This window comes from Nocardia spongicola, assembly GCF_047200775.1.
Lineage (GTDB): Bacteria > Actinomycetota > Actinomycetes > Mycobacteriales > Mycobacteriaceae > Nocardia.
Genome location: NZ_JBJZOO010000011.1, coordinates 1 through 57,671 on the forward strand (window position 1 = coordinate 1; position 57,671 = coordinate 57,671).

Annotated in this window: 47 protein-coding genes and 1 tRNA gene; 21 read left to right on the plus strand and 27 right to left on the minus strand. The window is 64.8% G+C overall.

Features of this window, described 5'->3' with window-relative positions; genetic code table 11:
• From ACL02S_RS18170 to ACL02S_RS18190, 5 genes are all read right to left on the minus strand, one after another.
• The coding region (locus tag ACL02S_RS18170; RefSeq protein ID WP_412803640.1) for an IPT/TIG domain-containing protein at nt 1–849 on the minus strand (849 nt) is incomplete at its 3' end.
• A gap of 192 nt (nt 850–1,041) precedes the next feature.
• Nucleotides 1,042–1,743 carry a nucleoside triphosphate pyrophosphohydrolase gene (locus ACL02S_RS18175; RefSeq protein WP_412803736.1) on the minus strand — a complete coding sequence of 234 codons (702 nt, stop codon included), beginning with the start codon at nt 1,741–1,743 and terminating at the stop codon, nt 1,042–1,044.
• A gap of 89 nt (nt 1,744–1,832) precedes the next feature.
• Nucleotides 1,833–5,444, minus strand: coding sequence for a transcription-repair coupling factor (gene mfd / locus ACL02S_RS18180; RefSeq protein ID WP_412803641.1), 3,612 nt, complete (start codon nt 5,442–5,444; stop codon nt 1,833–1,835).
• 654 nt (nt 5,445–6,098) lie between these two features.
• Nucleotides 6,099–6,746, minus strand: coding sequence for a TetR family transcriptional regulator (locus ACL02S_RS18185; protein WP_412803642.1), 648 nt, complete (start codon nt 6,744–6,746; stop codon nt 6,099–6,101).
• A 180-nt stretch (nt 6,747–6,926) separates the two neighbouring features.
• Entirely contained in the window at nt 6,927–7,541 is a 615-nt protein-coding gene (locus tag ACL02S_RS18190; protein ID WP_412803643.1) for a TetR/AcrR family transcriptional regulator, read from the minus strand.
• Nucleotides 7,542–7,951: 410 nt separating this feature from the next.
• Here ACL02S_RS18190 and ACL02S_RS18195 point away from each other — a divergent pair.
• The 5 genes from ACL02S_RS18195 (at nt 7,952) to ACL02S_RS18215 (ending at nt 11,742) form a co-directional block, all read left to right on the plus strand.
• A tRNA-Gln gene (locus ACL02S_RS18195) sits at nt 7,952–8,022 on the plus strand.
• Between the two features lie 87 nt (nt 8,023–8,109).
• The gene (gene glmU, locus ACL02S_RS18200; RefSeq protein ID WP_412803644.1) at nt 8,110–9,600 is read left to right on the plus strand and encodes a bifunctional UDP-N-acetylglucosamine diphosphorylase/glucosamine-1-phosphate N-acetyltransferase GlmU; all 1,491 of its coding nucleotides are present in this window, start codon (nt 8,110–8,112) and stop codon (nt 9,598–9,600) included.
• Complete coding sequence (locus tag ACL02S_RS18205) at nt 9,597–10,577, plus strand: ribose-phosphate diphosphokinase (RefSeq protein ID WP_412803645.1); 981 nt, start codon at nt 9,597–9,599, stop codon at nt 10,575–10,577. Before glmU ends, ACL02S_RS18205 begins: the two co-directional genes overlap by 4 nt.
• Nucleotides 10,578–10,674: 97 nt before the next feature.
• Nucleotides 10,675–10,935: a hypothetical protein gene (locus ACL02S_RS18210; RefSeq protein ID WP_412803646.1), complete on the plus strand. Its 261-nt coding sequence runs from the start codon at nt 10,675–10,677 to the stop codon at nt 10,933–10,935.
• A 162-nt stretch (nt 10,936–11,097) separates the two neighbouring features.
• Nucleotides 11,098–11,742 (plus strand): DUF2461 domain-containing protein, encoded by a 645-nt coding sequence (locus tag ACL02S_RS18215; RefSeq protein ID WP_412803647.1) that lies wholly within the window; start codon nt 11,098–11,100, stop codon nt 11,740–11,742.
• A gap of 24 nt (nt 11,743–11,766) precedes the next feature.
• Here the strand turns inward: ACL02S_RS18215 and egtD are convergent, their stop codons facing one another.
• From egtD to egtA, 4 genes are all read right to left on the minus strand, one after another.
• Nucleotides 11,767–12,738, minus strand: a complete 972-nt coding sequence (gene egtD, locus ACL02S_RS18220) for an L-histidine N(alpha)-methyltransferase (RefSeq protein ID WP_412803648.1) — start codon at nt 12,736–12,738, stop codon at nt 11,767–11,769.
• Nucleotides 12,739–12,755: 17 nt separating this feature from the next.
• Nucleotides 12,756–13,565 carry an ergothioneine biosynthesis protein EgtC gene (egtC, locus tag ACL02S_RS18225; RefSeq protein ID WP_412803649.1) on the minus strand — a complete coding sequence of 270 codons (810 nt, stop codon included), beginning with the start codon at nt 13,563–13,565 and terminating at the stop codon, nt 12,756–12,758.
• A gap of 90 nt (nt 13,566–13,655) precedes the next feature.
• The gene (gene egtB, locus ACL02S_RS18230) at nt 13,656–15,002 is read right to left on the minus strand and encodes an ergothioneine biosynthesis protein EgtB (protein ID WP_412803650.1); all 1,347 of its coding nucleotides are present in this window, start codon (nt 15,000–15,002) and stop codon (nt 13,656–13,658) included.
• A gap of 114 nt (nt 15,003–15,116) precedes the next feature.
• Nucleotides 15,117–16,463, minus strand: coding sequence for an ergothioneine biosynthesis glutamate--cysteine ligase EgtA (gene egtA, locus ACL02S_RS18235; RefSeq protein WP_412803651.1), 1,347 nt, complete (start codon nt 16,461–16,463; stop codon nt 15,117–15,119).
• A 186-nt stretch (nt 16,464–16,649) separates the two neighbouring features.
• Here egtA and ACL02S_RS18240 point away from each other — a divergent pair, with 186 nt between their 5' ends.
• Entirely contained in the window at nt 16,650–17,840 is a 1,191-nt protein-coding gene (locus ACL02S_RS18240) for an aminotransferase class V-fold PLP-dependent enzyme (protein ID WP_412803652.1), read from the plus strand.
• A gap of 15 nt (nt 17,841–17,855) precedes the next feature.
• On the opposite strand, the gene pth is transcribed toward ACL02S_RS18240, so the two are convergent.
• Nucleotides 17,856–18,398, minus strand: coding sequence for an aminoacyl-tRNA hydrolase (gene pth, locus ACL02S_RS18245; protein WP_412803653.1), 543 nt, complete (start codon nt 18,396–18,398; stop codon nt 17,856–17,858).
• Nucleotides 18,399–18,468: 70 nt separating this feature from the next.
• On the minus strand, nt 18,469–19,056 hold the full coding sequence (locus ACL02S_RS18250) for a 50S ribosomal protein L25/general stress protein Ctc (protein WP_412803654.1): 588 nt from the start codon (nt 19,054–19,056) through the stop codon (nt 18,469–18,471).
• Nucleotides 19,057–19,359: 303 nt separating this feature from the next.
• Here ACL02S_RS18250 and ACL02S_RS18255 point away from each other — a divergent pair, with 303 nt between their 5' ends.
• Nucleotides 19,360–21,003, plus strand: coding sequence for a peptide chain release factor 3 (locus ACL02S_RS18255; protein WP_412803655.1), 1,644 nt, complete (start codon nt 19,360–19,362; stop codon nt 21,001–21,003).
• Between the two features lie 2 nt (nt 21,004–21,005).
• Here ACL02S_RS18255 and ACL02S_RS18260 read toward each other — a convergent pair whose 3' ends face one another.
• Together ACL02S_RS18260 and ACL02S_RS18265 are read right to left on the minus strand one after the other, a co-directional pair.
• On the minus strand, nt 21,006–21,533 hold the full coding sequence (locus ACL02S_RS18260; RefSeq protein WP_412803737.1) for a nuclear transport factor 2 family protein: 528 nt from the start codon (nt 21,531–21,533) through the stop codon (nt 21,006–21,008).
• Between the two features lie 476 nt (nt 21,534–22,009).
• A complete protein-coding gene (locus tag ACL02S_RS18265; RefSeq protein ID WP_412803656.1) occupies nt 22,010–22,972 on the minus strand; it encodes an Abi-alpha family protein in 963 nt (320 codons plus the stop codon).
• A gap of 169 nt (nt 22,973–23,141) precedes the next feature.
• On the opposite strand from ACL02S_RS18265, the gene ACL02S_RS18270 reads away from it, so the two are divergent.
• The 5 genes from ACL02S_RS18270 to ACL02S_RS18290 all read left to right on the plus strand — a co-directional run bounded on the left by ACL02S_RS18270 (nt 23,142) and on the right by ACL02S_RS18290 (nt 28,645).
• The gene (locus ACL02S_RS18270) at nt 23,142–24,416 is read left to right on the plus strand and encodes a DUF445 domain-containing protein (protein ID WP_412803657.1); all 1,275 of its coding nucleotides are present in this window, start codon (nt 23,142–23,144) and stop codon (nt 24,414–24,416) included.
• The gene (locus ACL02S_RS18275; protein ID WP_412803658.1) at nt 24,407–25,297 is read left to right on the plus strand and encodes an Abi-alpha family protein; all 891 of its coding nucleotides are present in this window, start codon (nt 24,407–24,409) and stop codon (nt 25,295–25,297) included. The genes ACL02S_RS18270 and ACL02S_RS18275 overlap by 10 nt, the downstream gene beginning before the upstream one ends.
• A 97-nt stretch (nt 25,298–25,394) precedes the next feature.
• Nucleotides 25,395–26,330, plus strand: a complete 936-nt coding sequence (locus ACL02S_RS18280; protein ID WP_412803659.1) for a 4-(cytidine 5'-diphospho)-2-C-methyl-D-erythritol kinase — start codon at nt 25,395–25,397, stop codon at nt 26,328–26,330.
• A 161-nt stretch (nt 26,331–26,491) separates the two neighbouring features.
• A complete protein-coding gene (locus ACL02S_RS18285; protein ID WP_412803660.1) occupies nt 26,492–28,303 on the plus strand; it encodes an ABC-F family ATP-binding cassette domain-containing protein in 1,812 nt (603 codons plus the stop codon).
• 135 nt (nt 28,304–28,438) lie between these two features.
• Nucleotides 28,439–28,645 carry a heavy-metal-associated domain-containing protein gene (locus ACL02S_RS18290; protein WP_412803661.1) on the plus strand — a complete coding sequence of 69 codons (207 nt, stop codon included), beginning with the start codon at nt 28,439–28,441 and terminating at the stop codon, nt 28,643–28,645.
• A 60-nt stretch (nt 28,646–28,705) separates the two neighbouring features.
• Here the strand turns inward: ACL02S_RS18290 and rsmA are convergent, their stop codons facing one another.
• The 3 genes from rsmA to ACL02S_RS18305 form a co-directional block, all read right to left on the minus strand.
• Nucleotides 28,706–29,587 carry a 16S rRNA (adenine(1518)-N(6)/adenine(1519)-N(6))-dimethyltransferase RsmA gene (gene rsmA, locus ACL02S_RS18295; protein WP_412803662.1) on the minus strand — a complete coding sequence of 294 codons (882 nt, stop codon included), beginning with the start codon at nt 29,585–29,587 and terminating at the stop codon, nt 28,706–28,708.
• A 76-nt stretch (nt 29,588–29,663) separates the two neighbouring features.
• The gene (locus tag ACL02S_RS18300; RefSeq protein ID WP_412803663.1) at nt 29,664–29,855 is read right to left on the minus strand and encodes a hypothetical protein; all 192 of its coding nucleotides are present in this window, start codon (nt 29,853–29,855) and stop codon (nt 29,664–29,666) included.
• Between the two features lie 215 nt (nt 29,856–30,070).
• Nucleotides 30,071–30,898, minus strand: a complete 828-nt coding sequence (locus ACL02S_RS18305; protein ID WP_412803664.1) for a TatD family hydrolase — start codon at nt 30,896–30,898, stop codon at nt 30,071–30,073.
• A gap of 187 nt (nt 30,899–31,085) precedes the next feature.
• On the opposite strand from ACL02S_RS18305, the gene metG reads away from it, so the two are divergent.
• Both metG and ACL02S_RS18315 read left to right on the plus strand, forming a co-directional pair.
• Entirely contained in the window at nt 31,086–32,645 is a 1,560-nt protein-coding gene (metG, locus tag ACL02S_RS18310; RefSeq protein WP_412803665.1) for a methionine--tRNA ligase, read from the plus strand.
• A 213-nt stretch (nt 32,646–32,858) separates the two neighbouring features.
• A complete protein-coding gene (locus ACL02S_RS18315) occupies nt 32,859–33,527 on the plus strand; it encodes a TetR/AcrR family transcriptional regulator (RefSeq protein WP_412803666.1) in 669 nt (222 codons plus the stop codon).
• A gap of 36 nt (nt 33,528–33,563) precedes the next feature.
• Here the strand turns inward: ACL02S_RS18315 and rsmI are convergent, their stop codons facing one another.
• Nucleotides 33,564–34,397, minus strand: a complete 834-nt coding sequence (gene rsmI / locus ACL02S_RS18320; RefSeq protein ID WP_412803667.1) for a 16S rRNA (cytidine(1402)-2'-O)-methyltransferase — start codon at nt 34,395–34,397, stop codon at nt 33,564–33,566.
• A gap of 254 nt (nt 34,398–34,651) precedes the next feature.
• Here rsmI and ACL02S_RS18325 point away from each other — a divergent pair, with 254 nt between their 5' ends.
• Entirely contained in the window at nt 34,652–36,274 is a 1,623-nt protein-coding gene (locus tag ACL02S_RS18325) for a dolichyl-phosphate-mannose--protein mannosyltransferase (RefSeq protein WP_412803668.1), read from the plus strand.
• 15 nt (nt 36,275–36,289) lie between these two features.
• Here the strand turns inward: ACL02S_RS18325 and ACL02S_RS18330 are convergent, their stop codons facing one another.
• Both ACL02S_RS18330 and arcA read right to left on the minus strand, forming a co-directional pair.
• Complete coding sequence (locus ACL02S_RS18330; protein ID WP_412803669.1) at nt 36,290–36,649, minus strand: GntR family transcriptional regulator; 360 nt, start codon at nt 36,647–36,649, stop codon at nt 36,290–36,292.
• Between the two features lie 6 nt (nt 36,650–36,655).
• Complete coding sequence (arcA, locus tag ACL02S_RS18335) at nt 36,656–37,951, minus strand: arginine deiminase (RefSeq protein ID WP_412803670.1); 1,296 nt, start codon at nt 37,949–37,951, stop codon at nt 36,656–36,658.
• Nucleotides 37,952–38,084: 133 nt separating this feature from the next.
• Between arcA and soxR the strand changes: the two genes are divergently transcribed.
• Entirely contained in the window at nt 38,085–38,570 is a 486-nt protein-coding gene (soxR, locus tag ACL02S_RS18340; RefSeq protein WP_412803671.1) for a redox-sensitive transcriptional activator SoxR, read from the plus strand.
• A 43-nt stretch (nt 38,571–38,613) separates the two neighbouring features.
• Here soxR and ACL02S_RS18345 read toward each other — a convergent pair whose 3' ends face one another.
• The 7 genes from ACL02S_RS18345 to ACL02S_RS18375 form a co-directional block, all read right to left on the minus strand.
• Nucleotides 38,614–39,741 (minus strand): glycosyltransferase, encoded by a 1,128-nt coding sequence (locus ACL02S_RS18345; protein ID WP_412803672.1) that lies wholly within the window; start codon nt 39,739–39,741, stop codon nt 38,614–38,616.
• A 137-nt stretch (nt 39,742–39,878) separates the two neighbouring features.
• Nucleotides 39,879–41,696, minus strand: a complete 1,818-nt coding sequence (locus ACL02S_RS18350; RefSeq protein ID WP_412803738.1) for a putative bifunctional diguanylate cyclase/phosphodiesterase — start codon at nt 41,694–41,696, stop codon at nt 39,879–39,881.
• Between the two features lie 67 nt (nt 41,697–41,763).
• Nucleotides 41,764–43,929: an Rv1355c family protein gene (locus ACL02S_RS18355; RefSeq protein ID WP_412803739.1), complete on the minus strand. Its 2,166-nt coding sequence runs from the start codon at nt 43,927–43,929 to the stop codon at nt 41,764–41,766.
• Nucleotides 43,919–44,692, minus strand: coding sequence for a hypothetical protein (locus ACL02S_RS18360; RefSeq protein ID WP_412803673.1), 774 nt, complete (start codon nt 44,690–44,692; stop codon nt 43,919–43,921). The genes ACL02S_RS18355 and ACL02S_RS18360 overlap by 11 nt, the downstream gene beginning before the upstream one ends.
• A gap of 282 nt (nt 44,693–44,974) precedes the next feature.
• The gene (locus tag ACL02S_RS18365) at nt 44,975–45,409 is read right to left on the minus strand and encodes an effector binding domain-containing protein (RefSeq protein ID WP_412803674.1); all 435 of its coding nucleotides are present in this window, start codon (nt 45,407–45,409) and stop codon (nt 44,975–44,977) included.
• Nucleotides 45,406–45,849, minus strand: a complete 444-nt coding sequence (locus ACL02S_RS18370) for a GyrI-like domain-containing protein (RefSeq protein ID WP_412803675.1) — start codon at nt 45,847–45,849, stop codon at nt 45,406–45,408. The genes ACL02S_RS18365 and ACL02S_RS18370 overlap by 4 nt, the downstream gene beginning before the upstream one ends.
• A gap of 215 nt (nt 45,850–46,064) precedes the next feature.
• Complete coding sequence (locus tag ACL02S_RS18375) at nt 46,065–46,298, minus strand: metallothionein (RefSeq protein ID WP_412803676.1); 234 nt, start codon at nt 46,296–46,298, stop codon at nt 46,065–46,067.
• 276 nt (nt 46,299–46,574) lie between these two features.
• Between ACL02S_RS18375 and ACL02S_RS18380 the strand changes: the two genes are divergently transcribed.
• Entirely contained in the window at nt 46,575–47,027 is a 453-nt protein-coding gene (locus tag ACL02S_RS18380; protein ID WP_412803677.1) for a hypothetical protein, read from the plus strand.
• A gap of 193 nt (nt 47,028–47,220) precedes the next feature.
• Here ACL02S_RS18380 and ACL02S_RS18385 read toward each other — a convergent pair whose 3' ends face one another.
• On the minus strand, nt 47,221–48,657 hold the full coding sequence (locus tag ACL02S_RS18385; protein ID WP_412803678.1) for an ABC1 kinase family protein: 1,437 nt from the start codon (nt 48,655–48,657) through the stop codon (nt 47,221–47,223).
• Nucleotides 48,658–49,114: 457 nt separating this feature from the next.
• Between ACL02S_RS18385 and ACL02S_RS18390 the strand changes: the two genes are divergently transcribed.
• The 4 genes from ACL02S_RS18390 (at nt 49,115) to ACL02S_RS18405 (ending at nt 57,570) form a co-directional block, all read left to right on the plus strand.
• Nucleotides 49,115–49,732 carry a hypothetical protein gene (locus tag ACL02S_RS18390; protein WP_412803679.1) on the plus strand — a complete coding sequence of 206 codons (618 nt, stop codon included), beginning with the start codon at nt 49,115–49,117 and terminating at the stop codon, nt 49,730–49,732.
• Complete coding sequence (locus ACL02S_RS18395) at nt 49,732–51,603, plus strand: flotillin family protein (protein ID WP_412803680.1); 1,872 nt, start codon at nt 49,732–49,734, stop codon at nt 51,601–51,603. Before ACL02S_RS18390 ends, ACL02S_RS18395 begins: the two co-directional genes overlap by 1 nt.
• Nucleotides 51,600–56,630, plus strand: coding sequence for a DNA repair ATPase (locus tag ACL02S_RS18400; protein ID WP_412803681.1), 5,031 nt, complete (start codon nt 51,600–51,602; stop codon nt 56,628–56,630). The genes ACL02S_RS18395 and ACL02S_RS18400 overlap by 4 nt, the downstream gene beginning before the upstream one ends.
• Nucleotides 56,631–56,964: 334 nt before the next feature.
• Nucleotides 56,965–57,570, plus strand: a complete 606-nt coding sequence (locus ACL02S_RS18405; RefSeq protein WP_412803682.1) for a hypothetical protein — start codon at nt 56,965–56,967, stop codon at nt 57,568–57,570.
• The last annotated feature ends 101 nt before the right edge of the window (nt 57,571–57,671 follow it).

The window sequence follows — 57,671 nt, forward strand, 5'->3', positions numbered from 1 at the left end:
GGCACCCGTGAACCCGGTACCGGTCAGGGTCACCGTATTACCACCGGTTGCCGGACCCGAATCGGGAACAACAGAGGTCAGAGTGGGAGCCGTCACCGGCCCATAGGTATAGGGCAGTGCATTGCTCGTACCATCCAGCGATGCCGCGACTGTGACCGGCACTATACCCGTACCAGGCGGAACGATCGCAGTGATCTGTGTATCGGAATCGATGGTGAATGTCGTTGCCGTGGTTCCGAAACGCACGGTCAAAGGACCGACACCACTGAACCCGCTACCGGTGATCACCACACTGTTGAACCCCGACTCCGGTCCCGACGCCGGTGACAACGACAAAAGTATAGGGGCGGGCACACCATAGGTGTAGGCCACCGAGTTACTTGTACCCGCCGGAGAAGTGACGGTCACCGCGACCGTACCTGTACCAGACGGCACCACCGCGGTGATCTGGGTCGCCGATACCACTGTGAACGAGGCTGCCGGGGTACCACCGAAATTCACCGCTGTCACGGTCGACAGATTCGAACCGGTGAGGGTGACCGTAGTCCCCGCTGGCCCCTGAGTGGGATTGATCGCGGTCAGGGCGGGGACCGTCAACGAACCATAGGTATAGGGCAGCGCATTGCTGGTACCTCCGAGCGATGCCGTGACAGTGACCGGCACCGTACCTGTACCAGGCGGAACGATCGCAGTGATCTGCGTATCGGAATCGATGGTGAATGTCGTTGCCGTGGTTCCGAAACGCACGGTCAAAGGACCGACACCACTGAACCCGCTACCCGTGATCACCACACTGTTGAACCCCGACTCCGGTCCCGACACCGGCGATAACGAGAAGAGCGTAGGCATGGTACTGTCCTCCAACAGCTACACGGGGCGAAAGAGACTCTGCGGCATCAGTTCTCACGTCGCGATGGCCAGTTCACACGTCACGATGACACTGCCCTACCCAGTAGGCCTTGGATTCAACGACACAGCAATAGCTCTGCCGATTCGTTATAGCCCGTTGTCGAAAGAGAGTCCTTCAGCGCCGGTATCGCGTCAGATCCAGAACTCACGCCACTGCGCGGCGGTGAGCGCATGGCGCCCGCCTCTGGCCTTTTCCGCGGCGTCCTCGGCCGCGCGGACGGCGGCGGCGAAGGTGAGAGTCGCTTTACGGAGGCGTTCCTCAGCACTTTCCGGCTCACCGAGCCGAACAACGCGCAATGCTTCGGGAACCAGATCGGCAGGCAGCCCGGCTTTGGCGCTGCGGGAGACGATCTTCTCGGCGAGCGCGAGCGCGGGTTGCGCCATCGCTATCCCGTCCAAGCACGAGCGCCGGGACTTCTCCGCGGATTTACGCTCCTCCCAGGCACGTTCCTGCGCGGCGATCCGCTCCTCCTGCGAGGCGGCGGTATCGATACCGGTATCGGCGAGATGCGGGCTGCGGTTGACGAGCTTGGCAACCAGAGCCGCGGCTACATCATCGACGGTGAATTCGCCCGCGGCTTCCGCGATCCGGGAATGGAACAGCACCTGCAGCAGCAGATCGCCGAGTTCTTCCTTGATGGTTTCCTGGTCGTCGTGCTGGATGGCGTCGAGTAGCTCATAGGTCTCCTCGAGCAGATAGGGGCGCAGTGAATCATGGGTCTGGGTGACCTCCCAGCCGCCGAAATGCCAGAGCCGGTCCATCACATCGACGGCACCGGCCAGCCCGGCCGCGACCAGCGCCGTATCCGCCGACATGGCTGGTCCACTGTCCATCATCGGTGTGACCGCCCTGGTGGACGCAGTCCGCTGGGCCGCGCGATGCCGCGCGGCCCGCAGCACCGACTCCTCGCGGCCGGTCGCGCTCACTGGTGCACCAGTTCGGCGGCGACAGCGAGATCGACCGCGCCCTGTGCCTTTCCGTCCAGAGCCAGCAGCAGATCGGCGACGAACTGCAGCAACACGACATCGCGGACGCGGTCGGCGCCGACGCTGTCGTGCACCCGCGGCAGTGGCAACTGCACCACTCCGGAGGTGGCGCGATATCCGGCGCTCGGATAGATACGTTTGAGCCGCATCTGCTTGGAATCGGGCAGATGCAGCGGCGAGATCTTCACTGTCGTTCCGGTAACCGCGATTTCGGTGACCCCGTATTCACGAGCGAGCAACCGCAGCTTGGCCACCGATACCAGACGGCCGACTTCGACCGGTAGCGGTCCATAACGATCGAGCAGTTCCTCGACAACCGAATTCAGGGCGGAATCGTCCTGAGCGGAGGCGAGTTTCCGGTAAGCCTCCAGCCGGAGCCGATCGCTGGCGATGTAGTCGGCCGGGATATGCGCGTCGACCGGCAGGTCGATGCGCACCTCCTTGACCTCCTCTGTGGTGATCGGTTTACCGTCGGCGGCCGCACGGTACGCCTCCACCGCCTCGCCGACCAGACGCACATAGAGGTCGAAACCGACGCCTGCGACATGACCGGACTGTTCGGCGCCGAGCACATTGCCCGCACCGCGGATCTCCAGATCTTTCATCGCGACCGCCATACCCGCGCCCAGATCGGAGTTCTGCGAGATGGTGGCCAGGCGGTCGTAAGCCGTCTCGGTGAGCGGTTTCTCCGGCGGATACAGGAAGTAGGCGTACCCACGTTCCCGGCTGCGCCCGACCCGACCGCGCAGCTGATGCAGCTGAGAAAGCCCGAGCGCGTCGGCACGTTCCACAATCAAGGTATTGGCGTTGGAGATATCGAGACCGGTCTCGATAATTGTGGTGCATACCAGCACGTCGTACTCGCGCTGCCAGAAGCCCTGCACGGTGGACTCCAGCGTGTCCTCGTTCATCTGACCGTGCGCGACGACCACACGCGCCTCCGGCACCAGATCCCGCAGCCGCTTGGCCGCCTTGTCGATCGACGACACCCGGTTGTGCACATAGAACACCTGGCCGTCGCGCAACAGTTCGCGCCGGATGGCGGCGGTGACCTGCTTGTCGTTATAGCCGCCGACGTAGGTGAGTACCGGATGACGCTCTTCGGGCGGGGTGAGGATGGTCGACATCTCGCGGATGCCTGCCAGGCTCATCTCCAGGGTGCGCGGAATCGGGGTCGCCGACATGGTGAGCACGTCGACATGGGTACGTAGCGCTTTGATGTGTTCCTTGTGTTCGACACCGAAGCGCTGCTCCTCATCGACCACCACGAGGCCGAGGTCCTTCCAACGCACACCGGTCTGCAGCAGCCGGTGCGTGCCGACCACGATATCGACCGTGCCGTCGGCCATCCCCTCCAGCACGGCGCGGGCATCGGCCGGATCGGTGAAGCGGGACAGCCCCTTCACGGTGACCGGGAAGCCCGCGACACGCTCGGTGAAGGTCTGCAGATGCTGTTGCGCGAGCAATGTGGTCGGCACCAGCACCACCACCTGTTTACCGTCCTGCACCGCCTTGAATGCCGCGCGCACCGCGATCTCGGTTTTGCCGTAGCCGACATCACCACAGACGACCCGGTCCATCGGGACCGCCTTCTGCATATCCGATTTCACCTCGGCGATGGCGGTCATCTGATCGACAGTCTCGGTGAACGCGAACGCGTCCTCCATCTCCTGCTGCCACGGTGTGTCCGGCCCGAACGCATGGCCGGGCGCAGCTTGGCGGGCAGCGTACAGTTGCACCAGCTCACCGGCGATCTCACGAACAGCCTTGCGCGCCTTGCGTTTGGTATTGGCCCAGTCCGAGCCGCCGAGCTTGGACAGGCTCGGCATCTCGCCGCCGACATAGCGGGAGAGCTGATCGAGCGATTCCATCGGCACGAACAACCGGTCGCCGGGCTGACCGCGTTTACTCGGCGCGTATTCGATCACCAAGTACTCGCGGCGGGCGCTGCCCACCGTGCGCTCGATCATCTCGACGAACTTGCCGATCCCGTGCTGATCGTGCACCACCATGTCACCGGCGTTCAGTGCGAGCGGATCGACCTGATTGCGGCGTTTGGCGGGCATCCGCTTGCCCTCGGCAGGTGCGGTGACCCGGTTCCCGGTGAGGTCGGACTCGGCGACGACCACCAATCCGGCATTCTCGAACACCACACCGTCGTGCAACGAACCGCACAGCACGCCGACCACGTCCTCGGCGGGCTCGGCCGCGGACTCCAGCGGCGCGGCCGGAACATCGGCATCGGCCAGCCGCTCCAGAACACGTTGCGCCGTACCATGTCCCGCGACGACCACGACCGCACGGCCCCCGGTGGACAGATGCGCGCGCAGCGAGGCGAAAATCGTCGCCACCAGCTCCTCGGAGCCTCGGGCGGCCGGCCCCGACTGCACCGGCAACACCACCTCCGCCGGATCACCGGAAGCGAGCGGGCTCAGCGTCCACCAAGGTAAGCCGAGTCGCTCGGCGCCCGCACGGATCTCCGACAACGGGCGGTAGGCCGAGGCGGCCAGATCGAGTCCGTGCCCACCGAGCGGTGCGGCGCCACCGAAGGAGGCCGCCGTCCAGGACGCCTCCAGGAACTCCTCACCAGTGCGGACCAAGTCGGCCGCACGAGTGCGGATCTTCTCCGGATCGCACAGCAACATGTGGGTGCCCTCGGCAAGCACATCGGTGAGCAGCCGCAGTTCGCCGGGTTGCAGCACCGGCAACAGCGCCTCCATACCGTCGACCGGAATGCCCTGCGCCAGTTTCTCCAGCATTTCCACCAGCGCCGCATCAGCCGCATTGGCCACCGCTACCGCCGCGGCGCGCTCACGTACCTCGGCGGTGAGCAGCAGTTCCCGGCACGGCGAAGCGATAACCACATCCACCGTGACATCGGAGAGCGAACGCTGGTCGGCGACGGCGAACGGCCGTAGTTCGGTGATCTCGTCACCCCAGAACTCCACCCGCACCGGATGATCCGCGGTCGGCGGGAAAATGTCCAAGATGCCACCGCGCACCGCGAACTCGCCGCGCTTACCCACCATATCGACCCGCGCATAGGCGAATTCGACCAACCGAGTAAGCAATTCGTCGAAAACGAACTCGGCGCCGACCCGCAGCGCGATCGGCTCGATATCACCGAGCCCGGCCGCCATCGGCTGCATCAACGACCGCACCGTGGTCACCACAACCCGCAGCCGCTCCTGGAAGTGCGGATCGCCGGGATGCGCGATCCGGCGCAACACCTCCAGCCTGCGCCCGACCGTATCCGCGCCAGGAGAAAGCCGCTCATGCGGCAACGTCTCCCACGACGGGAACTGCGCGACCGCGGGGCCGAGCATCTCCGTCAGCTCAACGGTCAGATCATCGGCTTCCCTGCCGGTCGCGGTGACCACAACCAGCGGTCGCTCGGCCGCGACCGTCGCCGCGACAAACGACCGCGCCGCCGAGGGCGCGACCAACTCGACCGACGCAGTGCCGATCAACTCCGCGACGGTCCGTAAAGCGGCATCCGCGCCGGCCGCGGCGGCCAATCCCGCCAGCGGCGGACGGTGGGTGGACATCGACAACTCCTGAGCGCAGGCGGGCGTTTCGAGCGGCCAACCGAGTCTAGTGGTGCTGCTCCGCGCCCCATCCCCCGCACCTGCTGTACCCGTGCCACCACCGCGATCCCCAGCACACACCAGACCGCCCCACCCCGCCGAGCACCTCCGACCACCCCCAACCCCAGGACATCCACGCAGCTCACCGCAGCCCCACCAGCACTGACCCAAGACAATGCCGATCACTCACCGCCCCCGCACCCGGCACCACACCCAACGTCTACCACCGCACCAGCCCACCCCCCCTGCCTGAGCGAAGCCGGACCGATCCCCCTCGAACCCGCCCCCTCCACACCCCCACCGGCTAAGCCCCCCCCAACTACCCCGCCGAACGCCAGTCTCAACACCGTTCGCGGCCCGTCTCGCGTCCGAGCGACCGAAGCGCATGCGCCGCAGGCGCGAGTCTCGGTTGCTCGGATGCGAGACCCCGAAGGGCCGCGAACACGCCGCCCCGGAGGGGGCGGCCAAACAAACACAGCGTCTTACGAGCACCGTTCGCGGCCCGTCTCGCGTCCGAGCGACCGAAGCGCATGCGCCGCAGGCGCGAGTCTCGGTTGCTCGGATGCGAGACCCCGAAGGGCCCCGAACACGCCGGGCCGCAGGCACGGCCAAATATTACGGCACGTACCTGCGTAACCGCCGGGCCGCGAACTCACGGAAATAGGACAGCTTCTCCGGAGGAACCATCGACGGGAGCAGGAAGTACCAGGCGCGTTCCATCCGGATCGCCATCTGGTCGATCGTCTCGGTACCGACGGCGATGATGTGCACGCCCGCGGCCATCTCCTGGAGCAGCAGCCCGATGATCTCCGCGTCCAGATCGGGGACCAGGTCTCCTTGGGCGATGGCTCGCTCCGCGAGCAGCCGGTAGGTCTCGCCCCAGGTCTTGGCGATGTTGTCGCCTTGAGCACCGCAGTAATCACCGATCTGGTGGGTCAGCTTGAGCATGGCGCCGACCATCGGGTCGTTCATCGATAGGTCGGCGACGACATAGGTGATGCCGATGCACGCTTCCAGGGCCGGTACCCGGGGATCGAAGAATCCCTGGCATGAGCTGACCAATCGCTCGTTACCCTGGTCGACCACGGCGCGGGCCAGCTCTTCTTTCGAGCCGAAGTGAAAGTACAAGGCGCCCTTGGTCACATTGGACTGCGCGATGATCTCGCTCAGGCTCGCGTTCGCGTACCCCAAACGTAGAAAGACATCGGCAGCGCCTGCCAGAACGGAATCACGGGTAATCTCCGCGCGCGCTTGCCTAGCCATCAGATCCGCCTGTCATCCCAAAACCAGCCATCCTGAAGTAGACCGACATCCCGAAGTTGACCGACTCACCATCCGAACAGCATCCAAAGGATGGGTGAACCGTACCACCAGGCGCGCGTGCAGCAGCCGATTCGAGCATTTGGCCGTAGCTCTCGCGCAATTCGCTGGTTAACAATAGGGTCACTCGCCAGTGCCCGCACGCCATTCCGAGCTCAATTGTGGATCGGCTTCCAGATGACTCAGCCCGTTCCAGCACAGGTTCACCAGATGCGCCGCCACAACCTCTTTCGAGGGTCTGCGCTCGTCGAGCCACCAGGTCGCGGCAGTGGCGACCTGACCGACGAGCGCCTGCGCGTACAGAGTGGACAAGCTGGTGTCGAATCCGCGGCGCTCGAAATCGCCCGCCAGGATATGCGCTACCTGATTGGTCGCCTCATTGAGCAAACTGGAGTACCTGCCCTCGGCCGCGGCGGCGGGCTGATCACGCACCAGAATTCGAAACCCATCGGTTCGTTCTTCGATGTAGGTCAGCAGCGCCAGCGCGACCTGTTCCAGCCGAATCCGGGATCGGTTGCGGGTGAGTGAGGACGTAATCATGTCGAGCAACATCGACATCTCGCGATCGACGACGACAGCATACAACCCCTCCTTGCCCCCGAAGTGTTCGTAGACCACAGGTTTGGAGACCTGGGCACGTTGCGCGATCTCCTCGATCGAGGTCGCGTCGTATCCGCGTTCGGCGAACAGCGCTCGACCGATCTCGATCAACTGCTTACGTCGCTGAGTGCCTGTCATTCGCGGACGGGATACCCGATGCGACTCGCTCAAAGACACCGTTCCACCTCCTCTCCCGGACGCGACTATCACTATGGTCAACTTTTCCAGACCGATCGACGACACTCCCGATCGACCCTCGTTCTGTTTTTGCGACGCAGGCCACGGTGGCCGAGCAGTGCGCGATACGCGAGGACATCCCCACTCGGTAACCGCTGGACCGGACACGCGCTACTGGAGCCAGGAGGCACACCTCACGGCGCGTATTCGAGATAGCCTGGAGGAAGCCGGACGTTATCCGGAGGCCTGCGGTGAGGTGAATCTCCGAACCGATCCGCGGATCGGTTCGACTAATGGCGCTTCGGCATGCGAGGATCTTCCTCGTGCCGTGACACAGTGGCGGGCGCTCCCCCGAACCGCCGGTGTGGCAATCCGCCGTGGTGTAATGGCAGCACCTCTGATTTTGGTTCAGATAGTTCAGGTTCGAGTCCTGGCGGCGGAGCTCGAGAGCACAGTGACTATCGTCGGCCCGCGTAGCGTCGACCAGCACAAGAAGATCCGCAGGATGACAGGCAGCCGAGGGAGATCCATGCCACAGCAGACCGCCGTCGTCGTTCTCGCAGCCGGTGCCGGGACGCGAATGCGGTCGAAGACCCCCAAGGTGCTGCATTCACTGGCCGGCCGCAGCATGCTGGCGCACGCGCTGCATGCGGCGAAAGAGATCGACCCCGTACACCTCATCACCGTGGTGGGACACCATCGTGAACAAGTCGGTGCCGCGGCGGCCGAGGTGGCCGTGGATCTGGACCGTGAGATCATCCCGGCCGTACAGGACCAGCAGCTCGGCACCGGGCACGCTGTGCAATGCGCGCTGACCGCCCTGCCAACTGACTTCACCGGGGATGTACTGGTCACCTCAGCCGATGTGCCGTTGTTGGACGGGCACACGCTCGCGGCGCTGCTCGAGGAACACCGCAGCTACGCCGAACGTCCCGCGGTCACCGTCCTGACCTTCGTGCCAGAGGACCCCAACGGATACGGCCGCATCGTCCGCGACGAAGACGGACAGCTGACCGAGATCGTCGAGCATGCCGACGCCACCCCGGAACAGACCGCGATCACCGAGGTCAACTCCGGCGTGTACGTGTTCGACGCCACCGTCCTGCGGACCATGATCGGCAGGCTGTCCACCGCCAACGCACAGCATGAGCTGTACCTGACCGATGTGCTCCGGTTGGCACGTGAAGCGGGTCACCCCGTGCACGGCGCACGCTTGGTCGACGCGGCCAAGGTCACCGGCGTCAACGACCGGGTTCAGCTGGCCGCGGCGACACACACACTCAACCGCTACATCCTGGAGCGGCATATGCGGGCCGGCGTCACGATCATCGACCCTGCCTCCACCTGGGTGGATGTCAGTGTGCGGATCGGCAGGGATGTGGTGCTTCGACCGGGTGTGCAGCTACTCGGCAACACTGTTGTCGGCGAGGACGCCGAGATCGGACCGGACAGCACACTCACCGATGTCATCGTCGGCGACGGCGCCAGGGTGCTACGCACCCATGGTGACGGCGCCGCCATCGGGCCGAACGCGACGGTCGGCCCGTACAGTTATCTGCGCCCAGGCACGGTGGTCGGCGAGTCCGGCAAGCTGGGCGCCTTCGTGGAGACCAAGAACGCCTCGATCGGTGCGCACTCCAAGGTGCCGCATCTGACCTATGTCGGCGACGCCACGATCGGCGAGCACAGCAACATCGGCGCGTCCAGTGTTTTCGTCAATTACGACGGGGTGGCCAAGCATCGTACGGTGGTCGGCTCGCACGTACGCACCGGCAGCGACACCATGTTCGTCGCCCCGGTGACGGTGGGTGACGGCGCGTATACGGCAGCAGGTACTGTACTGCGCAGAAACGTTCCGCCTGGGGCGCTCGCGGTATCCGGTGGGCCACAGAAGAACATAGCGGGCTGGGTGCAGCGACACCGTCCAGGGACGGACGCGGCGCGCGCGGCGGCGGAAGCCCTCGCGACCACGGAGATGTCGGGTCAGGCAACAGAGCAAAAGGATGGCAAACAGCAGTGACCGCGTCATGGATCGATAACCAGAAGAACCTGATGCTCTTCTCGGGACGCGCTCATCCTGAGCTGGCCGAGCAGGTCGCCAAGGAACTCGACGTCCAGGTCACGCCGCAGGTCGCACGCGACTTCGCCAACGGCGAGATCTTCGTCCGGTTCGAGGAGTCGGTGCGCGGTTCCGATGCCTTCGTCCTGCAGAGTTTTCCCGCGCCACTGAACCAGTGGTTGATGGAGCAGCTCATCATGATCGATGCGCTCAAGCGCGGATCGGCCAAGCGGATCACCGCCGTGCTGCCGTTCTACCCATACGCCAGGCAGGACAAGAAGCACCGCGGCCGGGAGCCGATCTCGGCCCGCCTGGTCGCCGACCTGCTGAAGACCGCGGGCGCGGATCGGATCATCACCGTCGACCTGCACACCGACCAGATCCAGGGCTTCTTCGACGGTCCGGTGGATCATATGCACGCCCAGCTGCAGCTGGCGGAGTACATCCGTAGCAACTACAGCCTCGAGCACATCACCGTGGTCTCCCCCGATTCCGGCCGGGTGCGTGTCGCCGAGAAGTGGGCCGACTCGCTGGGCGGCTCGCCGCTGGCATTCATCCACAAGACTCGTGATCCGCTGGTCCCCAACCAGGTGAAATCCAACCGCGTTGTCGGCGAGGTCGAAGGTCGTACCTGCATCTTGATCGACGATATGATCGACACCGGCGGCACCATCGCAGGTGCGGTCAAGGTGCTCGAGCAGGCAGGGGCGGGCGATGTGGTGATCGCCGCGACTCACGGTGTGCTGAGTGCGCCCGCCGCCGAGCGCTTGGCCACCTGCGGCGCCAAGGAAGTGGTGGTGACCAACACCCTGCCGATCAGTGAAGAGAAGAAGTTCCCGCAGCTGACCGTGCTGTCCATCGCGCCGCTGCTGGCTCGCACCATCCGCGAGGTCTTCGAGAACGGCTCGGTCACCGGCCTCTTCAACGGCAACGCCTAGCAGGTTCATCGGCTGACATCGGCTCGGACTCCGGTCCGAGCCGATTCTTTTGTGTCCGGTGCCCATACAGAGCGGCTCTCGGCGGGATACTGGAGTTATGAACCGTGATCCTGTGGAAGCCGAAATGGGGGATGACGACCAAGCCGACGAGATCCGCGAGTACCAGCGCAACATCACGGATCCGCCAGATGACCTGCACATCCGCTACCGGGAGAACGAGGACGACGGCAGACTCGGTATCGGCGACGAACTCGACCAGGAGTGGACACCACGCAACGGTCGCGCCGAAGCGGAAGAAGCCGACGACAGGTCCGCCGAGGTGGCCGCGATCGAGATCATCGACGATAAAGACCTCTGATATCCACCTGGCCCGGCACGCAGCACATCGGCACAATCGATGGGCTTACCGGCGGGGGCCGGTATGATGATCGGCTTCGCGCTCGGCGTGGTCCGGGCTTCATGACCAGCACAGCGGTCACTGGCCGGCTCAGCGCGAAAGCCGGGACGTAGATTTCTCGGTATGCACCGATTCACAGGCTTCCCATCTGCCGGAATGGACTTCTACGAAGATCTGGAGGCCGACAACTCGAAAGTGTTCTGGACCGCACACAAGAAGGTCTACGACGAGTCGGTCCTTGCCCCGATGAAGGCGCTCACCGACGAACTGACGGAAGAATTCGGTGCGGCCAAGATCTTCCGCCCGTACCGGGATGTCCGATTCTCCAAGGACAAATCACCGTACAAGACCGCGCAGGGGGCTGTGGTGCGCGCCGCGCCTGGCGTCGGATGGTATGTCCAGATCAGCGCCGCCGGGTTGTTCGTCGGCGGCGGCTTCTATCAGGGGTCGCCCGGTCAGCTCACGCTGCTGCGCGCCACCATCGACGATGATGTGCGTGGTCCCGAGCTCGCGGCAATCCTCGGCAGGCTCACCGACGAAGGCTTCGTCATCGGCGGCGAGAAGCTGAAGACCAAGCCCAAGGGCTACTCCGCCGATCATCCACGCATTGATCTGCTGCGGCACAAATCTCTCACCTGCGGCAAAGAATTCGGCGCGCCTGACTGGCTGGACACACCGCATACGGAACGCGAGGTACGCACCGCCTGGCAGTCGATCCGACCGCTGATCGAGTGGCTGGCCGCCGTGGTCGGCGGCGGACCGTCGTAAGGACCACCGCCGCCACGCAGACGTTCAGCGGCGTTCGGCGAGAACCAGGGCGAAACGATCATCAGGATCGGTCCACACCTGCCTGGTCGCGAAGCCCGCGGCGGTGAGTTCGGCGTCGAGGCCGTCGATGCGGAACTTCGCCGAGATTTCGGTGCGCATCTGCTCACCGGCGGCGAAGCGCACGGTGAGGCCGAGCTCGGCGACAGTGACGGTCATCTCCGCGCTCGCCTCCAATCGCATCTCGATCCATTCGCGTGCCGGGTCCCAGACCGCGATATGCCGGAACTTCTCCGGCACGAAATCGGCGCCGAGCCGGGAATTCAGTACGTGCAATACGTTGCGGTTGAACTCAGCGGTGACCCCTGCCGCATCGGCATAGGCGGGGACGAGCACCTCGGGATCGGTGACCAGCCCGGCACCGAGCAGCACCAGCTCGCCGGGCTCGAGCACTCGGTGGATCGCGGCCAGGAACTCCGCCCGTTCCGCGGGGACCAGATTGCCGATGGTACCGCCGAGGAAAGCGATCATCCTGCGGCCACCACGCGGCAAAGTATCGAGAGTGCCGGTGAAATCGCTGACCACGCCGTGCACGCCGAGCCAGGGGAACTCTGCCGCGACCTCGTCTACTGTGGCACGCAGCGCTGACGACGAAACATCTTGCGGCACATAACTCTGTAAGGGCGAGTGCGCACTCAACGCGGTGAGCAACAGCCGGGTCTTGACCGCCGAACCCGCGCCGAGCTCCACCAGCACCTCGGCCTGCGCGGTACGAGCGATCTCATCGACCACTCGTGCCAAGAGCGCTCGCTCGGTACGCGTCGGATAGTACTCCGGCAGCGCGGTGATCTGTTCGAACAGCTCGCTGCCTCTGGCGTCATAGAACCATTTGGGCGGCAACCACTTCGGGCTCGCGGTCAGGCCCAGTCCGGCGTCCGAGCGTAAGGCGGTGGTCAGGTCCTCGTCGGTGAGATGGATATCCAACGTCGATGCGGGCATGGCATAGACCTTTCAGATCAGCGGAGAGTGTCGATCGATAGCGCGCCAGGTCCGGCGGTCACCAGGCTGTGGTCCTGGATCGGCTGCCAGCGCGGGTCGTCGTCGAGCGGTTCGGAGGACACGATGGCGAAAGTGTCGGTGACCAGCACCGACAATGAGTGATGGCAGGTAGTCGCCCACAGCTGCGCACCATCGGAGAGCAGGAAATTCAGCCGGGCGTCCGGTGCTCTGTCGAGGATCGCGGCAACGAGCATCCGCAATGCCGTGGCGACAGCCTGGCGTTCGCGGTCCGGTGCCAGGGTCACCAGCAGCGCGCGCAGCACCTCCCACAGTGTGGCAGCGTCGGTGGCCGACTCGGCCTCGAGCAGCCTGGCCGGGGCGAACATCTCCTCGGCACCGCATTCGTCGACGGCACGGGCGAACTCCGCGACCACAGCGGGCAGAGTACGGCGCCAATCGGGAACTACGCCGTTATGGCTGAAGGCCCAGCGGTCACAGGTGAACGGAGCGCATGCGGACCGTTCCACCGGCATACCGACCGTGGCGGAACGTACCGCACCGAGTACCGCGGTGGATTCCAGTTGCGGGAGTACTTCGTCCACCGCCGGATCGGTCCAGATCGGCGCGGCATTGCGGTAACGGCTGACGGTAATCGGATCATCCGCCGCGGCGGACCACCAGGCGACGCCGAAACCGTCGGCATTGATGGTGCCGCCGCGGCGCATATCTCGCGGAGCCCACGCTTGGGTGCGCAATGAATGTGATCCGCGGGTCAGTATCTCCCCTACCCGCACCGGCGGTCCGAGATAACCGAGATGTCTACACACCGGCGCCTGCCCGCGCCCTCGCGGTGCGGTACGAGCGGGTGGGTGTGCCGCTAGAGCCGCCACACCGCCACCGGTTATCCGGCGATCCGCTCACTGAGCTTCCCCCGGCCGCAGATCCCGCGCCAGGCGGAACCCGGCGAAGATCTGACGGCGAATGGGATGGTCCCAGTTACGGAAAGTGCCCCGGCAGGCAACCGGATCGGTGCCGAAAGAACCACCGCGCAATACGCGATAGTCGCCGCCGAAGAACACCTCCGAGTACTCCCGGTACGGGAAAGCGCGGAACCCGGGGTAGGCCTCGAAACCCGAGGCGGTCCACTCCCAGACGTCACCGATCAACTGATGTACGCCCGCCGGTGAGGCCCCGGCCGGATAGGCGCCGACCTCAGCGGGTTCGAGATGGCGCTGCCCCAGATTCGCGGTACTCGTATCCGGATCCGCGTCCCCCCATGGATATCGGCGAGTCGCTCCGGTCACCGGATCGAATCTGGCCGCCTTCTCCCATTCGGCTTCGGTAGGCAGCCGCTTGCCCGCCCACCGCGCATAGGCCTCGGCCTCGAACCAGCACACGTGCACAACCGGCTGATGCGGCCGCAGCGGAGTCATCACGCCGAATACTCGCCGCCACCATCGGCCGGCCGGGTCGCACTCCCAGAACTGCGGCGCGACCAGTCCCGCCTCGACGCGATGCGCCCAACCGCGCTCGGACCACAGCTCAGGACGCTCATAACCACCGTCGTCGATAAAAGCCGAATATTGCTCATTACGCACCGGCGCGGCATCGATGGCGAAACCGGGCAGCCACACCTGATGCGCGGGACGCTCATTGTCCAGTGCCCAGCTGTCCGTCGAGGTGCCCATGGTGAATTCCCCCGCGGGAACGACGATGTCTCCGGTAACGGCCGTCGAGGCGGCCGGTGCGGGTGCCGCGGTGAGTACCGCGGCACCCGCGCGTAGCTGGTGGGTCGCCAACATGGTCTCGTCGTGTTGCTGCTCGTGCTGGGCGATCATTCCGAATGCGAAGCCGCCCTCGACCAGCGAACTTCCCCGTAATTCGCTGTGCTCCAGCACATCGAATACCTTGTCGCGCACCGTACCGACGTAGCCACGGGCCTGGGTCGGGTCGAGCAGCGGCAGCGCGGGGCGGTTCGCCCTGGCGTGTTTGAAGGCGTCGTAGAGTTCGTCGATGTCGGCGCGCACCGGTTCCCGGCCGCCGACATCGCGAACCAGCCAGAGTTCCTCCTGATTACCGATGTGGGCGAGGTCCCAGACCAGCGGACTCATCAAGCGGGAATGCTGAGCCACCAAATCGGCTTCGTCGACGCAGTCGGTGAGAGCGAGGGTGCGCTGCCTGGCGCGAGTGAGTACCTCGGCGATCCGGTCCCGTAGCTGTTCGGTGCCGGAATGGTCGGTAAGTGCTTGGGGTGAAGTGGGCACGGGATACCTCTGCGGGGTTCGTGATGATCGGCTTCGATGTGTCCATGGAAAACGTTATGGCCACAAGGGATTCGGCTCTTCCAGCCGCTCGGACCGTGATACGCTCCAGCGGGGTCATGTCTCGGCACCCGGCGGCTGCGCCCGGCCACTGCTATCGGTGTAGGCCTCGACCGGAGTGCGACCACGGAGACATCGTTCGGCGGCGGACTCGATCGCACGGGCCGCGTGCTCGGTTGTCGCGTGTGCGGCCGCCAACCGCAACAAGGCGACGGCACAGGCCCTGATACCGGGATCGGCCAAACCGTAGCGCGCGGCATCGACCCAGCGGCCGACGAGCGGCGCGGCGAGCACACTCGCCTCGGCGACCACCGACGGAGCCGACATCAGCGCGTCGATCACATGCACCGGAACTGTCCACCCGTCGCCTGGCTGGGCATCGATATATCGAACCTCCAGATGACCCGAGGCCCGCACCGGCGGGAACAACGTGGTCAGGTGATAATCCAGATCGCTGGTATCGGGACGCCGCCCCACCTCGTCGTCCAGCGCCCCCGACAGCCAATCCGCGAAAGTCGCGCCAGGCGGCGCGGACCATCCCCTGCCGGGGTCACCGCCCGGCACGGCGGCGCCATCGACACCACGGACACACAGCAGCGGTACATCCAGCGCCCACCTGCCGTATCCGGCCACCGGATCGGCCCAGTCCAGCACCGGCGGGCGAGTGCGCGTGGTATCCAACCGCAGCCAGGCCCGCATCCGTTGCGATGCCCATGCCCCTGGCGGTGCGCCGCGCAATACCGGGGAACAGGCGAAGGCTGCCAGCAGCGCGGGTCCCATCGCATACAGCGCGGTCCAGCGCGCGGCGACCTCCGCCTCGTCACTACCCGCGTCGACACTGACCTGGGTGGCCGCGGTATTACACATCATCAACTTGCCGAACGGTCCGATACCGCCGAAAGACTGCTCCATCGCACGGTAACGCGGCAGCTGGAGCAACCGTTTAGGCCTCCGATCGGCATCAGCCGCGACGGAAACGGTGCGGATGGAACGGGATTCGAGAAGTTCTCGCAGAAGACCGGCGTCCTCCCGCAGCCGATCACATAAGTGCGCGGCAGTACCGCAAGGAACGCTGGAGAGTTCGATCTGGCCACCGGGTTCGAGAGTGACCCGGCTGCCGCCCGGCATAGGAAGCGCGGGCGAATCGGGAGCGATGGACCGTGGTGCGTAAGGTCCGAGAGCGTCCGCCAGCACCGAGAGCTGCGGACGCGGGGCCGCCGCTGGGCCGGACGCCGAGCGCTCCCCTTGTACCGTGAGCCATTCGAGTTCGGCGCCGATCAGGGTGGGTGGTCCGAGCTTGAAACACACACCCCCGATGTACGCCTCCGCCACTGCGCGGGAGGACAATTCCCCCCGCGCAGTGGCACAACCGACAGACTCGGGACTCTCGAGCGTGACCGCCATGCCAACCTCCACCGGCGTCCGGAATGTGTCCACTGTTCTTCGGTTATCACCATGCGGACCGGCCGTATTCCCCGCCGACCCACCGCCATCGGCCTAGTGCACCCATAACGATCTTCTCAGCCTAGCCATGTGGACCGACAGGAAATCGGTAGGAGATCGAAGCGACCACCCGATAGGGTCGGCGATATGCTGGACGAACATCGCGTACGAGCCGAAACACCCGGATGCGCGAACGGGACCGGACCCGGCCCCGTTTTCCTCGATAGCGCCGGGTCATCGCTTCCGCCTCGGATCGTTACCGATACTGTCATCGAGCATCTGCGCCGCGAAGCCGAGATCGGCGGTTACCGGGCCGCGAACGAGCGTCTCGATGAGCTCGCCGAGGTCAAGTCCGCTATCGGCACGTTGATCAATGCCGCGCCGACCAGCATCGCGCTCAGCGATGGCGCCTCCCGCTCCTGGACGGATTTCTTCTACTCTGTCCCCTTGACCGCTGGCGACCGTGTCCTGATCTCCGAAGCCGACTACGCCAGCAATGCCATCGCCGCCATACAACGCGCCCGCGCCACCGGGGCGATAGTGGAGAAGATCCCCAGCGACAGCAGCGGACAGATCGATCTCGACGCGCTGGCCGCGCAGGTGGACGAGCGAGTCAAGCTGGTCTCGGTACTACACGCGCCGACCAATAGCGGCCTGGTGAATCCGGCTGCCGAGGCGACAAGGATCGCGCACTCGGTCGGTGCGCTGGTATTGCTCGACGCCTGTCAGTCCGCCGGACAGCTCCCCCTCGATGTGGCCGAACTCGGCGTCGACGCGCTGTCGGCCACCGGTCGCAAATGGCTGCGCGGCCCGCGCGGCACCGGATTCTTGTATCTACGACCCGAGCTGGCACAGTCCATGGAACCGGGCAGGCTCGACCTGCACAGCGCGGAGTGGACCGGTCCGGACGAGTACCGGCTCGCGCCCGATGCCACTCGCTTCGAGTTCTGGGAGTGCAGTGTGGCGGGGCGACTCGGGCTCGGTGCCGCGGTGCGGTATCTGCTCGACCTCGGCCAGGAGAACGTCTACGCCGCCATCGCGGCCCGCGCCGAGCACCTACGTAAGGCACTGCCGGAGATTCCCGGTGTGACGGTGCGCGATATCGGCGTCCGGCACAGTGGCATCGTGTCGTTCACCGTCGACGGTATGGATGCCGTCGAGGTACGCGACCGGCTGCTGACGCAGGACATCACCGTCACGGCCAGTCACGCGGGTTCGACCCTGCTGGACATGACCGCCCGTGGCCTCACATCGATTGTGCGCGCCTCACCGCACTATTTCGTCGGCTTCGACGAACTCGACCGATTCGTCGAAGCCGTCGCGAAGCTGGAGAGCTGATACTCCGACCGGCCCTCAGTGCACCTGGTTCTGTGCGGTTTCCAGGCCGACACGCAGCAACAGCTCCACTGCGTCAGCAGCCTGTTCGACGAGTACGGGGACCTCTTTGCGCTCCGGCGCGGCGAACGGCTTCAACACATAATCAGCCGGGTCCTGCCGACCTGGCGGACGACCGATACCGATCCGAATACGGAGATAGTCCGGGCTGTTCAGGGCACTGGATATAGAGCGCAAGCCATTGTGCCCGCCCGCACCACCACCACGTTTGAGCCGGATCGTGCCGAACGGCAGGTCGAGTTCATCGTGCACCACGAGCACTTCGGCGGGCGGTACGGAGAAGAATTTCGCCAGCGCGGCCACCGGACGCCCGGACAAGTTCATGAACGAGCGTGGCTTGGCGATGAGCACCTGACGGCCGTCCAGCCGCGCCTGCAACAGGTCGGAACCGGATTTCTTGTGCACACCGAAACGGCCGCCGACGCGCTGTGCGAGCACGTCGGCGACCAGAAAACCGATGTTGTGCCGGGTGCGCTCGTACTCGGGGCCGGGATTACCCAAACCGACCACGAGCGCGGGGCCGGTGGAGTTTTCGGTAGTACCGGTAGTAGTCAGTGCTTCGGCTTTCCGGTTACTCGGCGGCCTCGGTGACCTCGGCGGCCTCCGGTGCGGCGGACGGAGCCGCGATCACGTTGACGATCAGGGTCTCCGGATCGGCGGCCAGGCCGACACCGGCGGGCAACTGCAGCGCACCCGCCGTGATCTGGGTGCCCGGCTCGACGTTCTCGACGGAGACCTCGATGGTCTCGGGCAGCTGCAATGCGTCGGCCTCGATGGAGACGGTGGTGGCCTCCTGGGTGACCAGGGTGCCCGCGGCGGCGTCGCCGACGATCGTGACGGACACATCGGCGGTGACCTTCTCGCCACGCTGGACGATCAGCAGGTCGGCGTGCTCGATGTAACGGCGGATCGGATGCACCACAACAGACTTGGTCAGCGCGAGCTGCTTCTTACCATCGATGACGAGGTTCAGCACCGCGTTGGTGCCGTGCTCACGCAGGATGGCGGCGAAGGCCTGGGCGTTGACCGACAGGTGCTGCGGGTCGGCCTGGTGGCCGTACAGTACGGCCGGGACATTGCCCGCGCGGCGGGTACGGCGAGCTGCGCCCTTGCCGAATTCGGTGCGGACGGAGGCTTCGAGAAGGTTGACGTCGGACATGACTGGATCTACTCCTACGGCTCTTCCTGGCTGGCGGCTATTACCCGTCAGGGGCTGCTCACACCTGACCGGGGTGGTCTACTCGTCGGGCGAGGACCGACCGAGGACGGCCAGAAGCCGCGCCGCGTCGATCACGGTGTCGCAAAAAGTCTGCGGTCACCCTCGCCGAGACAACCCGGACACCATACCCCAGCGCATACGGACGCGATGAATCGGGTGATCACCAGCGCCTCAGCTCCCGTTAGGGTTCGTCACGTACGCTGGCGTGGTTGCCGGTCGATCGTCTGCGAAAGGTTGTTTGCGTTGAGCGCCTCCCCTGAGGGTGTCGTCACCCCCGCGCTCCGCGGGTTACCCGCCGAGGTCGCCCGGCGGCGCACATTCGCGGTGATCTCCCACCCCGACGCGGGCAAGTCCACACTGACCGAAGCGCTCGCCCTGCACGCCAAGATGATCGCCGAGGCAGGCGCGATCCACGGTAAGGCCGGTCGCAAATCCACCGTCTCGGACTGGATGGAGATGGAGAAGGCGCGTGGCATCTCGGTCAGCTCCACCGCGCTGCAGTTCAACTATCGTGCCGCGGGCTCGGATGTCGACAACGTGATCAACCTGGTCGACACTCCCGGCCACTCCGATTTCTCCGAGGACACCTATCGGGTGCTCACCGCCGTCGACGCGGCGGTCATGCTCATCGACGCGGCCAAGGGCTTGGAACCGCAGACGCTGAAACTGTTCCAGGTATGTAGACATCGCGGCATACCGGTGATCACCGTGATCAACAAATGGGACCGGCCGGGACGGGCCCCCCTCGAGTTGCTCGACGAGATCGACGAGCGCATCGGCCTCACCCCGACCCCGCTGTTCCTTCCGGTGGGTATCGCGGGCGATTTCCGCGGTCTGCTGCGCCGTGGACCCGATGGCGCAGCACTGGAATACATCCACTTCACCCGCACCGCGGGCGGCGCGACCATCGCACCGGAGGAATCGCTCACCCCGGAGGCCGCCGAGACACGCGAGGGCGAGCCGTGGACTACCGCCGCCGAGGAGAGCGAACTGCTCTCGGCCACCGGTCAGGACCACGACCAGGAACTCTTCCTCGCCGGGCAGACCTCACCGGTCATCTACGCCTCCGCGATGCTGAACTTCGGCGTGCGGCAGCTCTTGGAGACCCTGGTCGCACTCGCCCCGGCACCCGGCGCCCGCCCCGACCTCAACGGCAACACCCGCGCGACCGGCGACCCGTTCAGCGCGGTGGTATTCAAAGTGCAGGCAGGCATGGATACCGCGCACCGCGACCGGCTCGCGTTCATGCGGATCGTGTCCGGTGAGTTCGAACGCGGCATGGTGGTCACCCATGCGCAGACCGGTCGACCCTTCGCCACGAAATACGCGCTGACCGTCTTCGGCCGCGAGCGTGCCACCGTCGACACCGCGTATCCCGGCGATGTGGTCGGTCTGGTGAACGCGACCGCACTGGCTCCCGGCCACACGCTGTATGTGGACAAGAAGGTGGAGTTCCCACCGATCCCGTCCTTCGCGCCGGAGCATTTCGCCGTGCTGCGCGCGCAGAGCGCGGGCAAGTACAAACAGTTCCGCAAGGCGATCGACCAGCTCGACTCCGAGGGTGTGGTGCAGGTGCTGCGCAATGACCTCCGCGGCGATGCCTCCCCGGTGCTCGCCGCCGTAGGCCCGATGCAGTTCGAGGTGGTCACCGCGCGCATGCGTGCGGAGTTCACGGTGGAAACTACCCTGGAGCACCTCGGATACACCCTGGCCCGACGCACCGATGCCGCATCGGCGGACGAACTCGGACGGCAGCGCGGGGTGGAGGTGTTCACCCGCTCCGACGGTGCGTTACTCGCGCTGTTCAGCGACAAATGGCGGCTGCAGTACATCGAGAAGGAACACCCGGCGCTCACTCTGGAGCCCTTGGTCGCCACCGCTGATTGAACTCAGCCCACCTCGGATTCCGGCCGCAACGACGACGCGCCGGGATTGCGTTCCACCGAAGCGATGCCGTCCTCCTTGGCGATCAAACCCCAGCGACTGGAGGTCAAACGAAGGCTCGGCAGGTCACTGAGAGAGAGTACGACCTCGTACGTGCGCTCGTAACCGGTGTGGGAGATCCGCCAGCGCCTGTCCTCACAGCGAACGTAGCGGTCGCTGTAGAAGGCCGCACCACGCAGCAGCATATTGTGCCCAGGAATGAGGACAGTATCGGCGAGGTACCAGGTACCGGTAGCGGTATCGCCTTCGATATTGATCTCGGGATGGTCACACCGATGTTCGGTGATCACATGCGGACCGAGCGTGTTGCGCATGAATGCGATAAAAGCCTCGCGCGACTCGAACTGGAGATATTCGCTGTAGGTAGCGGTCGCCTCGGGGATCATGGTATCCGAAAATTCATCCCATGATTTAGTATCGAGCGCCCGTAGATACCGATACTTGAGCCGGCTGATCGCCGTGATGTCGTCGATGCCTCGCTCCGCACGCTCATATCCGCGTGCCGTTCTCGGATCACCACGCACCTGCCCGAAGTCGATCGGCCCCGCATCGAAACGCAACCGCTGATCCGTACGCTGATCGCTACCATCCCGCTCACCGGTATCGATCCCACGATCATCGCGGTCCCGCTCGTCCGAGTCCGTCTCCTGGACGCCGCGCTCCGGTCCACTGGGATCGAACCCAACGCTGCCGTGCTCTTGCCAGTCCGGAGGGAATTCCGGATCGTCGCGGCTCTGTCCGCTCGGACCCTCACCTCGGTCGTTACGCACTTGCCCGGCGATACCCAAGCCTGGATCGCCGCGCCCTTGCCCGCCGTTTCTCTGATCCATACCCTCAACAATTCCACCCCACACGCTGAATTGGGAGTGCTGTATCAGATTGCTACCCCGGTTTTACCCTCCTGGTTATCGGATATCCCGGATATCCCGGCACAGACCGGCCACCGAGATCAGTTTCCGATCGTGAAACAGGTATGACAGAAGTCCGCACCGAACTCGGTGAGCTGGAGACTTTTGCGGACGATTTTCGGCGCTCGGCCCGCCTTCCGTAACGCCGTCTCCACCACCGGCTGCACTTCGAGCACCATGTACCGGCTCAGCACCACGGGATCGGTGGAAGTCGATGTCAAGCCGAGGCGATTGAGGTTGATCAGATAGGACCGGGCACGATCCGGATAACGTACGCCCGCCTGCTCCGGAACCGAGGTGAGATCGCCTTGCACCAACTCCGAGCCGATGCCGAGTGGACGATTGGTACGCACATCCACCGACGGCTGCGGGCCGTTGAGCGCCATGAAACGCAAGATACGAGCCTCGTCGGGAGCGAGCTCATCGAGGATGCGGTCATAGGCCGGGTGTACGTCCTCGGTGAAATAGACATCGGCCGATCTGGCCAGCAGCGCGTCGCCGCGACGGCGCAACTCCTCGGTGGTGGCCGAGCGCAGATACGGGCCGATCGCGGGCGCCTGCTGCGCGGCGGAACCGTTCGGCGTCGGGACGTAGCTGACGATCTCGCGGACCGAACCCTCGGTGACGCCGAGTGCGCTACGAGCGATGGACCGCAGCGCGTTTCCGGTCCGCTCGGCGAGCTCGGCCGACGAGTCACCTTCCAGCGCTGCCTGTGTGATTTCCTTGGTGACTTCGAATGTGGTGCCCACGGCCCACTGACTGCCACGCACGACGGTGCCCGCGGCCATTCCGGCCGCCCGGAACACTCCGCGGATCAGCCGTGCCTCGTTGCTGATCTGCCGCTGTTCGACATCCGAACTGCGTTCGACGGTGCGGGAACCGGCTCGGGCCACGTCCTGCCCGGTCCTGTCGTCTGCCACGTTTTCTCCGATATCGCCGGGTGAAGATATCGCCGGGTGAACGAATCCGCCCCACAGATTACTGCCCTTTGTGTCGCCGGTCATGTGCGGCGCCTACCCAGTACTGTGCGACCATCACGCCGCGCAATGGGTTTCCACGCCGAATGGATGCTAGTTTTGGGTGCCGGTGCGGCGGCGGTCACCGGGGTACCGGCAGGAGGGTGTCGTGTTAGAGAGCGTCTTCGGAATCCATCCGACGATCCTTCTCGAGCTTGTGACCATACCTCTTTTCACGGGGGTCATCGGTTACATCACCAACTGGACCGGTGTGCTGATGCTGTTCCGGCCGGTCGCCTTCCACGGCTTTCGACTCCCCGGCCTACAAGCACTGTATCCATTGCTCCCCAAGCGAATTCAGGTACTACCACTGCTCAGCTACGACGGCAGGATCGGCTGGCAGGGCATCGTCCCCTCCCGTGCGGACAAGATGGCCAGTATCGCGGTGGACAAGGGCTTGGCCAAACTCGGCAGCGTCGCCGACTTCTACCGCGAACTCGAACCGGACAAGCTGGCCGAACACCTGGCCAGCATCGCCGATACCCAGATCAGGGACATCGTCGAAGACATTCTGCGACGTGAACATCCCCAGCTCTGGTACAACCTGCCCACCCAGGTTCGCGATATGGTGCACGCCAGGGTGCGTCAGCAATTGCCGGAGATTCTGCGCGGACTCACCGAGGAATTGGGTGAGAATATCGATCAACTGCTCGATGTGAAGCAGATGGTCATCCGCTACTTTCAGGCCAGGCCACAACTGCTCAACACACTGTTTCAGGTACTCGGCGCCAAGGAACTGCGATTCATGCAGAACTTCGGTTTCTACTTCGGCGCTCCCATGGGTGCGGTCCTGGTCCTCGTCCTGCACCTGACCGGATGGTCCACCTTGGTGGTACTGCCGATCGGCGGTGTCATCATCGGCTGGGTGGTCAACTGGATCGGCATCACCATGATCTTCGCGCCCGCCTATCCGAAGTGGTGGTGCCCATGGCGACAGGGGCTGTTGATCAAGCGTAAGCCCGAGATCACCGATGGCTACGCGGAATTGGTCTCCAGCCAGGTGATCACCGTGGCCAATATCGGCGATGAGCTGCTCACCGGCCCCCGTTCGGACCGCACCATGCAGATGCTGGAGGACACCCTGCGGCCCGCCGCCGACCGCGCGCTCGGTCCGGCACGGCCCGCGGTCAAGTTCGTGCTCGGCAGTCGCGAATACGACTCGTTGCAGACGACGCTGACCACCGAGGCCATGTCTATCGCACCGATCGCGTTCGCCGACCCCGAATTCAATGTCCGGCAGGGTAAACAGATCAACGAGTACATCGCCAAACAGATGTCGACACTGTCACCTCCGGACTTCGTCGATATGCTCCGCGCGGCCATCAAGCAGGACGAGTGGCTTCTTTTCGTCCATGGCGGCGTGTTGGGGCTTTTCGCCGGATACGCTCATATTCTGATATTCGGAACGGGAGTGGCGACATCATGGCTGTAGCGGATCCGGGCGACGACGATATCGAGGCCGTCGAGCGCACGACGACGGCGACGAATACCGCGCCGTCGCGAGAGATCACTCGGCGGCCTGTGTCAGATATCGCCCGTGCCGGCGAACTACCGAGACGGGTAACGACTCCGGTGGCCGCGGCGCGAGCCGCGACCGGCCTGGCCCGGTTCGCCGTGACTACCGTCACCGAAGTAGCCGTCTGGAGTGTCGGTACCGCGGTCGGCGTCACCGCCACTGTCGCCCGACGCAGTATCGAGGGCGTGCCGCGCCGGGAGGTATTCGCCGAGGCCGAAGCCGAGCTCCGCGACGCGCTACGCAGAGCCCTCGGGCTCCCGGACGCCGCGATATCGCCTGCACCGGAGCATCCGCCGACCCTGCGCGAACAAGGCGCCGCACTATTGCGCTGGTCAGCGGGCACCGAGGACGAGGACGACAACCACCCCGCCTTCGCGGGTATGCTGGCCGAATTGACCCCGGATGAGGCACGTATCCTGCGCTTCCTGTATACGGACGGGTCACAGCCCTCGATCGATATCCGCACCGGACGCCCTCGCGCGTTCGGCGCCGAACGCCTCGGCGCAATGCTCACGCTGATCGGCGAACAGGCCGGGCTGCGCTTCCCGAACCGCATTCAGCAGTACCTGACCAATCTGCGTCGGCTGGGTTTGATCGAGCACGCGCGCGAACCGGTCGGCAACCCGAACCGCTACCAGCTACTGGAGGCGCAGTCACCGGTGCGGGAGATACTGAAGCGGTCCGGCTTCGGCACCAAGGTGATCTACCGCAGTGTGGTACTCACCGATTTCGGTACGGATTTCGTAGCCACCTGCCTGCCCGTGGTATTCCAGGACGGACACGCCTCCGGGCACTGAGCCTCGCCACACCGGCTCGTCCCCCGCTCCGGTGTACGCGGGCCGGGTCGGCGGCGAGCCGCGCGGGCATAGGGAGCAACGGATAGGCTTGGGCACCGTGCTGTCCGTAGTGCCGAGTCCTATCACCGTACGCGCGCCGTCGAAGGTGAACCTCTATCTCGGAGTCGGCGACCTGCGCGCCGATGGCTACCACGACCTGACCACCGTGTTCCAGGCATTGTCGCTGAGCGACGATCTGGAGATCACGCCTTCGGCGTCGCTGTCGGTTCGAGTCACCGGCGAGGGGGCCGCGGAGGTGCCGACCGACCAGGCGAACCTGGTGTGGCAGGCCGCCGTCCGGCTCGCGCGCCTCGGCGACCACGCCCCCCTGGTGGAAATCGCTATCGCCAAGGGGATTCCGGTGGCAGGCGGGATGGCCGGCGGCAGCGCGGATGCCGCCGCCGCACTGGTCGGGCTGAACGAACTGTGGCAGCTGGGCTTGTCCAGAGATCAGCTCGGTTCGATAGCAGCCGAACTCGGCAGCGATGTGCCGTTCGCGCTGCACGGCGGCACGGCACTCGGTACCGGTCGCGGGGAGCGTCTGCTGCCGGTCCTGTCCCGCAACACGTTTCACTGGGTGCTCGCCTTCGCCAAGGGCGGCCTTTCGACCCCGGCCGTTTTCGCCGAACTCGACCGGCTGCGGGCGAACGGTGAGCCACCTCGGCTCGGTGAACCGCAGCAACTGATGCAGGCACTCACCGCAGGCGAGGCACAGCAGCTCGCCCCGCTACTCGGCAACGATTTGCAGGCGGCGGCGCTATCACTGAAACCGGAGTTGCGCCGCACCTTGCGCGCTGGCGTGGCCGCCGGCGCACTGGCCGGGCTGGTCTCCGGTTCCGGACCCACCTGCGCGTTCCTCTGCGAAAACGCGGAAGCCGCGATATCGGTGGCTGCCGAACTCGCAGGCGCGGGCGTATGCCGCAGCGTACGGACAGCCAGCGGCCCCATGCCCGGCGCCAGGGTGCTGACCGATAACCCCGCCGACAAACACTGACCGTCACCACCGGGCTATCGGCTGCACGAATCGGCGCGGCGCCGAATGAACTGGGCCCGTCGCATAAGCACCTTCCTTCGCCAGGACGACAGCCCGTCTTTCCCGGTCGGTACGCTGGCCCCGAGCACTATCGGCAGCCGCCGCAAGACCCGGAAGGATCCATGTCCAACCTGATCAACCTCGAACAGGTCCACAAAAGTTTCGGTATCAAGCCGCTACTGGACAACGTATCGCTCGGCGTGCACGCGGGCGAACGGATCGGGGTCGTCGGCCTCAACGGCGGCGGTAAAACCACCCTGCTCGAGGTGCTCACCGGTATAGCCGAACCCGACAGCGGCCGGGTCAGCAGGCTCGGCGGCTTGCGCATGGCAGTGGTCACCCAGCGCGGTGTACTGCCAGAAGGGGCGACAGTCGGCTCGGTAGTGCTGGCCGGACTTGCCGATGACGCGATGACCGACGAGATCGCCGAGCACGAATGGGCCGCCGACCCTCGCATCCGCTCAGTGCTGGACGGCATCGGCATCGCGGATCTCGGTATGGACACCCCTGTCGACAACCTCTCCGGTGGTGAGCGGCGCCGAGTCGCGCTCGCCGCCGCGCTGGCGCGCGAACTCGATCTGCTCGTCTTGGACGAGCCGACCAACCATCTCGATGTGGAGGGGGTGCAGTGGCTGGCCGAGCATCTACTGAACCGCCGCAGCGCACTGGTCGTGGTAACCCACGACCGCTGGTTCCTCGACACTGTCGCGACCAGCACCTGGGAGGTGGTCGGCGGCAAGGTCGAAAGCTACGAAGGCGGTTACGGCGACTGGATCTACGCCCGCGCCGAGCGCGCCCGCCAAGCGGATGCGACCGAAGCACGGCGACGCAATCTGGCCCGTAAGGAGCTGGCCTGGCTGCGGCGTGGCCCACAGGCACGTACCTCCAAACCGCGCTACCGGGTCGAAGCCGCTGAAGCGTTGATCGCCGATGTGCCACCGCCACGCGACAGTGTCTCGCTGGCCGCCTTCGCGCGCAAGCGGCTCGGTCGCGTGGTCGTCGAACTGGAAAACGCCACGCTCACTACCCCGGACGGCAGGGAATTGGTACACGATCTCACCTGGCGGCTGGCCCCAGGAGAGCGTGTGGGCCTGGTCGGCGTCAACGGCTCGGGTAAGACCACGCTGCTGCGCGCGCTGGCCGGAGCTACCGACCCGGACGGCTCGACACTGACCACCGGCAAACGTATTCAGGGCCAGACCGTGCAGATCGGCTGGCTGCGCCAGGAACTGGACGATCTGCCGACCGAACTGCGCGTATTGGAAGCGGTACAGCAGGTCGCACAGCGCATCGTGCTCGGTGACAAAGAGATCTCGGCGGGCCAGCTGGCCGAGCGGCTCGGCTTCAGTCCAGCCAGGCAACGCACCCCGGTCGGCGATCTGTCCGGCGGCGAGCGCCGCCGCCTGCAACTGACTCGCATTCTCATGTCCGAGCCGAATGTGCTGCTGCTCGACGAGCCGACCAATGACCTGGATATCGATACCCTGCAGCAGTTGGAGGATCTGCTCGACAACTGGGCAGGCACGCTTGTGGTAATCAGCCACGACCGCTACCTCATCGAACGCGTCTGTGATTCGGCGTGGGCACTGTTCGGCGATGGCAAACTCACTCACCTCCCCGGTGGCATCGAGGAATACCTGACCAAGCGCGCTGCCCTCGCCGCGAACTGGTCCCGTACCACCGCACCGGAAACCAAGCAGGCCCAGACACCCGCCACCGATGCCGCGGCCTACCGTACGGCCCGTAAGGAACTGGCCCGCCTGGAACGCGCCATCGACAAACTGTCCGATCGCCAGCAACGTTTGCACACCGCGTTGGCCGATGCCGCCACCGACCGGGACAAGCTGCTCACCCTGAGCGCGGAACTCGAGCAGGTACGGACGGAGAAAGAGACCGCAGAAGCACGCTGGCTGGAACTGGCCGAGAGCGTATAGACCGCCTGACATCCCGGATACGGCCATCGTGCCCTACCGGCGACCACATTGTGCAATATACCCAGCGGGGGTATATTGCACATAGAGTTACATACCCCCCTGCCGTATAGTCGCAAAGGAATGAAGGAGACGGATATGCCCACTACCACCTACACCGTCACGGGGATGACCTGCGGACATTGCGTCAGCTCCGTCAAGACCGAGATCAGCAAGATCAACGGTGTCACCGAGGTGGACGTCGACCTCAGTAGTGGCATGGTCCGAGTCGACAGCACCACACCGATCACCGATGCCGATATCGCCGCCGCCGTCGACGAAGCGGGCTACGAGATCGCGAGCTGATCACACCGAGGGGCGAACGTCCGGCGCACGAGCCGCTGGATGTCCCCGAGCCGGGTGTATCTACGCCTGACCGGCCAGACGGACGAAATCCGCCGTCTCCAAGGTCTCGCCGCGGGCAGTGGGTGCGATTCCCGCGGCGAGCAGGCGACGTTCGGCTTCAGCGGGTGAGCCCGCCCACGTCGCGAGCGCCGCGCGGAGAGTTTTGCGGCGCTGCGCGAAGGCGGCATCGACCACTGCGAAGACCCGGCGGCGATGCTCGGCATCCATCGACCACGGCGGCTCGGCGAAGCGTTCGATCCGGACCAATCCCGACTCCACCCGCGGTACCGGCCAGAACACTTGGGTACCCACCGCACCGGCCCGCCGCACGGTGCCGAAGAATCCCGCCTTCACGCTCGGCACACCATAGATGCGACCGCCGGGCTCGGCTGCGAGCCGGTCGGCCACCTCGGCCTGCACCATCACCAAAGCGACCGTGATGCTCGGCAACGTGGCGAGCAGATGCAACAGCACCGGCACCGCCACGTTGTACGGGAGGTTGGCCACCAGCGCCGTCGGCGCAGTAGGCAGATCCGCGGCGGCGACGCGCAGCGCGTCTGCCTCGACCACCGACAACCGTCCGGACAATTCCGGCGCCCGATCGGCGACGGTCACCGGGAGATGCCGCGCGAGTACCGGATCTATTTCGACCGCGACCACCGAGTCGACCACATCCAGCAGTGCGAGGGTCAGCGAACCGAGGCCCGGCCCCACCTCGAGCACCACATCCGCCGGACCTACTCCTGCCGCGGCGACAATCCGCCGGACCGTGTTCGCATCGTGGACGAAGTTCTGCCCGAGCTGCTTGGTCGGCCGCACCCCGAACCGCTCCGCCAACACCCGCACCTCGGCGGGCCCTAGCAACGCAGCACTCCCACGAACAGGAATCTCAGGTTCGGACACCTCGAGAATCTATCAATCGAGGCACCTGCTCGAATTCCTCCCCCGGGGTCGTACCGGCAGACCGACTCCCGTCGCGTTATCCGCCGACCGGGACAACGGCCTCATGGGCCGATCGGATCGACAGCGCGGCACCGCTGCCCGCGGCCGCCGTCTTGTCGCCATTCGCGATCACCAAACCCGCTCCGACGATCAGCATCAGCAACAACGCCCCGACCGCGAGATACAGCAGTGGGGACCGCGACTGGTTGATCCGCGTGAATGATGACATGGTCACAGCACGATAACGACAAAGGCGGGGGTCGGCAACCACACACTCCGAACTATCGTCTTTTCCGCGAGATCCGCGGATATCGAACCGCAGGTGTATCGCAGAATGAAACCTCATTGTGATATATGACATACGACTGTGTCGCATAGCCGAGGCGCCGACCAGCCGAGGCGGCGGTCGGCGGCGCAGGTTCGGCTCCCGCCGAATTCCGCCCCTCAGAAGCGATAGACCCGACGAGCGTTGGCTGTGGTGAGCTCCGCCAATTCCACAGGATCCTGGTCACGTAACTCGGCAAGGGCCCGCACCGTATAGGGCAAGCAATACGGCTCGTTCGGGGCACCACGGAACGGATGTGGCGTCAGATACGGCGCGTCCGTCTCGACCAGGATCTGCTCATCGGGCACAACCTTGGCCGCTTCCCGAAGCTCATGCGCGTTCTTGAAGCTCACCGTCCCGGAGAAACTCAGGATGTAGCCCTCTGCCACACAGGACAGCGCCATATTCGTATCCGAGGAGAAGCAATGGAAGATCACGGTGTCCGGCGGACCTTCGTCCAGCAGTACGGTCAGGAGGTCGTGGTCGGCCTCACGGTTGTGGATCATCAACGGTTTGCGGATCCGCTTGGCCAGATCGATATGCCAGCGAAACCCCTCGATCTGCGTCTCGATATCGGCGCACTCGGCAAGTTTGCCCGGCCAGTAGTAATCCAGGCCGGTCTCACCCACTGCGACCACACGCGGATCGGCGGCCAAGCGTTCCAGCTCGGCTTTCGCCTCGTCATCGAGTGCGTTCGCCCTGGTCGGGTGCAGTGCCACGGCGGCGGAAACCCGATCGTCCCAGTGCGCGGCGCGCACTGCCCACCGCGCGGCGGCCAGATCATCGGCCACAGTGACCACTCGGCCGACACCGACCGAGGCGGCCCGGTCGAGAATCACCGCGGTAGTGGCCGCGTCGGTGGCGCCACACGCGTCCAGATGAGTGTGCGCGTCCACGATCGGCGCGAGCGGCTCGGGCAGCTGTGGCGCGGGACGTGCGGCGCTCATCGCGGATCACCACCCCGAAGCGCGGACACGGGCGCGGCGAGCCGCGAATCGACGCGGAGGATATTCACGCGAGCGAAGAAATGCACGCGCATTACAGTAGACACACCATGAGTGAGCGAAGCGAGCGAACCATCGACACAGGCGCCGGTACGGCCGAGCCGGAGCCACACACCGGCGAGGCTCCGGCATGACCACAGCCGATCGCCCCGCCTTCTACATCACCACGGCCATCGCCTATCCGAACGGTGCGCCGCATATCGGGCATGCGTATGAATACATCTCCTCCGACGCTATCGCCCGGTTCAAACGGCTCGACGGATATGACGTGTTCTTCCTGACCGGCACCGACGAGCACGGCCAGAAAATGCAACAGGCCGCGACCGCCGAGGGCATCCCGGTAGAAGAGCTCGCCACCCGCAACTCCGATATGTTCGAGGCGCTGGACAAGACGCTCGACATCTCCTTCGACCGGTTCATCCGTACCACCGACGAAGACCACCAGGCGGCCAGCGTCGCGATCTGGGAGCGGATGCTGGCGAACGGCGATATCTACCTGGGTAACTACTCCGGCTGGTACTCGGTACGGGACGAGGCGTTCTATACCGACGAGGAAACAACGGTACTGGAAGACGGCACCCGCGTCTCCACAGAATCCAAGACGCCGGTCACCTGGACCGAGGAGTCGAACTACTTCTTCCGACTCTCGGCCTATCAAGACAAATTGCTCGCCCTCTACGACGAACATCCGGAATTCATCGCACCCGCGACCCGGCGCAATGAGATCGTCAGCTACGTCAAGGCCGGGCTGAAGGATCTGTCCATCTCACGTACCACCTTCGATTGGGGTGTGCCGGTGCCCGGCCACCCGGACCACGTCATGTACGTGTGGGTCGACGCGCTGACCAACTACCTCACCGGTGCGGGCTTCCCGGACACCGAAGCCGCCGCGTTCCAGAAGTTCTGGCCCGCCGATGTGCACATCATCGGCAAGGACATCACCCGGTTCCACACCGTGTACTGGCCCGCGTTCCTGCTGTCGGCGGGCGTGGAACTGCCGAAACGGGTATTCGTGCACGGGTTCCTGTACAACAAGGGCGAGAAGATGTCCAAATCGGTCGGCAATGTGGTCGACCCGATGGAACTGGTGGAGAAGTACGGCCTCGACGCGGTGCGCTTCTTCTTACTGCGCGAGATCTCCTATGGGCAAGACGGTAGCTACAGCCATGAGGCCATCGTCAGCAGGATCAACAGCGATCTGGCCAACGAATTCGGCAATCTGGTGCAACGCAGCACGAAGCTGGTCGCGCGTGACTGCGGTGGCATGGTGCCGACACCAGGTGAGTTCACCGAGGACGACCGTGCTCTGCTCGAGCTCGCGGGTGGTCTGCTCGAGCGCTGCCGCGCCGAATTCGACGCGCAGCAGATGCATCTGGCGCTGGAAGCGATCTGGCTGGCTCTCGGCGAGACGAACAGATACTTCTCCGCGCAGGCGCCATGGGCACTGGCGAAATCGGGCACACAGGAAGATCGCGCCCGTGAGGCGACAGTACTGTACGTAACGCTGGAGGTGCTGCGGATCGTCGCGATCCTGGTACAACCGGTGCTGCCCGGCTCGGCGGGACGTATTCTCGACCAACTGGGTCAGCAGAACAGGACTTTCGCCGATATCGCGAATACGATCGAACCCGGTGTACCGCTGCCCGCTCCGGAACCGGTGTTTCCCAAGTACATCGAACCGAAGGACTGACGCGAGAGCCGTGCACCCCGCCGAGCCCTGCTGCGTGATGGTTCCCTCGGTCTGCGAACCGTTCACCGATGCGCGCTTCGCAGGCCGCGCCGCCATGGGATGCTGTGTCGGGATAATGAAGCACCGGTATACCGCCAGTGCGCTACCCGGGCCGGTGCGATCGGCACGACGATGCCTCGTTCCCTGACAGGTTCCGGCACAGAAAGGGCACCTATGCGCCAGCAGCATGCGACGGCACCTGTTCAGCGATCCGGTTTCGCCGAGCGACATCGCGCCGCGCGCGAAGCCGTGCTCACGTCGCAGCGCGGCAGATTGGTCGAGGCGATGGTGGAGTCGGTGGACAGTAAGGGCTACCCCGCCACCACACTCACCGATATCGTTGCCAGGGCCAGAGTTTCCCGCAGCACCTTCTACGACCACTTCGCCAACAAAGAGGAATGCTTCGTCGAGGCGGCGCATACCGGGGTCGACATCATGGCGACCCGGATCGCCGAGGAACTGGCACAACTGCCCCCGGATGCCGATGCGGCAGCGAAGATCGAATCCATCGTCGTGACCTTCTGCCGCACCGTCGCCGCCGAGCCGGATTTCGCGCGGTTGGTGCTTGTCGAATCCTTCAGCGTGAACCAGGCCGCGGTCGGCTACCGTGATCTGGCCGTCGACCGCTTCGCACAGTTGTATCGGCTGTGCTACGACCAAGCGCGTGCGGCGGACCCGACACTACCGGAAATCTCCGATGAGCGGATCGCGCTGATCCCGGACGCGATCGGAGAGCGGACGCGGCGCGTCATCCGCACCGATGGCCCCGCACAGGTGCCGGAATTGGCGCCACTCTTCCTCCAGTTCGCCATGACCACCTTGGGTCTGCCCACGCCATCCTGAAAGTGCCCGCACACCGGACAGGCCGCGGTGGCACATTCACCCCCGGCGGGCGGTGAGCACCGCGTCGTAGAGCTCGCGCCGGGAGACACCGTACGCGGCGGCGACTTCAGCGCAGGCGTCCTTGAGGCGAACACCGGCGTCGATCCGGGTCTCGACCATATCGACCAGGTCGGCGGGATCGGCAGTTGGCGGTTGAGCACCCGCCACGACCACGGTGATCTCCCCCCGCACGCCCTCGATCGCCCAGGCAGCCAATTCTGCGAGGGTACCGCGGACCACCTCCTCATAGGTCTTGGTCAACTCCCGGCAGACCGCGGCGTGCCGGTCCGGACCGAGGACCTCGACCGCATCGGCCAAACAATCGGCCAGCCGGTGCGGCGCTTCGAAGAAAACACAAGCACGCGCCTCAGTGGCCAAAGTCCGTAACCATTCCCGGCGTTGACCGGGTTTACGCGGCGCGAAACCGTCGAAACAGAACCGTTCCACCGGCAGAGCCGACAGCGCCAGAGCAGTGGTCACCGCCGAGGGGCCGGGCAGACAGGTCACCGGCATATCGCGCTGCACGCACGCCGCGACCATGCGGTAGCCGGGATCGCTGACCGAGGGCATACCGGCGTCGGTCACCAGCAGTACGGTGTTCCCACCCGCGATCTCCTCTAGCAGCATCGGTATTCGCGCTGCCTCCACATGGTCATAGAAGCTGACCACTCGGCCGGTGATCGTCACACCGAGCGCCTTGGCCAGTGCTCTGGTACGCCGGGTGTCCTCAGCAGCGACGATATCGGCTGTAGCCAGTGCCGCGCGCAACCGTTGCGAGGCATCACCGATATCGCCCATCGGTGTCGCCGCGAGCACCAGCCCGCCCGTCATCGCCCCGTTTTTCACCGCACTCCCATCCGTATACCGTGCTCACCGCACCGCCACGCAGCCTATCCGCTGCCGTCGCGGCCCTACCCATCCCGCACCGCGGTATCCCTGCCGTACTCGGGCATCGGTACCGGACCAGCGGCCCAGGCCCTGGTTCGCTCGGGACGCCTCTGGTGCGCACCGAGCGCCGCGTCGGTCATACGGTGTGGGTGTTACCGATGTGCGGCCCGACGACGGGCACAGCATACGATCGGGACGTGACCCAGGTGACCGACCAGCGCACGACCGCACCATTCGGGGCCGTGCCCTCGTGGTCGAGTCCTGGCCCCCTGCGACCGGCCCCCGATTTCGGACCGACCGATCGGCTGCGCGGCTGGCTGGTAACGGCATTCCTCACCACGATCGCGGCGATCACCCGGTTCACAATGCTCAACTATCCGACCGATGCGGGCACCCCGGTATTCGACGAAAAGCACTACGCTCCGCAGGCCTGGCAAGTACTCACCGGCGGCGGGGTGGAGGACAATCCTGGCTACGGGCTGGTGGTACACCCTCCGGTCGGCAAACAGCTCATCGCGATCGGCGAAGCGCTGTTCGGCTATAACGGCTGGGGTTGGCGCTTCAGCACCGCGGTCGCCGGGACCCTGCTGGTCCTGCTGGTGATTCGAATCGTGCGCCGGATGACGCGCTCCACCCTGATCGGTGCGATCGCAGGCATTCTGCTGATCGCCGACGGCCTCACCTTCGTCTCCTCCCGTATCGGCATGCTCGACATCTTTCTCGCGCTGTTCGTGACTGCCGCGTTCGGTTGCCTTATCGTCGACCGTGACGAAGTCCGTGCCAGGATCGCGTCGGCGTATGCCGAGGGCAGGATCGGCGTGACGAGCTTGGGGCCACGCCTCGGCGTGCGCTGGTGGCGCTTCGGTGCGGGCATACTGCTCGGCTCGGCCTGCGCCACCAAGTGGTCAGGTATCTATTTCATCGCGGCCTTCGGCCTGATGAGTGTCTATTTCGACCTCTCGGCCCGGCGGACCTACGGCGTACGCCGCCCTTGGTTCGGCACCGCCATCCGCGATATCGGTCCCGCTCTCTACGCGCTGGTGCTCGTACCGCTCGGGGTCTATCTGGCCAGCTACTGGGCCTGGTTCGCCAGTGAGACCGGCGTGTACCGGTACATGCCCGGCAATCCGGCGGCGACCGATCCCATCGGTACCGACGGCTTCTGGTCGCATATCGTTCCCGGCGCACTGCGTTCGCTGTGGTATTTCAATGCCCGATCACTGGAATTCCATACCCAGTTGACGAATTCGGCGGGTAACCATCACCCATGGGAATCCAAGCCATGGACGTGGCCGATGGGCCTGCGCCCGATGTTGTACTACTACGCTGATACCGGCGTCACCGGTTGTGATCAGTCCAAATGTGTAAAAGCCGTCATGCTGATCGGTACGCCTGCTATCTGGTGGGTCGCCCTCCCGGTACTGGCCTGGATGCTGTGGCGAAGTGTGGTTCGGCGTGACTGGCGCTACGGTGCGGTACTGGTCGGCTACGGTGCCGCACTGCTGCCCTGGTTCACCACCCTCGATCGGCAGATGTACTACTTCTACGCCGTGCCGATGGCCCCGTTCCTGGTTATGGGTGTGGCGCTGACGCTGGGCGAAGTCCTCGGCCCGGCACGCCGGAACCCGGCAGTGCACCGCCAGGCGGCGAGCGACCGCTATCCGCCACCGAGTGAACGCCGCAGCCTCGGCCTGCTCACGGTCTGTCTCTACCTCGGCCTGGTGATCGCCAACTTCATCTGGTTATGGCCGATTCTCACCGCCTTACCCATCACCCCGGACACTTGGCACAACCAACTGTGGCTGCCCAGCTGGCGTTGACCTACCGCCACGGCCTCAGCCGCCGAGAGCGGCCCGCACATAACGTAGTGCGGCGTCATCATCCAAGCCCAACCTGCGCACTGTCGCGACATAGGCGGTCGCTGCCCGCCCTGCCACGTCCCGCGTCGGATCGCCGGAGGAGGCGATGAACGACCCCTGCCTACCCCGGGTTTCGACTACCCCATCGGTCTCCAGCTCACGGTAGGCCCGAGCCACGGTATTTGGCGCGAGACCCAATTGCGCGGCCAGCGCGCGAACGGTCGGAATCTTGGTACCCGCCGTCAGTTCGCCGGATCGGACCTTGGCGATGATGCCGAGGCGGAGCTGCTCATAAGGCGGTACGGCCGAGGCGTGCGACACCGTAACAATGAACATGGCGACTTACACCTCACCGCGCGATAGCGGGCAGGACAGACAGCGCGGTCCACCCCGGCCGGAGCCCAGCTCGGAACCGGGAATGCGGAGCACCTCGATACCCTCGTCCTCCAGCCTGGCATTGGTCATCTCGTTGCGTTCGTAGGCGACCACCACTCCTGGAGCGAGAGCAAGCGTGTTGTTGCCGTCATCCCATTGTTCGCGTTCGGCAGTCACTCCGTCCAGTCCGGTATCGATCACGCGCAGCTTACCGATACCCATCGCCTCGGCCGCCGCGGGCAGAAACGGTTCGGGACCGCGGATACCCACCCGGCCACCACCTGACCGGCTGCCATAGTCGTCCCCTTTGTGAATAGTGAATGCGCACAGGGAGTCCCGTACCGCGGGATACATCACGACAGCATCGGCGGCGACCATGGTGCACACCGTGTCCAAGTGCATAGTGGCGCGGCTCTGCGCGATCGGCACCACGAGCACGGTGTGCGCCAGAGAATCGTCGAACAGACTGCGTGCCAACGCTTCAGCACCAGCGGGCGAAGTACGTTCCCCGACTCCCACCGCGACAACGCCATCGGATAACAGCAATACGTCACCACCTTCGATCGGCGCGGTATGTGATTCGTAAGCACGGCGTACCCCGAGGAAACGAGGATGGAAAGCATAGACGAGATCGGTCAGCGAAGTCTCCCTGCTCCGAGCGGGCAAGGCTAACGAGGTGATCGCGACACGCGGGCCGACCCAGAACGACGAGTCTCTGGTGAACAGCAGATTGGGGAGTGGATCGATAACGAAATCCGCACCGTGATGCATCCGGCGGACCAGCGAGGTGGCATCGGGCCCGAACGGCAATTCATCGAAGGTCATTCCCGCCATCAGGATGCCTGCCAGCTCATCGGCCTGCCTGCCGCGGAGGAAGGCGGCCAGCTCATCGGCAAGTCCGTGTCCAAGCCTGCGCGCGTTGACCGCGGCCGCGATGCCCTGGACCCTGGCCGCACCGCTGACTGCGAGCGTCTCGGCCAGCAGATCCGATAGCAGCAGCACTTCGATACCGCGATCACGGAGAAGACCGGCGAAAGTATCGTGCTCTTGTTGTGCGCGCTCCACCCATGGAATGCCGTCGAACAGCAACTGATCGTTATTGCGTGGCGTGAGCCTGCGCAGTTCGTCACCGGGCCGGTGCAGCAATACGGTGCGCAGCTTGCCGACTTCGGAGGTCACCACGAAGCGCGCATCGTCCCGTCCGGAATCGGGCCCCTGCGCATCCGGATTCTCGCGCTGCGCGGATACCGTATCTGCTCCCATGCTCAGACCGTAGTTCCCCATGGACTCAGGAGCACGGAATTCTCGGCTTCCCATGCCGGGCACACCACGATATCCGAATTCGGCCCCACCGCACGGAACCTGAAGTATTGTTGAGATAACAGGAGGAACGTGCATGTCGACAGCCGATTGGCGGGCGAAAGAGCTGACCCCAGGGCAGCTCTCCGAGCGTAGTGGAGTCGCAGTCTCCGCGTTGCACTTCTACGAACGCGAGGGACTCATCTCGAGCAGGCGTACCAGCGGAAACCAGCGCAGATACACCCGTGCGACGCTGCGGCGCGTGGCATTCATCCGCATCTCCCAGCGCGTCGGCATCCCGCTGAGCGATATCAGGGCCGCGCTCGATCAACTTCCCGAAGGACGCACTCCCACCAGGCGCGACTGGGAGATACTGTCGACTACCTGGCGTACCGATCTCGACGACCGGATCACCCAGCTGATTCGGCTGCGCGACAATCTCACCGGTTGCATCGGCTGCGGCTGCCTGTCTCTCGGCAGCTGTCGCCTGGTCAATGAGCACGATCGGCTCGGCGCCGACAGCCCAGGCGCCCATGTACTCGACGTGCAGCTCAACTGCCCGCCGAAACCGGCAAGTTTCTGATACCAGCCGGCGCGGGTTCGGTGCCCGCGCGAACCAGCCCCGGCTAACGACCGAGGACTGCCAACATGCCTGCCACGGACCGCGGCCAGGTGAACTGTTCGGCACGACTGCGCGCGGCTGCGCGCAGCCCGGCCTGCGGCATGGCCAATACGTCGGTGACCGCTCGAGCGAACGCGGAGGGATGATCGGCGGCAACCGCACCGCAGTCCGCGGTCACGATATCGGCCAATGCCGAGGATCGGCTCGCCACGACCGGTGTGCCCGCCGCGAGCGCCTCCAGTGCGGCGAGCCCGAAGGTCTCGTGCGGACCCGGCGCCAAGGAGACATCGGCGGTGGCGAGCAGGGAAGCGACCATCGCACGATCGGAGATGAACCCGGTGAAATGGACAGCAGGCAACCCGTCGGGCAATACCGGCAATGTCCGCGCCCGCCGTTGCAGCGAGTCCCGGCGCGGACCGTCTCCTACCACGACCAACCGCGCCTCGATACCCACCCCGCGCAGTGCGCCGACCGCCGCTATGCTGCGATCCACCCGTTTCTCCACCGATAACCGGCCACAGTGCACCAATAGCGGATGCCCCGGCGCACCGAGATCCACCCGAAGCCCGCGGTCGTGCCGATGCGGGCTGAACAATTCCAGATCCACCCCGAGCGGGACCAGCTCCACATTTGCCGCGCCGATCCGTAAAAACTCCGCACGGGCGAATTCGGTGGTGCAGACGACCATATCGTAATCGGCAGCGGTATGCCGATTGGCTACGTCAGCGCAGTGCCGCGCCATCGGACCCGGCAGAACCTGTCCGAGCAACCGGTCGAGGCGTTCATGCGAAATCATCACACCGGTCACACCGCGCTGCCGCGCCCAGCGACCGAAACCCCGCAGGGTCAGCCGATCGGAGACCTCCAGCACATCAGGACGCAGTCCGGCAAGTACATCGGCCACCCGGCGTGGATCAGCGGCCCGGTAACCGCCGGTCCACGGAATCGCCAAGGCAGGCAAGGTGATCCGCACCACCCCGGTAGGCAGGATCTCCTCCGACCGTTTCGGACCAGGCACGATCAATACCACCTCGTGTCCGGCGGCGACGTATCCCTCACCCAAGTGGTGCAGCGCGACGCGCAGTCCGCCCGAACGCGGACCATAGAAGTTCGCCAGCTGCACTATGCGCACCTCGCCGATCGTGCATCGGATCGGATTACCACCGCCCAACAGCATATTAATGACCGGGAAAGAACCCGAGAATCAGAGGATTCGGCTCCGGTCTCGCCGAGAACTCACGGCTTGACGGCGCTCGGCACGGCCGTCATTCACTGCGTGGCCAGCCCGCGATCGGCCAGCGGCAGATCGAGCTCGAGCGGAATCCGGCCCGCCGCGAGATGCGATTCGACTTGATCGGCAGGCATCGGCTTGGCGATGAGGAAACCCTGTGCGCGATAGCAACCGAGGCCGACCAGGGTGCGCGCGGCGACCGCGGTCTCGACACCCTCACCCACAACGCCGAGCCCGAATGAACCGGCCAAGCCGATGATCGATTTCACGATGGCCAAATCGTCCATACTGGCGCCGAGCCGCTGTACGAAACCCCGATCGATCTTCACCGCGTCTACCGGCAGCGCTTTGAGATGCGATAACGAACTGTATCCGGTACCGAAGTCATCGATGGCGATCTGCACGCCCATCCGCTTCAGTCCGCGCAGCGTAACCTGGGTCCTGGCCAGATCCTGGACTACGACGTGTTCGGTGATCTCGAGGCACAGCGAACTCCCGTCGATGCCGAACAGGCGAAGGATGTCTTCGATGCGCTCGATGAAATCGAGGCTGACCAGCTGTACCGGTGAGACATTGATGCGCATCACCACATCAGCCGCCAGGCCACGGCGCCGCCATTCGGCGAACTGCGCACACGCCGACCGGATAACCCAGCGCCCCAGTTCACCGGCCAGATTGGTGGCCTCGGCGACGGTAACGAACGCAGCGGGGGGCAACAGCCCCCGAGTCGGATGCATCCAACGGACGAGCGCTTCCAGCGCGACGATACGGCCGGTGCGCAGATCTACCTCGGGCTGATAGTGCAACAGCAGCGACCCATCCGATACCGCGCTGCGCAGATTGAGCTCCACATCGTCTTGCAACTCGAACTGCGCGCGCATGGCATCGGTGAACACCGCGACCCCGTTGCCCCCGCCCGATTTCGCCGATAACAACGCGTGATCGGCACGGCGCAGTAGATCGGCGACGGTGGTCTCACCAGGAAAACCGAGTGCCACTCCGATACTGGCGCCCCGGCTGACCGATTCGCCGCCGACGATGACACGACGGGCGATCACCTGCTGGATACGATTCGCCTCCCCTTCCGCGGCGACCGAGTCCATAGGCTTGGCAGGAATGATGACGAATTCGTCGCCGCCCAAGCGGGCGATCATATCGTTCGGGTCCAGATGTTCCCGCAACCGAGTAGACAATGTACGGATGAAATTGTCCCCCGCGGTATGACCGAGGAAATCGTTCAGCGCCTTCAACCGATCCAGATCGAGGAAGAAAGCCGCCACCGGACCCGGTCTACCCGTACGTAATCGCTCTTCCATATGTTCCAGCAGCGCACGCCGATTGGCCAATCCGGTCAAATCGTCGTGCAAGGCGATATACCGGAGCTGTTCCTCCGCGACCATCCGTGCCTGCAACTGCGCGAAGAGCGCTGCGATGGCCTTCAGCACATTGAGCTCGCGGTTGCTCCATTCCCGGTCGCCTTCCTTGACGAACCCGAGCAAACCGGTCGGTTCCCCCCGAGACAGCAGCGGCACGGCAGCCGAGGTCACCCCGGCGATACCGGAGCCGAGGTGGACAGTTTTCTGATAGCCGGCGAATTCAGGGGTAGGACGCGCGATCATCGGCTCGGTCGCGTTCTCCAGAGCGCGGAACACCGGGTCGGCGCTGTCGAAATAGATCACCCCGAGCGGATCCGGATCCGGCACGTTCAGTCTGCGCGGCCACTCCGCGATGAGCACGGTTGCCCGGCGTTCGCGGTCGGTATGCCGAACATAGCTGAAGTCCACGTCGAAGTACTCGACCAAACGGGCGAGCACACGTTCGGTGGCGGCGACCACGGTCGTGGCGTCCACACCCATGAGTTCAGAGGCGACCTGGGTCACCAATGAGTCGAGTGTCCGCCGTGGCACGTTGTCTCCGATCACGCTAACTAGTGGTGTCCACACCGAGCACCGGGCGACGCCTGCTGCGTACAGTGGCAGCGGAGGCGTAGCTCAGGCGAAGCACCAACGCCATGGTCTCATGCTCGGGCACCTCCAGCAGGTTCAGAAAACGACCCTGAAGCGACGCTAGTGTATCCGCGAAGTCATGAGAAATCGCGGTAAGTTCGCCAGGGCGTCGGGCGTACAGGTATACGGGCGAGATCGGCTGCACAGCCAATCCGAGTCGCTCCGCCTGTACCCACACCCGCGCTACCGCGGCTCCCGCCTCCGCGTAGTCGGTCAATCGCGGATCGGCACCGTCGAAAGTCACCGCCACCACAGCGGAGCTGGACCGCACCCGGTCACCGGTGTATTTCCCCAGCGCAGCGCCGCCAGGCCAGGATCGTAACTGCGCGATGACATCGGGGCGCATAGTGAGCTCGATCGCGGCCTGCTCATCCGGGGTGAGCTCGAGACTGCGGGCATCGATCCCGGTGTCGAGGTCCCCGTCAGCCGGGTTATCGCGCGGCCAACGGACCTCGGCGAGCATTTCCTCGTACAACCGAGGCGTGAGATAGCGGATTCGATCGGAATCCCCCAGCAACCGGGCAGCCTCTTCGATATCCGGCCGATCGACCACCGCACGCAAGCATGCTCCCGCTGATTCCGCGACCCCGGCGAGTATCTCGAGTACACCGTCGGCAAGCCTGGCGTCGCTGCCGATTCTGCGATTGGTCGCGCGGCGAAGCACGCCGGGGTAATCGGCGGCGAGCCGCGGATCCCGGTCGCCACCCAGCCGCAGACGAGCGGTGAGTTCACCCGATCCAGGAACCCCCTCGATGAACTCGTACGGTCCGAGGATGCCGTGCGCGGCCGCGGCGACCCGCGCGTTGTACACCGCGGCGCCGAGCGCGACAGCGCTACCGCGATAACCGATATCCAGCGCCGAGCTGCACTCCGGTGCCAACGCGAGGTGAATGACATCGGAGTCCGTGCGCAGCGACCACGGCTGCGTATTTCCACCCGACGGCGCCCGCTGCGCACAGACCAGCACGTCGGCGACAGGGTCCGTGCCGGACTCGGCGGCGGTCTCGGCACATACCGGTTCCTCGGCAGGCGGCGGATCGACCAATTCGTCGAGGTGCCGCTCCAGGTCGACCCGGACGCGGCCGGAATCGAGCTTCATACCGAGACCGATGCGCCGGACCGCGGCCACCACACTCGCGGCACCAAGGGTGACATCGCCCGCCAGCTGCGGCCAACTGGTCACCGTCTCCCCGACTTCGATCATGCTCGCGGCCAAGCGCGGCGACAGGTCGGCCGCGCCGAGCAACTTCACCACGAACGGCGCCTTCTGCCCTGGGGTCAACCCACGCAGATCCGCCGGTCGGATGTCACCGAGCAAACCGTGGAACGCCGGGCGCCGCGGCTGGAGATCGAAACGCTCGACATCCAACAAACCACGGTCACTGGTTTCCATCAGTACCGGAACACCGTGCCGAGCCGCCGCCATCCTGACCAGCAGCTTGATATCGAGCGAATCACATTCCTCGACAACGATCGTGAGCCCATCGAGGAACTGATCCACTGAATTATCAGCGATTCCCTCATGGAATATATCCACTGGAAGATAGGGATCCAGTTCGGCAATACGGCGTGCGGTCACGACCGCTTTGTTGACGCCGATATCGAATACTGTTCCGGGAACTCGATTGAGATTGGATAGTTCGATTTCATCCATATCGGCCAGTCGCAACCTGCCACATACGCCTTCGAGTGCGAGTAGTAGCGCGACCGAATGCCCGGCGCTCTGTCCGATGATTCCGATCGTCTGTTCCGCCAGAAGTTCTTGTTCCGCTCCGGTCACCTTGTTCCGATTGCGATCCAGCCGGATCATCCGGAATGTTCGAGGCCCAGGCAATCCGACCACCGCGGCGCGCCACGGATAATAGATCCACCGATCCGCCTCCGGTCCCTCCGAGATATCCTCGGCAGCATTATCTCCGGTATCGAGCAGCTTTCCCCGCTCGATGCGCAGCGACTCGCGCAGATCCGTGAATCGGATGCGCGGATCGTCACCCAGCGCGGCGAGTTCTCTAGCGTCTTCCGGATCCGCCTGGTCGAGAATCGAGGGCCGGTAGTCCGCCACCGAGGTCAGGTCATCGTCCATATCCGCCTCGGCCCTCCACTCCTTCCCCTCGCCCATGCGGCGCATCGGTCGAACCGGCAGCAGGTATACCGAGCATGTGCTGCTCGGCCCGGACCAGTGATCGTTGCGATCGTTCCGCCCGCTCCGGATAAGTCAGGGTGTCCCACCATAGCGGAACGGTCCGGTAACGCTCGTCCGGATACGGTACGGGCGGGATATGTTCGGCAAGCACCGCACCACAGGCCTGATGCCTGCCAACGGCGAACGAAGCCACCGTCGCGAAACCGTAACGCGCGCCGAGCAACCTGGCTCCGTGCAGAACAGTACGAGAGAGCGCGGCGCTCAACTCGGCACGTTTTCCCGCGGCGCGCGCCACCCAGGCGCCTTTGGCCTCGACAACCCCTTCCGGTATCCGATCGGCAAGCATCAGGCGCAGCTCTTCGGCGCCAGGGTGGCCTTCCCATTCGATCAGCGCATGCGCCTGTCGCGCGGCTGTGTACGGCCCTTGTACCCGCACGCCTGCCACCGGCTCGCCCATGGCATCGAGCGCGACGAAGAACAGCGCGGTCGATCGGCCATCGGCCACCACATCGTATTCGAGTGCGTGTTCGACACCGAAGTGCCGATAGACCGCACGCGCACCATCCAGGTACCGATGCCAGAGTTCCGGCTGCGCCCCCGGATCGGCGACAAAGAAAGCGCATTCGGATTGCGTGTCGTGATATCGCGGCACTCGCCACCCATGCGAGTGCCGCGGCACGACTGCCATCAGATCCACAGCCATGGTGTTCCTACTCCATCGCCGCGCAGCCCCTGCGCGATAGTCCGGCCCCATGAAGCACCCCCGTACGGCCATGAGCCGAGATGAAGCTGCCCAGGGCAGTATCCGTCATTCGACAGAGATTGACTAGAAATCTGGCTAATCTCCCGAAAACTCTGCGGTACACACAATAACTCCGCATTTCAAACCCTGTGTTGCCAGCGCCGCAAATAACGTGGAGACCAGTCGGTTCGAAGGTGGCTACTTATTGGCTAACCATATGTGGACGGACTATATACGAATGAACTATATGCGAATGGAGATGAACAGCTCAACAGACTCCGGGCCATACCACATCTCGACCTCTTCGGCATAGGCCCGAGCCACCTCGGCCGACGCAGTCGCGTCATCGACCTGCGCCCACACGTCCTCCACCGGATCGTGATAGTCCCCGTTCGGGGTGAAACGAGCATAGATACCTTTAGGCACCCGCACCAGAATGTCACCCACCGGCACATCGTCCACACGGGAATACTCGAAACAAACCACCGCGTTGCAGTCTCCGGCCGGATCCGGAACGTACACCGTATACAGCGGCTCGCTCATACCCTCCCGGTCGCGCAGCCGATCCTTGAGAAACTCGATCAGATCACTGTTGCTGACCTTGAAGCTCGGACGCACCCGTGGCACGACCAGCCCGCCATAGATCACCTCGGGGCGCACGACGATCGCATAGCTCATCGAGCGTCGACCGCCAGATAGAGATCGATCTTGTAGGCGTGCGGATAGCACTCGAAGTCACCGGTATAGGTGCGTTTGATCTGGTTGTGCTCCTCGGCGTAGGAGATCTGCGTCCACAAATCGGTCATCACCTGCGGGAAGTTGCCGACCGAAGAGAACCGCGCATAGGTCCCGCGCGGCAAGCGGGCGACCAGGTGCCCACGGGTCACCTCATCGAAAGAGGTGCACCGATATCCGACGATCTGCGTGTTGTAGGTGCCGAGCTCACCGGTGTAATCGGTATACGCACTGGCCAACGGCCCACCGAGCTCCTGATGCAACACCGCGGCCCACGCGGCCTCCAGATCGTAGTCACGCAGCTTCCCGAGCGCACGCTTCGGGCTGCGTACCGGCAGCCCGGCAACCCACGTCTCGTCCCGCTCGACGATGTCAAACTGCATGAAGGACTCTTTCGAATGAAGCCGGGGTGAGCTACCTGCGTCCGGTCTGCCGGAAACGCCATGCTATCAACCCCCGGTCCGGCGGCACCGATAGCATGCCCAGCGCAGCATTCACCCCCACATCATTGAACTGGACAAACGTCCGATTCAGGCTATCGGATACCGCCGGGGCCGACCGAGGTCCTGCATATAGCAGCTACGCCGAGCCTCGACCTTCACACGTGATCGACCAAAGCCGAATGACCTTCCTTGTGGGCGCAGTGGGCACAGCAGTAGAACTTCCCGCTCGCCTCGACACCGTGCCCGAGAATCCGGCACGAGCAGTGCGTGCACACCGGGGCCATCGCGTTGATCGCGCACTCGAAGCTATCGAACGTGGCGGAGCGGCCGTCACTGATCACGGTGAACGTCTTGTCGTACTCGTTTCCGCACGTTTCGCAGGTAGCCATGAGATATCACCGGTCCTTTCGGATAGCTGGACAGCTCGTCGGGATCCGCGGTACCCACCTCCGCTCCGGCGAAACGAACTACCGTTGCGGAGCGGTCGCGACGAATCCATCGCCGTGGCGACCGGCGGGCCTGCCGCTGCCGCGATACCGCTCGGCGTGCCATGACATGGGTCGCGGTATGCGATGCGCGCGGAAAACCGGTCCGGGACCATGCCCCGACGGTGCAGAATGGCCGATCGGGAGTGCTCGATTCGAACAGAAGGAGCGTGATCGCTAGTGACAGGCAAGCAGCTGGCCGGACGAAGCGCCCTCGTCGCGGCACTGTGCGCGGGCGCGTTCGCGTCCTCCGCGACTCCGGCGAGGGCAGATCAACCCGCGTTCGTGAGTATCGGTGCCACCTACACCCTCGGCGATATCTGCTATGGCCAAGGGGACGCGGGGGTCTCGTCACCGACCGGCACACCGGGGGCAGCCCTTTTCGGCATCAGTTTCGTCAACTATCTCCCCCTTGGCATGCCGTGCACCTTCACGGCCTTCGCCAACTGGCGCAATCTCGATACCGGCGCTACGGGAACCGTCGCCGTACCCGTCACCGACAACGGCGCCTTGAACCGGCTACCGAAAACCGTCTTCGCCAACTTGCCCACTGGCAGTGGCCGGGTACATGTCGACGTCACCACCGATTACCCACACCTTTCCGCGCCGACGGCCGAGATCCGAATCCGCTGAGTATCCGCGGCCCCCACCTGTCGCCATCGAGGCCGATCAGGTATCCAGAGCTCATACCACCCTTCGGTACGCGCTTCGCCGGACCACGCCGAGGCCGGGCCGTCGGCACTACCCCTGCCGACGGCCCGGCCGCCGACAGGCCGCTACCGGAAACCTCGAACCGCTCTCGCCGACCGCATATCCCGGCGCGAGTTCAGTCGGGCAGCTCGATACCGCGCTCCTCGGCCTTCGCCGCGACCTCGGCGGGAAAGATATTGCGCAGCAAGTAGATATCACGTCCCAGCTCCCAGCCGGGAGCCAACGCGATCGCATACCGTTCGAAGTAGCCGAGCTGCTTGCCCATCAGGATGAGCGGTTCCGGTCCGGCGACGCCACGCCGCTTACCGAAATCCAGTAATGCCGCGGTGAACGTCTGCAGGTTCAGTCGTGCCAATTCCCCGGACAGGATCGGGCCGAGCACGATGGCGAGCTGCCTGCCGATCGCGGTGTCGTCCGCGCTCCGCTCGCCGAAGAGGTCCAGTTCGCGCAACGCTATGGCTACCCGAGTGAAGTCCCCGTCGAAAGCGCTGGTGTAGAACATCGCCCTGACCATGGCCCGCCATGGCGGTGCCATCGTTCCCACGATGCCGAAATCCAGCATCGCCACTCTGCCGTCCTCTAGCAGCCACAGATTTCCCGCGTGCACGTCACCATGGAACAGACCGTGAACAATGACGCCTTCCAACCACACTTTCACCAGCCGCCGGATCAGCAGCTCCGGATCCGGATGCGTGCCGACAACGTCGAACCGGTCGAGCGGGACACCGCGCAATCGCTGCATCCCGATGGTGCGCCGCCCGCACAACTCCCAATAGATTTCGGGAACAACGACTTCTTTGTTGTCACCGAATACACCGAGGTTGGTGCGGATCCGGCTCTGGTTGTCCGCCTCGACCAAAAAGTTCAATTCCGCCACGGTGACCTCGTACAGGTCGCGCACCACGCCGACAGCGTTGGTGATCCGCGCGCGCTCCGATCGCCGCTCCAGCAGCTTCGCGAATACCAGCGCTGTCCGCAGATCCACGATCATCCGGCGTGCGATCCCAGGCCGTTGCACCTTGATCACAGCCTCGCGGCCGTCGGCGAGCACACATGCGTGCACCTGCGCGACCGAGGCCGCCGACAACGGCACGTCATCGAACGAGACGAACAACTCCTCGATCGGCCGACCGAGGTCTTGTTCGACGATCTTCCGCGCTGCGGCGGCCGGGAAGGCCGGCACATCGTCGAGGCAGCGCAGGCACGCATCGGAGAGTTCACGCGGAAAGGCCCCGGATGACGACGCGATCAGCTGCCCGAGTTTGACGAACATCGGCCCGAGCCGTTCGAACGCATCGACGACCCCCTCGGCCAGCACTTCCCGCCGGGTACGCCGACCAGCACTCCCGCGCATGCCCGGCACAGAGCGGACCGCCGCCAAGACGACCCGGCGTGTGAGGGCGAACCCGAATACCAGCGTGATGGTGAGCAGCCGAAGCACCTCGGACACCCCGAAGGCATCGAGCCGGGGCCGGTGCACCGCGAATGCCTCGGCAGGCGGACGGCGCGCGGCGCGCGAGGCAGCGGCGAAAGACAACGGGTCGGCGCTCATCCGCTCACCTCATCGGCGCCCAGCTCCGGCACGACTGTCATAGCAGCTGTGGCGCGCTCGCTCATATCCGCATCTCCACCACATGAGTGAAGCATGCCTGGCTCCTGGTTCGTCATCGGGCACGCCGGTGGTTTCAGGCCGGAGGTTTTTCATACGTGGTTGCTCCAGCCCGGCTCCACAGCGCCGCCGCGGCGTACTGCAGGCCAGGAATTGTCCCGGTGGTAAACCGGTTGCGTCGGAGACGCTCTTACGGCATTCTTACGGGCAGGAGCGCCGGGAAGCCTGGTCGGCAGAGCCTGGCCCATTCGGGTCGGGGGTTGGCTTGACGAGGGGAAGCCTGTCGTGCTTATTCATGGGTGCTTCTGCTGCGATGTCCGCAGGATTCGGTGGTTCGGTCAATGCGGTGAGGTTCGCGCGCATCCTGATTCAGGGGTGCTGCTAGCGATCTCGCCGCGTCATGGGTGAGTTCCTCGCCGCCGCATTCGCCTTTCCTACCGCGCTGTTCACCTTTGCGTTAGTGGTCGTACTCGGGTACTGGCTACTCGTTCTGGTTGGCGCCGCAGATCTCGATCTGCTCGATGGAATCAAAATAGTCTGGCCTGCAAGAGTTTTCGAGTTCCTCGGCTCCGGCGTACCCGTGACGGTGACGATCACCGGATCGGTCTCGATATCGTGGTTCACGAGCCTGGCCGGAACGGCGGCGATACACGCGGCCGGTATCGGCGGAATAGCCGCAGCAGCAGTGGGTTTCGCGGTGTTGGTCGTTGCGGTGGTTATGGCTGTCGCCGGAACACGCGCCATCGTCCTCCCGCTGCGGCGATTGTTGCGCGGCTCGGCTCCGCCCTCGCAACAAGATTTCCTCGGCCGCGTATGCGTGATCCGCACCAGCCACGTCGATTCGGAATTCGGTCAAGCCGAGCTCATCTCCGCCGACGGTTCGTCGGCCGTCATCCAGGTCAGGCAGAGCCGACGGCATGCCTCGACCGTTCCCCTTTCCCAGGGGGATCCAGCACTTGTCTATGACTACAACCAGACCACCGGGACGTTCTCGGTGGCTGCGACAGAGGGGGACTGATGTCGACCATCGCAATCGGGTTCGGCGTGCTGCTCGCGCTGACCCTGCTCGTAACGCTCGCCGGGATGCTTCTGGTGAGCAGCCTGTTCAAGAAGGTCAGCCAGGGGCGTGCGCTGATCATTTCGAAGATGCGGAAGGTGGATGTCACCTTCACCGGCGCAGTGGTGCTGCCGGTCCTGCACAAGGCCGAGTTCATGGATATCTCGGTCAAGACGATCGAGATCGCCAGGGTCGGCCGGGACGGGCTGATCTGCCGCGACAACATTCGAGCCGATATCCGCATCACCTTCTTCGTCCGGGTCAACAAGACGGTCGAGGATGTGATCAAGGTGGCCCAGGCGATCGGCACCGACAGAGCCAGCGACCAGGCGACGCTACAAGAGTTGTTCAATGCGAAATTCTCCGAGGCGCTCAAGACCGTTGGCAAGCATCTGGACTTCGTCGATCTCTACACCAAGCGCAACGAGTTCCGTGATCGCATCATCGCCGTGATCGGTACCGACCTCAACGGCTACAGCCTGGAGGACGCCGCGATCGACTACCTCGAACAGACCCCGATGATGCAGTTGGACAGCCAGAACATCCTCGACGCACAAGGCATTCGAAAGATCACCGAGCTGACCGCGATCGAACACGTGCGCACCAACGAGTTCCGCCGCCAAGAGGAGAAGGAGATCACCCGGCAGAACGTCGAGGCCCGCGAGGCGGTACTCGAGTTGGAACGGCAGCAGGCGGATGCGGAGAACCGGCAACGTCGCGAGGTCGAAACTCTGCGCGCCCGTGAAGAAGCCGAGATCCAGCGGGTGCAGGCCGAAGAGCGGCTGAAGGCGCAGAACGCGTTCCTGCGCACCGAGGAAGCGCTCGGCATCCAGGAACAGAACAAGAACCGTGAGATCGCGGTCGCGGAGAAGAACCGCGAACGGGTCATCGCGATCGAATCCGAACGCATCGAGAAGGACCGGCTGCTCGAGGTCACCGACCGCGATCGCGCGGTGTCACTGGCCCAGATCGCCAATGAGCGTGAACTGGAGACCGAACGCCGCACGGTATCGGAAGTGGTGCGCGAACGGGTCGCGGTGGACAAGACCGTCGCCGAGCAGGAGGAGCAGATCAACCGGTTGCGCGCGGTAGAGGCCGCCGAACGCGAGCGCCAGGCCATCATCATCCGCGCCGAAGCCGATGCGCAGGAGCATCTGGTCAAGGACATCAAGGCCGCCGAGGCCGCGGAGGCGTCGGCGAAGTTCAAGGCCAAGGAGGCACTCACGCTGGCCGAGGCCGAGGAACAGGCCGCGGAACTACAGGCACGGGCCAAGATCCGGCTCGCAGAGGCATCACAGGCCGAGTCCGCGGCCTACGGGCTCGGACAGGCCAAGGTGCGCGCGCACGAAGCCGACGCCATCGAGAAGGTCGGCCGCGCCGAGGCCGCAGCACTGCGGGAGAAGAACCTCGCCGAAGCCGAGGGGCTGCGCGAAAAGCTCAAAGGCGAAGCCGAAGGCCTCAAGGAGAAGGCCGAAGCGATGGCGGCCCTCGATGACGCGACCCGCGAGCACGAGGAATACCGGCTGCGCCTGGAACTGGAGAAGGACGTGGAACTGGCCAAGCTGCACGCGCACCGCGAGGTCGCCGAAGCCCAGGCCAAGGTGCTCGCCACCGGATTGGAGAACGCCGATATCGACATCGTCGGCGGCGAGTCGATGTTCCTGGACCGGCTGGTCGGGTCCATCGGGCTCGGCAAGAGCCTGGACCGGTTGCTGCAGTCCGAAACCGGCACCATGGCGACGGCGATGGCCGGCTCACTGCTGGCCCGCAACGGTTCGGTTCCCGACAGCGCGGGTGATGGCGCCACCGGCGACGTCACCCTCGGGAAATGAGCGCGCCGCAGCCGCAGCACCACAACGAATCGGCCGGGGTGGCCGCAACCACCCCGGCCGTAGGTGCCGCCATCGACGGCGGCACCTACGATGTGCTGCGAGCCCGTCTGCGCGAGCAGTCGGCCGATTTGGCGCGACGCTGCGAACAACTCAACCAACGCCGTGTCGAGGAATTCGGCGGCTCGGAGTTCGCGCTGCTCGGCACCGAACGGATTCGTACCGAGCACAACTGCGTGCCACGCGATATCGTCGCGCTGCCCGATGGGCGCATGATGTTCGGTTACAACGTCTTCATCGGGATGAAACCGCAAACAGAGGTCGGTGATGTGTTCGCCGTCCACCGGTTCCACCGGGACGAGACCGGGCTCGGCTTCAGCGATGCCGAGCCGACCGGCGTACTCGACGATCCGCGGTTCCACCGGGACTTCGCCGATCTGTACCGGTACTACAGCCAGACACAGCTGCTGCAACTACGCACGCTGGAGGGCAGGCTGCTCGCGGTCTTTCAGACCGGGCAACGCACCGACGACATCAAGGTGCTGTGCTGGCGGACCGAGGTATCCGGCACCGTCGCCTACCGCGACAACCGCGGCGAACGCGATCACGTCTTCCCGACGCCACACGAGTTCACCTGGACCGAGAGCACCCGCGACGACCAGGTCTCCGGTCGGTGTCCGCACCTGTCGATCCTCGGTGAGGTCTTCGTCGAGACCCTCGGCGGGACCCTCACCATCAAGGTCGAGAACAACACCGAGACCGGCGCGGGAATATACAGTGAGCCGGTCGACGAACCGCTGCAGAGCCTGGCCGACGCCGACGTCCACTATGCCGAGGTCGGCGCGCTGATCCTGCTTCGCATCCGTCCCTACAACGAAACAACATGGCGGCACCTGGTTTTCAATACCCGAACGAAGACCGTGGTGCGGCTCGACGCCATCGGCCTTTCCTGCCGGCTGCTCCCCGACGACCAAGGCATCATCTTCCCCGGCGGCTACTACCTCGACACCGGAGTCCACAAGACCTTCGACGCACCGGTCACCGACCTCGAGTACGAACGCACGGTACGCGCCGCCAACGGCGAGGACGTGCTGTACGTCTTCCACGCCCGCGCCGAGGGGCGCACGCTGCTGTTGCCGTACAACGTCATCCGCAAGCAGGTCGCCGCTCCGATCAGCTGCCACGGATATTCGCTGTTCGATGACGGCACCATGATCGTCTTCCGCGCCGTATCGGACGAACCGACCCGCGTACACCCCATGCAGGTGTGGCAGACCCCGTTCGCCTCCGACGCTCACGCCGCCGCCCAACCGGAAGGCACCGGCGCACTCGCCCGCATCGGCAACGCCGATCTGGTGCGCGGCATCGCCGACTGCCTGACGGTGGCGCGCATGGTCGAGGACATGGCCCCCGCCACCGCGGTATTCGAAGCGATCATCGCCGCCTGCGTCCGTACCGTGGACCACAACCACTGGCTTCACGACAGTGAGCTCGGTGGCATCGCCGAGCCCCTGCTGGCGCTGCGCAGCACAGCCGAACAGGTATCGACCGAGTACGAGAAGGTCGCCGCACTCACCGACCAGGCGGCTACCGCGGTCGAGACGGCGGCCGAGCACATCGCGAGCCTGATCCGCACCGCGCGCGCCGCCGACGACACCACCGCCGACGACTGGGTCCGGCGGCTCACCGAGCTCCGGCACGCCAGAGGTCATCTCGACACGCTGCGCGAGATGCGCTACGTCGATCCCGCCAGGCTCGACGAACTCGCCGCGTCGGTATCTACCGCACTCACCGACACCGGCCGTCGAGCCATCGAGTTCCTCAGCGAGGAAGCGGTCTTCGACGACTACCGCGACGCCATCGCCGCCGAGACCGATCGAGCCGAGGCGATCGGCACCGTCGCCGAGGCCGAACCGATCCAACGCGCGTTGAGCGAGCGGACCGAACGGTTGCAGACCGTGATCGGCGTTGTCACCGACCTCGATATCGTGGACGCGACCGTGCGTACCCGGATCCTCGAACACACCGGCGCCGTGCTGGCCGCGGTCAATCGTGCCCGCGCGACACTGGACGCACGTCGCGGCGAACTCGCCGCCGCCGAAGGCAGAGCGGAATTCACCGCGGAGTTCGCGCTGCTCGGTCAGGCGGTAACAGGCGCGCTCGCGGCCATCGACACACCGGACAGCTGCGATGACCACCTCGCGAAACTGCTGGTTCGAGTGGAAGACCTCGAGGCGCGATTCGGCGCATTCGACGACTTCGCCGCACGACTCGATACCGAACGCGAGGATATCTACGAGGCGTTCGCGGCACGTAAACAGACACTGCTCGATGAACGTACCCGGCGCGCGGGCCGGCTCTTCGAATCGGCACAGCGCATGCTTTCGAGCATCGAACGCCGCTGCGCCGCGCTGTCGTCCCTCGATGAGGTGAACACCTACTTCGCTGTGGACCCGATGGTGGCCAGGCTGCGCGACACCGTGACCGAACTGCGCGGGGCAGGCGATGTGGTCCGCGCCGAAGAACTCGACAATCGCCGCACCGCCCTGCGGCAGGAAGCCGCTCGCGCGCTACGCGATCGGATCGACCTGTTCACCGACGGTGGCGCGACCATCCGCCTCGGCAACCATCGTTTCGCGGTCACCACCCATGAGCCGGAACTGGCGCTGGTCCCGCACGAAGGGTCGATGGTCTACGTCATCACCGGAACCGATTACCGTGCGGCATTGCCCGACGACGATTTCGCCGACACCGCACCCTACTGGCCACAGCTGCTGGTCTCGGAGACCACGCAGATGTATCGGGGCGAGTACCTTGCGACCGCGATCCTTGGCGATGCACAGACACGCGGCGCCGTGGATACTCTCCATCAGGCGGCCGCCACCGACGACGCACTGCACGCACTGATACGCGATGCCGCCGAACAACGCTATGACGAGAGCTACCAGATGGGCGTGCACGACCACGACGCCACCGCGATCCTGGCAGCGATGCTGCGCCTGCACGCCGACGCGGGCCTGCTGCGTTACCGTCCGATCGACCGGGCCGCGGCCCAGCTGTGGTGGTCCTTCGGCGCAGCCGATTGGCAGCCGAACGACACCGCGACTCGGCAGCGGTGGACGACCCGGATCACCTCGATGGCCCGCGCCGCGACGATCTTCGCCGACACCACTCTGCATGCCTCGGTGCGCGAGGAACTCGCCATCGCGATAGCGGAATTCTCCGATCGGCTCGGACTCGACGACGTAGCTCCGCAGTTGGCGGGCGAGTACCTGTTCGAGGAAATCGCCGCAGGACCCGACGGGTTCGTCACCGCGGAAGCGGCTCGCGACCTCATCGACGGATTCCACCGGCATCTGGCAAAAAGCCGGCACGCACCGGGCGTCGATTTCGCGCAGGACCTGCGGGCTCTCGGCGGCGATCTGCCACTGCGCCGCCAACTCGTGACCGCGTGGCTCACCGCTTTCACCGAGCACAGCGCCGACGCCGATCTGGCTGCCCATGTGGCCGAAGCGGTCGCGATCGAACTGTGCGGCGCCGAGCTCACCCGCTACGACCATGCGGCCGAGCTCACCGCGACAGTGCCCGGCCTGCTCGGCGATCATCCTCGTATCGCGCACCGCACGATGAGTTTCCGGCTCGATGAGCTCATGACCCGCGCACACCGGTTCCACACCGAACGCGTTCCCGGATTCCGGGCCTACCAGAGCAGACGCAATGAGCTGATCACCGCCGAACGCAACCGCCTTCGCCTCGAAGAGTACCGGCCCGACGTGATGAGCGGATTCGTCCGCAACCGCCTGCTCGACGAGGTGTACCTGCCGCTGATCGGAGACAACCTCGCCAAGCAACTCGGGACGGCCGAGCGCGCCGACCAGTCCGGGCTGCTCTTGCTGATCTCACCGCCCGGTTACGGGAAGACCACAATCATGGAATACGTCGCCGCCCGGCTCGGCATGATCTTCGTCAAGGTGAACGGGCCCGCGCTGGGTCATATGGTGCGCTCGGTCGACCCCGACGAGGCGCCGAACGCCACCGCACGCCAAGAAGTCGAGAAAATCGACTTCGCACTCGAACTCGGCAACAACGTGCTGCTCTACCTGGATGACATCCAACACACCTCACCGGAACTGCTGCAGAAGTTCATCTCCCTGTGCGATGCCCAGCGCCGGATGGAAGGCGTATGGGAAGGCCGCACCCGCACCTACGATCTGCGTGGCAAACGCTTCGCGGTCTGCATGGCAGGCAACCCCTACACCGAGCAGGGTATGCGCTTCCGCATCCCCGATATGCTCGCCAACCGCGCCGACGTCTGGAACCTCGGCGATGTACTGTCCGGGCGGGAGGATCTGTTCGCCCTCAGCTACCTGGAGAACGCGCTCACCACCAACCCTGTTCTCGCACCTTTGTCCTCACGCGACCGCGGCGACCTCGAACTACTCGTTCGCCTCGCCCGCGGCGACGACACCACGCGCCCCGATCAGCTCACCCACCCGTACACCCCCGCCGAACTGTCCGACATCACCTCGGTACTGCGCATCCTACTGCGGGCCCGAGACGTGGTGATGGCCGCCAACCGCGCCTACATCGCCTCAGCCGCCACCGCGGACGCTACCCGCACCACACCGCCGTTCCAGCTCCAAGGCTCCTACCGCGATATGAACGCGATCGCCGCACGCATCGTCCCCGTCATGAACAACGACGAACTGGAAACCCTCATCGACGACCACTACGCCGCCGAAGCGCAAACCCTCGCGGCGAACGCCGAAGCCAATCTGCTCCAGCTAGCAGAACTACGTGGTCGCCTATCCCCCACCCAGGCCACCCGATGGAACGAGGTCAAAGCCGCCTACCTGCGCGAACAAGCCCTCGGCGGAAACACCGACGACCCGATGACTCGCGCCGTCGGCGGACTCGGCCTGCTTGCCGACCGCATCGGCGCCATCGAAGCCGCCATCCGCGCCTTCGAAGCCACACCACCCACCGGAAATCATGCCGCCACGTACAGCTCGCGACCGAATGGTTCCTGACGACATCCATCCGGCTTGCGTCGGCCCTTGCCGTCGAGCGCATAGATCCCGGCCGGCATCTCGGCGACCGTGGTGTCCCACAAGGCCCGTTTCGACGGTATCCAGGTGCTGCGGCTGCGGGGCGGCGAACTAATCGTAGTGGTCATCCCCGAATGCATCGACCAGCAGGCCAACAGCAAACAGAAGGGTAGTACCGGTAGCCGCCTGTGTCCTGCTCGACTACCGGTCGTGTTTCAAAGATTCTCCGAAAACGCAGGAACCGTGACGCCATCTACTGCGTCAAAACCTATTGGAGGCAAAACAACTCGGCATTGCCCAACGAAAGGTATAACCGATGAACAGGATCGCACTCGAGGATAGCAAGTTGCTGGGTTCGCGTGCTGGAAGGGGGATCAGGTTCGTAGTGGTGATGCTCACTTTCGTGATCATGAGTGTTGGCAACGCAACAACCGCAGCGGCCTCGCAGGTGCCGGATCGGATAAGCACAGCCCTTGATCAGCTACGCCAAGACTCGAACATCCTGCGGCACAGCCCCGGGACTCCGCCGTATCGCCCGTGTGGGATGTCAGACGAACGCAAGCACATCAGAACCTACGACGTTCAAGGCGGGAGGCGTGCGTTCATGGTGTGCGGAAATCGTGAGTATGGATTCGAGCACATCAAGGGTCGCCATATGGACGACTGGTCGAACAAGGCTCTGATAACCGGTGATCGGTGGATGAACCTGATGGACTACTCGATCGAGGCCGCCTTGCGGCATCCGGAAGCCACGTCGAAGCAGGACGGCAAGACTTGCTTTGCCCGCAAGATCTGGATGTATGACAAGCGAAACGGCGAAATTACAGGAAAATACTTCTGGAACAATGTAATCGTCAAGGACTCCAACGGCGACATCATCACCGCGTACCCGACCTCCGCAGCGCACCGCTGCGTCGGATGATGTTCGCCCCGAACGACGATCACTGTGCGTATGTGTGCCACCATGTCACTCGCCGTCGCCGGCCGTGGCCGGGAACCGACCGCCCCTCGAGCAACCAGGAG

Coding starts and splice junctions, on each gene's coding strand:
- ACL02S_RS18175 (WP_412803736.1), bottom strand. CDS start 1,743: ATGGACAGTGGACCAGCCATGTCGGCGGATACGGCGCTGGTCGCGGCC.
- mfd (WP_412803641.1), bottom strand. CDS start 5,444: ATGTCCACCCACCGTCCGCCGCTGGCGGGATTGGCCGCCGCGGCCGGC.
- ACL02S_RS18185 (WP_412803642.1), bottom strand. CDS start 6,746: ATGGCTAGGCAAGCGCGCGCGGAGATTACCCGTGATTCCGTTCTGGCA.
- ACL02S_RS18190 (WP_412803643.1), bottom strand. CDS start 7,541: ATGACAGGCACTCAGCGACGTAAGCAGTTGATCGAGATCGGTCGAGCG.
- glmU (WP_412803644.1), top strand. CDS start 8,110: ATGCCACAGCAGACCGCCGTCGTCGTTCTCGCAGCCGGTGCCGGGACG.
- ACL02S_RS18210 (WP_412803646.1), top strand. CDS start 10,675: ATGAACCGTGATCCTGTGGAAGCCGAAATGGGGGATGACGACCAAGCC.
- ACL02S_RS18215 (WP_412803647.1), top strand. CDS start 11,098: ATGCACCGATTCACAGGCTTCCCATCTGCCGGAATGGACTTCTACGAA.
- egtD (WP_412803648.1), bottom strand. CDS start 12,738: ATGCCCGCATCGACGTTGGATATCCATCTCACCGACGAGGACCTGACC.
- egtA (WP_412803651.1), bottom strand. CDS start 16,463: ATGGCGGTCACGCTCGAGAGTCCCGAGTCTGTCGGTTGTGCCACTGCG.
- ACL02S_RS18240 (WP_412803652.1), top strand. CDS start 16,650: ATGCTGGACGAACATCGCGTACGAGCCGAAACACCCGGATGCGCGAAC.
- ACL02S_RS18250 (WP_412803654.1), bottom strand. CDS start 19,056: ATGTCCGACGTCAACCTTCTCGAAGCCTCCGTCCGCACCGAATTCGGC.
- ACL02S_RS18265 (WP_412803656.1), bottom strand. CDS start 22,972: ATGACCGGCGACACAAAGGGCAGTAATCTGTGGGGCGGATTCGTTCAC.
- ACL02S_RS18275 (WP_412803658.1), top strand. CDS start 24,407: ATGGCTGTAGCGGATCCGGGCGACGACGATATCGAGGCCGTCGAGCGC.
- ACL02S_RS18285 (WP_412803660.1), top strand. CDS start 26,492: ATGTCCAACCTGATCAACCTCGAACAGGTCCACAAAAGTTTCGGTATC.
- ACL02S_RS18290 (WP_412803661.1), top strand. CDS start 28,439: ATGCCCACTACCACCTACACCGTCACGGGGATGACCTGCGGACATTGC.
- ACL02S_RS18300 (WP_412803663.1), bottom strand. CDS start 29,855: ATGTCATCATTCACGCGGATCAACCAGTCGCGGTCCCCACTGCTGTAT.
- ACL02S_RS18305 (WP_412803664.1), bottom strand. CDS start 30,898: ATGAGCGCCGCACGTCCCGCGCCACAGCTGCCCGAGCCGCTCGCGCCG.
- metG (WP_412803665.1), top strand. CDS start 31,086: ATGACCACAGCCGATCGCCCCGCCTTCTACATCACCACGGCCATCGCC.
- ACL02S_RS18315 (WP_412803666.1), top strand. CDS start 32,859: ATGCGCCAGCAGCATGCGACGGCACCTGTTCAGCGATCCGGTTTCGCC.
- rsmI (WP_412803667.1), bottom strand. CDS start 34,397: ATGACGGGCGGGCTGGTGCTCGCGGCGACACCGATGGGCGATATCGGT.
- ACL02S_RS18330 (WP_412803669.1), bottom strand. CDS start 36,649: ATGTTCATTGTTACGGTGTCGCACGCCTCGGCCGTACCGCCTTATGAG.
- arcA (WP_412803670.1), bottom strand. CDS start 37,951: ATGGGAGCAGATACGGTATCCGCGCAGCGCGAGAATCCGGATGCGCAG.
- soxR (WP_412803671.1), top strand. CDS start 38,085: ATGTCGACAGCCGATTGGCGGGCGAAAGAGCTGACCCCAGGGCAGCTC.
- ACL02S_RS18350 (WP_412803738.1), bottom strand. CDS start 41,696: ATGGGTGTGGACGCCACGACCGTGGTCGCCGCCACCGAACGTGTGCTC.
- ACL02S_RS18355 (WP_412803739.1), bottom strand. CDS start 43,929: ATGGACGATGACCTGACCTCGGTGGCGGACTACCGGCCCTCGATTCTC.
- ACL02S_RS18360 (WP_412803673.1), bottom strand. CDS start 44,692: ATGGCTGTGGATCTGATGGCAGTCGTGCCGCGGCACTCGCATGGGTGG.
- ACL02S_RS18365 (WP_412803674.1), bottom strand. CDS start 45,409: ATGAGCTATGCGATCGTCGTGCGCCCCGAGGTGATCTATGGCGGGCTG.
- ACL02S_RS18370 (WP_412803675.1), bottom strand. CDS start 45,849: ATGCAGTTTGACATCGTCGAGCGGGACGAGACGTGGGTTGCCGGGCTG.
- ACL02S_RS18375 (WP_412803676.1), bottom strand. CDS start 46,298: ATGGCTACCTGCGAAACGTGCGGAAACGAGTACGACAAGACGTTCACC.
- ACL02S_RS18385 (WP_412803678.1), bottom strand. CDS start 48,657: ATGAGCGCCGACCCGTTGTCTTTCGCCGCTGCCTCGCGCGCCGCGCGC.
- ACL02S_RS18390 (WP_412803679.1), top strand. CDS start 49,115: ATGGGTGAGTTCCTCGCCGCCGCATTCGCCTTTCCTACCGCGCTGTTC.
- ACL02S_RS18395 (WP_412803680.1), top strand. CDS start 49,732: ATGTCGACCATCGCAATCGGGTTCGGCGTGCTGCTCGCGCTGACCCTG.
- ACL02S_RS18400 (WP_412803681.1), top strand. CDS start 51,600: ATGAGCGCGCCGCAGCCGCAGCACCACAACGAATCGGCCGGGGTGGCC.
- ACL02S_RS18405 (WP_412803682.1), top strand. CDS start 56,965: ATGAACAGGATCGCACTCGAGGATAGCAAGTTGCTGGGTTCGCGTGCT.